The sequence below is a fragment of the Ruegeria arenilitoris genome, assembly GCF_013035315.1.
GTDB classification, from domain to species: Bacteria; Pseudomonadota; Alphaproteobacteria; order Rhodobacterales; family Rhodobacteraceae; genus Ruegeria; species Ruegeria arenilitoris_D.
This window is the reverse complement of sequence record NZ_WQHP01000001.1, coordinates 849,057-906,727: the sequence shown is the minus strand read 5'-3', so window position 1 is coordinate 906,727 and position 57,671 is coordinate 849,057. Positions and strand designations below refer to the sequence as shown.

Annotated in this window: 52 protein-coding genes (1 of these 52 only partly in view); 30 read left to right on the top strand and 22 right to left on the bottom strand. The window is 56.3% G+C overall.

Features of this window, described 5'->3' with window-relative positions:
• Positions 1-196: 196 nt before the first annotated feature.
• The gene (locus tag GOV53_RS04400) at positions 197-541 is read left to right on the top strand and encodes a hypothetical protein (RefSeq protein WP_254439160.1); all 345 of its coding nucleotides are present in this window, start codon (positions 197-199) and stop codon (positions 539-541) included.
• On the opposite strand, the gene GOV53_RS04395 is transcribed toward GOV53_RS04400, so the two are convergent.
• From GOV53_RS04395 to GOV53_RS04380, 4 genes are all read right to left on the bottom strand, one after another.
• Complete coding sequence (locus GOV53_RS04395; RefSeq protein ID WP_367648749.1) at positions 468-3,272, bottom strand: AsmA family protein; 2,805 nt, start codon at positions 3,270-3,272, stop codon at positions 468-470. The genes GOV53_RS04400 and GOV53_RS04395 overlap by 74 nt on opposite strands.
• Positions 3,273-3,403: 131 nt before the next feature.
• On the bottom strand, positions 3,404-5,029 hold the full coding sequence (locus GOV53_RS04390) for a L,D-transpeptidase family protein (protein ID WP_367648748.1): 1,626 nt from the start codon (positions 5,027-5,029) through the stop codon (positions 3,404-3,406).
• A 449-nt stretch (positions 5,030-5,478) separates the two neighbouring features.
• Entirely contained in the window at positions 5,479-6,438 is a 960-nt protein-coding gene (locus GOV53_RS04385; RefSeq protein ID WP_170464458.1) for a glutaminase, read from the bottom strand.
• Entirely contained in the window at positions 6,413-7,855 is a 1,443-nt protein-coding gene (locus GOV53_RS04380) for an alanine/glycine:cation symporter family protein (RefSeq protein ID WP_170464457.1), read from the bottom strand. The genes GOV53_RS04385 and GOV53_RS04380 overlap by 26 nt, the downstream gene beginning before the upstream one ends.
• A 567-nt stretch (positions 7,856-8,422) precedes the next feature.
• On the opposite strand from GOV53_RS04380, the gene GOV53_RS04375 reads away from it, so the two are divergent.
• Positions 8,423-10,096: an acetolactate synthase large subunit gene (locus GOV53_RS04375; protein WP_170464456.1), complete on the top strand. Its 1,674-nt coding sequence runs from the start codon at positions 8,423-8,425 to the stop codon at positions 10,094-10,096.
• Between the two features lie 93 nt (positions 10,097-10,189).
• Here GOV53_RS04375 and GOV53_RS04370 read toward each other — a convergent pair whose 3' ends face one another.
• Entirely contained in the window at positions 10,190-10,945 is a 756-nt protein-coding gene (locus GOV53_RS04370) for an N-acyl homoserine lactonase family protein (RefSeq protein ID WP_170464455.1), read from the bottom strand.
• 218 nt (positions 10,946-11,163) lie between these two features.
• On the opposite strand from GOV53_RS04370, the gene GOV53_RS04365 reads away from it, so the two are divergent.
• Complete coding sequence (locus GOV53_RS04365; protein WP_170464454.1) at positions 11,164-12,039, top strand: 1-acyl-sn-glycerol-3-phosphate acyltransferase; 876 nt, start codon at positions 11,164-11,166, stop codon at positions 12,037-12,039.
• Positions 12,040-12,156: 117 nt separating this feature from the next.
• On the opposite strand, the gene GOV53_RS04360 is transcribed toward GOV53_RS04365, so the two are convergent.
• The 3 genes from GOV53_RS04360 to GOV53_RS04350 form a co-directional block, all read right to left on the bottom strand.
• Positions 12,157-13,134, bottom strand: coding sequence for a glutathione S-transferase C-terminal domain-containing protein (locus tag GOV53_RS04360; protein WP_367648747.1), 978 nt, complete (start codon positions 13,132-13,134; stop codon positions 12,157-12,159).
• Between the two features lie 76 nt (positions 13,135-13,210).
• Entirely contained in the window at positions 13,211-13,777 is a 567-nt protein-coding gene (locus tag GOV53_RS04355) for a hemerythrin domain-containing protein (RefSeq protein ID WP_170464452.1), read from the bottom strand.
• 417 nt (positions 13,778-14,194) lie between these two features.
• Complete coding sequence (locus GOV53_RS04350) at positions 14,195-15,175, bottom strand: murein L,D-transpeptidase catalytic domain family protein (protein WP_170464451.1); 981 nt, start codon at positions 15,173-15,175, stop codon at positions 14,195-14,197.
• Between the two features lie 205 nt (positions 15,176-15,380).
• Here GOV53_RS04350 and GOV53_RS04345 point away from each other — a divergent pair, with 205 nt between their 5' ends.
• Positions 15,381-16,358, top strand: a complete 978-nt coding sequence (locus GOV53_RS04345; protein WP_170464450.1) for a serine hydrolase domain-containing protein — start codon at positions 15,381-15,383, stop codon at positions 16,356-16,358.
• A 221-nt stretch (positions 16,359-16,579) separates the two neighbouring features.
• On the opposite strand, the gene GOV53_RS04340 is transcribed toward GOV53_RS04345, so the two are convergent.
• From GOV53_RS04340 to GOV53_RS04320, 5 genes are all read right to left on the bottom strand, one after another.
• Positions 16,580-16,999, bottom strand: coding sequence for a hypothetical protein (locus GOV53_RS04340; RefSeq protein ID WP_170464449.1), 420 nt, complete (start codon positions 16,997-16,999; stop codon positions 16,580-16,582).
• 473 nt (positions 17,000-17,472) lie between these two features.
• Complete coding sequence (locus tag GOV53_RS04335; protein WP_170464448.1) at positions 17,473-18,705, bottom strand: Tm-1-like ATP-binding domain-containing protein; 1,233 nt, start codon at positions 18,703-18,705, stop codon at positions 17,473-17,475.
• A gap of 22 nt (positions 18,706-18,727) precedes the next feature.
• Positions 18,728-19,660: a phosphotransferase enzyme family protein gene (locus tag GOV53_RS04330; RefSeq protein ID WP_170464447.1), complete on the bottom strand. Its 933-nt coding sequence runs from the start codon at positions 19,658-19,660 to the stop codon at positions 18,728-18,730.
• Positions 19,657-20,922 carry an aspartate aminotransferase family protein gene (locus GOV53_RS04325; RefSeq protein ID WP_170464531.1) on the bottom strand — a complete coding sequence of 422 codons (1,266 nt, stop codon included), beginning with the start codon at positions 20,920-20,922 and terminating at the stop codon, positions 19,657-19,659. Before GOV53_RS04325 ends, GOV53_RS04330 begins: the two co-directional genes overlap by 4 nt.
• Before the next feature lie 44 nt (positions 20,923-20,966).
• Complete coding sequence (locus GOV53_RS04320) at positions 20,967-22,451, bottom strand: aldehyde dehydrogenase (RefSeq protein ID WP_170464446.1); 1,485 nt, start codon at positions 22,449-22,451, stop codon at positions 20,967-20,969.
• Positions 22,452-22,626: 175 nt separating this feature from the next.
• On the opposite strand from GOV53_RS04320, the gene GOV53_RS04315 reads away from it, so the two are divergent.
• Genes GOV53_RS04315 through GOV53_RS04280 form a run of 8 tightly spaced genes read left to right on the top strand, consistent with a single transcriptional unit; the run spans position 22,627 to position 31,177 of the window.
• Positions 22,627-23,565, top strand: coding sequence for a tripartite tricarboxylate transporter substrate binding protein (locus tag GOV53_RS04315; RefSeq protein WP_170464445.1), 939 nt, complete (start codon positions 22,627-22,629; stop codon positions 23,563-23,565).
• A gap of 59 nt (positions 23,566-23,624) precedes the next feature.
• A complete protein-coding gene (locus GOV53_RS04310; RefSeq protein WP_170464444.1) occupies positions 23,625-24,158 on the top strand; it encodes a tripartite tricarboxylate transporter TctB family protein in 534 nt (177 codons plus the stop codon).
• Entirely contained in the window at positions 24,158-25,762 is a 1,605-nt protein-coding gene (locus GOV53_RS04305) for a tripartite tricarboxylate transporter permease (protein WP_170464443.1), read from the top strand. Before GOV53_RS04310 ends, GOV53_RS04305 begins: the two co-directional genes overlap by 1 nt.
• A complete protein-coding gene (locus tag GOV53_RS04300) occupies positions 25,743-26,999 on the top strand; it encodes a cytochrome P450 (protein ID WP_170464442.1) in 1,257 nt (418 codons plus the stop codon). The genes GOV53_RS04305 and GOV53_RS04300 overlap by 20 nt, the downstream gene beginning before the upstream one ends.
• Positions 27,000-27,006: 7 nt before the next feature.
• Positions 27,007-28,299: a glutamine synthetase family protein gene (locus tag GOV53_RS04295; protein ID WP_170464441.1), complete on the top strand. Its 1,293-nt coding sequence runs from the start codon at positions 27,007-27,009 to the stop codon at positions 28,297-28,299.
• Position 28,300: 1 nt separating this feature from the next.
• Entirely contained in the window at positions 28,301-29,011 is a 711-nt protein-coding gene (locus GOV53_RS04290; protein WP_170464440.1) for a type 1 glutamine amidotransferase, read from the top strand.
• Position 29,012: 1 nt separating this feature from the next.
• Positions 29,013-29,828: an IclR family transcriptional regulator gene (locus GOV53_RS04285; RefSeq protein WP_170464439.1), complete on the top strand. Its 816-nt coding sequence runs from the start codon at positions 29,013-29,015 to the stop codon at positions 29,826-29,828.
• Positions 29,825-31,177, top strand: a complete 1,353-nt coding sequence (locus GOV53_RS04280; protein WP_170464438.1) for an aminotransferase class III-fold pyridoxal phosphate-dependent enzyme — start codon at positions 29,825-29,827, stop codon at positions 31,175-31,177. Before GOV53_RS04285 ends, GOV53_RS04280 begins: the two co-directional genes overlap by 4 nt.
• A 4-nt stretch (positions 31,178-31,181) precedes the next feature.
• Here GOV53_RS04280 and hpaR read toward each other — a convergent pair whose 3' ends face one another.
• Positions 31,182-31,658, bottom strand: coding sequence for a homoprotocatechuate degradation operon regulator HpaR (gene hpaR, locus GOV53_RS04275; protein WP_254439158.1), 477 nt, complete (start codon positions 31,656-31,658; stop codon positions 31,182-31,184).
• A gap of 109 nt (positions 31,659-31,767) precedes the next feature.
• Between hpaR and GOV53_RS04270 the strand changes: the two genes are divergently transcribed.
• The 9 genes from GOV53_RS04270 (at position 31,768) to GOV53_RS04230 (ending at position 40,014) form a co-directional block, all read left to right on the top strand.
• A complete protein-coding gene (locus tag GOV53_RS04270; protein ID WP_170464436.1) occupies positions 31,768-32,157 on the top strand; it encodes a 5-carboxymethyl-2-hydroxymuconate isomerase in 390 nt (129 codons plus the stop codon).
• The gene (gene hpaE / locus GOV53_RS04265) at positions 32,154-33,662 is read left to right on the top strand and encodes a 5-carboxymethyl-2-hydroxymuconate semialdehyde dehydrogenase (RefSeq protein WP_170464435.1); all 1,509 of its coding nucleotides are present in this window, start codon (positions 32,154-32,156) and stop codon (positions 33,660-33,662) included. The genes GOV53_RS04270 and hpaE overlap by 4 nt, the downstream gene beginning before the upstream one ends.
• A gap of 91 nt (positions 33,663-33,753) precedes the next feature.
• On the top strand, positions 33,754-34,596 hold the full coding sequence (gene hpaD / locus GOV53_RS04260) for a 3,4-dihydroxyphenylacetate 2,3-dioxygenase (RefSeq protein ID WP_170464434.1): 843 nt from the start codon (positions 33,754-33,756) through the stop codon (positions 34,594-34,596).
• 87 nt (positions 34,597-34,683) lie between these two features.
• Positions 34,684-36,081, top strand: a complete 1,398-nt coding sequence (locus tag GOV53_RS04255; protein WP_170464433.1) for a pyridoxal phosphate-dependent decarboxylase family protein — start codon at positions 34,684-34,686, stop codon at positions 36,079-36,081.
• A complete protein-coding gene (locus GOV53_RS04250) occupies positions 36,078-36,932 on the top strand; it encodes a fumarylacetoacetate hydrolase family protein (protein WP_170464432.1) in 855 nt (284 codons plus the stop codon). Before GOV53_RS04255 ends, GOV53_RS04250 begins: the two co-directional genes overlap by 4 nt.
• Positions 36,929-37,729 carry a 2-oxo-hept-4-ene-1,7-dioate hydratase gene (gene hpaH / locus GOV53_RS04245; RefSeq protein ID WP_170464431.1) on the top strand — a complete coding sequence of 267 codons (801 nt, stop codon included), beginning with the start codon at positions 36,929-36,931 and terminating at the stop codon, positions 37,727-37,729. Before GOV53_RS04250 ends, hpaH begins: the two co-directional genes overlap by 4 nt.
• Before the next feature lie 14 nt (positions 37,730-37,743).
• Positions 37,744-38,553 carry an aldolase/citrate lyase family protein gene (locus GOV53_RS04240; protein WP_170464430.1) on the top strand — a complete coding sequence of 270 codons (810 nt, stop codon included), beginning with the start codon at positions 37,744-37,746 and terminating at the stop codon, positions 38,551-38,553.
• A gap of 118 nt (positions 38,554-38,671) precedes the next feature.
• Positions 38,672-39,400, top strand: a complete 729-nt coding sequence (locus tag GOV53_RS04235; protein ID WP_170464429.1) for a metallophosphoesterase family protein — start codon at positions 38,672-38,674, stop codon at positions 39,398-39,400.
• A gap of 161 nt (positions 39,401-39,561) precedes the next feature.
• Positions 39,562-40,014 carry a MarR family winged helix-turn-helix transcriptional regulator gene (locus GOV53_RS04230; RefSeq protein WP_170464428.1) on the top strand — a complete coding sequence of 151 codons (453 nt, stop codon included), beginning with the start codon at positions 39,562-39,564 and terminating at the stop codon, positions 40,012-40,014.
• Positions 40,015-40,233: 219 nt separating this feature from the next.
• On the opposite strand, the gene maiA is transcribed toward GOV53_RS04230, so the two are convergent.
• The 8 genes from maiA to GOV53_RS04190 all read right to left on the bottom strand — a co-directional run bounded on the left by maiA (position 40,234) and on the right by GOV53_RS04190 (position 47,304).
• Positions 40,234-40,866, bottom strand: coding sequence for a maleylacetoacetate isomerase (gene maiA, locus GOV53_RS04225; protein ID WP_170464427.1), 633 nt, complete (start codon positions 40,864-40,866; stop codon positions 40,234-40,236).
• 88 nt (positions 40,867-40,954) lie between these two features.
• The gene (locus GOV53_RS04220) at positions 40,955-41,500 is read right to left on the bottom strand and encodes a VOC family protein (RefSeq protein WP_170422358.1); all 546 of its coding nucleotides are present in this window, start codon (positions 41,498-41,500) and stop codon (positions 40,955-40,957) included.
• A 46-nt stretch (positions 41,501-41,546) separates the two neighbouring features.
• On the bottom strand, positions 41,547-42,863 hold the full coding sequence (locus tag GOV53_RS04215; protein ID WP_170464426.1) for a TRAP transporter large permease: 1,317 nt from the start codon (positions 42,861-42,863) through the stop codon (positions 41,547-41,549).
• A complete protein-coding gene (locus GOV53_RS04210; RefSeq protein WP_254439157.1) occupies positions 42,860-43,408 on the bottom strand; it encodes a TRAP transporter small permease in 549 nt (182 codons plus the stop codon). The genes GOV53_RS04215 and GOV53_RS04210 overlap by 4 nt, the downstream gene beginning before the upstream one ends.
• Before the next feature lie 3 nt (positions 43,409-43,411).
• Positions 43,412-44,446: a TRAP transporter substrate-binding protein gene (locus GOV53_RS04205; RefSeq protein ID WP_170464425.1), complete on the bottom strand. Its 1,035-nt coding sequence runs from the start codon at positions 44,444-44,446 to the stop codon at positions 43,412-43,414.
• A gap of 19 nt (positions 44,447-44,465) precedes the next feature.
• Positions 44,466-44,654 (bottom strand): DUF2783 domain-containing protein, encoded by a 189-nt coding sequence (locus tag GOV53_RS04200; protein ID WP_170464424.1) that lies wholly within the window; start codon positions 44,652-44,654, stop codon positions 44,466-44,468.
• A 5-nt stretch (positions 44,655-44,659) separates the two neighbouring features.
• Complete coding sequence (locus GOV53_RS04195) at positions 44,660-46,282, bottom strand: FAD-dependent oxidoreductase (protein ID WP_170464423.1); 1,623 nt, start codon at positions 46,280-46,282, stop codon at positions 44,660-44,662.
• Positions 46,283-46,353: 71 nt separating this feature from the next.
• The gene (locus tag GOV53_RS04190) at positions 46,354-47,304 is read right to left on the bottom strand and encodes an MBL fold metallo-hydrolase (RefSeq protein WP_170464422.1); all 951 of its coding nucleotides are present in this window, start codon (positions 47,302-47,304) and stop codon (positions 46,354-46,356) included.
• A gap of 311 nt (positions 47,305-47,615) precedes the next feature.
• Here GOV53_RS04190 and GOV53_RS04185 point away from each other — a divergent pair, with 311 nt between their 5' ends.
• The 9 genes from GOV53_RS04185 to GOV53_RS21475 form a co-directional block, all read left to right on the top strand.
• The gene (locus GOV53_RS04185; protein WP_170464421.1) at positions 47,616-48,617 is read left to right on the top strand and encodes a Gfo/Idh/MocA family protein; all 1,002 of its coding nucleotides are present in this window, start codon (positions 47,616-47,618) and stop codon (positions 48,615-48,617) included.
• Complete coding sequence (locus tag GOV53_RS04180; RefSeq protein WP_170464420.1) at positions 48,617-50,188, top strand: acyl CoA:acetate/3-ketoacid CoA transferase; 1,572 nt, start codon at positions 48,617-48,619, stop codon at positions 50,186-50,188. Before GOV53_RS04185 ends, GOV53_RS04180 begins: the two co-directional genes overlap by 1 nt.
• Positions 50,185-50,952 (top strand): enoyl-CoA hydratase/isomerase family protein, encoded by a 768-nt coding sequence (locus tag GOV53_RS04175; RefSeq protein ID WP_170464419.1) that lies wholly within the window; start codon positions 50,185-50,187, stop codon positions 50,950-50,952. Before GOV53_RS04180 ends, GOV53_RS04175 begins: the two co-directional genes overlap by 4 nt.
• Before the next feature lie 4 nt (positions 50,953-50,956).
• Entirely contained in the window at positions 50,957-52,480 is a 1,524-nt protein-coding gene (locus GOV53_RS04170) for an aldehyde dehydrogenase family protein (protein ID WP_170464418.1), read from the top strand.
• Between the two features lie 56 nt (positions 52,481-52,536).
• A complete protein-coding gene (locus GOV53_RS04165) occupies positions 52,537-53,787 on the top strand; it encodes an ABC transporter substrate-binding protein (protein WP_170422337.1) in 1,251 nt (416 codons plus the stop codon).
• 101 nt (positions 53,788-53,888) lie between these two features.
• Positions 53,889-54,782, top strand: a complete 894-nt coding sequence (locus tag GOV53_RS04160) for a carbohydrate ABC transporter permease (RefSeq protein ID WP_170422335.1) — start codon at positions 53,889-53,891, stop codon at positions 54,780-54,782.
• A complete protein-coding gene (locus GOV53_RS04155) occupies positions 54,782-55,663 on the top strand; it encodes a carbohydrate ABC transporter permease (protein ID WP_170422333.1) in 882 nt (293 codons plus the stop codon). Before GOV53_RS04160 ends, GOV53_RS04155 begins: the two co-directional genes overlap by 1 nt.
• 6 nt (positions 55,664-55,669) lie before the next feature.
• On the top strand, positions 55,670-56,782 hold the full coding sequence (locus GOV53_RS04150; protein ID WP_170464417.1) for an ABC transporter ATP-binding protein: 1,113 nt from the start codon (positions 55,670-55,672) through the stop codon (positions 56,780-56,782).
• Positions 56,779-57,671, top strand: the 5' portion of a protein-coding gene (locus tag GOV53_RS21475; RefSeq protein WP_170464416.1) for an FAD-dependent oxidoreductase. Its footprint extends 598 nt past the window's final position; 893 of the gene's 1,491 nt are visible here — the first part of the coding sequence; the start codon lies at positions 56,779-56,781; its stop codon lies beyond the right edge, outside the window. Before GOV53_RS04150 ends, GOV53_RS21475 begins: the two co-directional genes overlap by 4 nt.

Genomic DNA, 57,671 nt, shown 5'->3' with positions numbered 1-57,671 from the left:
GTAGGATGGTTAAATCTTCAAAACTAATCAGGGGTTAAAAATGTACAGGTATGTGCTCACAATACTGGCTTTGTGTTGTGCAAGCTTACTTCATGCCTCCGGTATGGAGCGGTGGGGCGAATCCGGGGACTGGACAATCCTGATTGACCCTGAAAAGGGCAACGGCTGTCTAGCTTGGAGGTCCTTTGAAAATGAAATGACCGTTGAAATTGGCGCGGCGCCCAATCAGGCAGGTGGTTTTTTTGCCGCCTACAATCCGGCCTGGGTACTGATCGAGGATGGGGCGACCGGGGTCGTACAGTTCGATTTTGGTGATGCTAAGTTTGAAGGCGAAGCGGTGGGTGTCTTCAAGAATGGCGTGCCTGGTGGTTACGCCTTTTTCGACAACCCGGCATTTGTAACCGAGTTTGGAAAACGCCAAAGTGTCACGATTATTGGCGAAAGCGGGGCTGAGGTTGAACTAGATCTCAGCGGGTCTGCAAAAGCAATCGAAGCGGTTCTGGCGTGTCAGGCCGAACAGCCGGAACCATTGAAGAACTAGGTGCGTCCGATTGCTGCAATTGATTGATGTCTGGCACGCAGGTTTGCCTGTCGGCAGGCATAGCATCAGCGCCTTCAGGGGCCTTGTTTCTGGACCCGCCCACATCAAGCTTGAACTTTGGCGACGAAAGCTGGCCAGTCACATCAAAGGGCCAGGCGCTTCGGGATAGGGGTTTGCCAACGCGCCGCGGCTCCGCTCTTATTGCTATCGTATCATTCAGCCAATCCACTTGCCCCCTTGCAACCAATTGAACCGATCCTGTTTCTATTACGATGGAATTTGAACTGACTTGTCCGGCCTGGATATCAACCGGGGCAACGACGCAAGTTATGTCGGTGTAGCCTTTTCTGAACTCCTCTGAAAACAGCCACGGGAAAATGCCCAGCCCCGCCAGTTCCAATAAGCTGGTGCTGATATAGCCCTGCGACATCGACAAAGACGCGTTGCCGCGCATTGAGTTGATGAAGGCCTTGCCCGAGGCAGTATTGCCAGAAACGTTGAACTCACCGCTCAAACGGCCATAGGCATCAATTCCAATTCCCAATTCATCAAGGATTTCACCAAATTCCCATCCTGAGGTCGATCCTGACAATGAAAGCCAATCAGGAGAGTCAATCAGGTCCATGACCGCCCGCAGGCTGAAGTTTCCGCCGCCATAAGACATCTGAAGAGGTCCGAAATCCACGGTTCCTTCTTTGGCAGACATTTGGCTGGAAACAGATGTTACGCCTTGTTGGCCTAAAATCTCTTTGAATTCGATTTGTACCTCGACGTCAGCTTCTCTTAGCACGCGTTGCACATCCAGAAGATCGGCAGGTTTCCCTTTTTCCTTTGGCAACACCAGGGGCTGGACATCTGTCTCCTTCGGCAAAACCAAGGGCTGAACTTCGGCGTCAGGTTCTTTTGAGGCCTCGCCTACCAGGCTTTTCAGTTGGTCAAGCACAGCAGTCAGGTTCTTCAGGTCATTGAGATCGAGCTTTTCGCTCGTGATGTTGCCCCGAACGACCGGTGCACCTTCGGGGAACTTTGCATCCAAAGCCGCCAAAAGATGCGAAGACCCGGCCTCGAACTGGATTGCGGCATCAAAATCCTCGCCCCGCCTGGAGGTTTCAACATCGATAGCTAGTGCTCCGATTTCGACAGGTTGCAAGTTGAGCGCGTTCAGAAACTCGGCGCTGTCGTCGACATCCAGTTCTACGTCGAAATCGAGACCGGCCAGCCCTTTTAGCTCGTTGACAGATAGTGCAAGATCGAGCGCCCAGAGATCTGTGCCGTAGGTGGTCGCGTTAAACCTGTTGAGTGAAACCGGGCCGCCCGCATTTGATATGTTGAAGTCGGCTTTAACGCCGCCGAATTGGTCAACATAGTCTTCATCGAGGTTGGGCAAAATCAACTTGGCGGGCCCGTTTAGCTCCCCATCGAAAGTTACGTCCTGAAGCTGAAGCAGATCGAGGATTTCACCTTCGGCCTTCAGGACAGGCTCTTCAATTGGACCGGCTTGCAAAGCAATGCCAAGCATGGCAAGGCGGCTGTCCGGCATGCGGCGAATGCTATCGATTGAGGCTGGCCCTATCACGTCCAGCCCTTGGTCGAATGCATTTGTTTGAAAAAGTAGCTTCTCGAATTCGAAGGAAGCCAGGGATCCAACCATATGCATTTCAAAGCCGGTGAATTTCAGCTCTTGGATACTTTTTGCTGCTGGCGGCGGCTGTCCTTCGGGATGAAGCCGCGCATTGAAAAGCAGATCGACGCCCTGAGCGGTGTAGAGGTCATCTATTGAACCCTCAGCTTCAAGTTTCTGCCCTCCCTCCAAGCTTACGGTGGTTGTAAACGCTTCGATTTTTAGGGCGTCTTGGGACACGAGTTCAGCTTGCAACTGGCCATTGCCTTCCAAAACACGTTCCAATCCAATGACATCCAGAAAATCACCGAATTCTCCGGTGTCCATCTCCAAAACAGCTCGATAGCCACCACCTTCGTCTTCCGTGAAGGGTTCGCCATCATAGCTCACGGTCATTTCTCCAAAACTGGCCCGCGTCGTAAATGGCGCGGCGCGAGGGTAGTCGCCATCGATTTTGAAACCCTGACCGTTGACGGAGCCGGAACCAAAGACCTTTGTTCGTTGCCCATTGTCGACTAGTGCGAGCGCGAGTGACTGGAGGTCAAATACAAACGAGAAGCCCGAGACCTTGTCGTCGATTTTTAACCCGATAGACGTGAAACTGACGTTCTTGTCGCTCAGAAAGTTCAGGATCCCACTGCCTTCAGTGTCGCTTTCATTGATCCTATCAGCACTAGCGACGTCTGATTGATCATCCGCTGATACAGTTTCCTCGGACACCGGCTTGGGTGTTGGCCTGTTTTTTCGCCAGCTTGTTGTGCCGTCTTCGGCCGTCAGAATATTCGCTTGGAGGCCTTCCACTACCAGATTGTCAAAATGCAGACGTCCATTGGTCAACGCGGCAATGTCCAACTCCAGTTCCAGCAGGTTCAATTCTACAAGTGGTGACTCCGGCATTGTCTGGCTCGGGATGACCACCCCGCCGACGTAAATGTGACTAATGCGTCCAAGCGCGACGCTTACATCATCGTTAATCAGTAAAGGTCGGCCGATTTGTTTCGAAAGAACTTGTTCAACAAGATCGCGCCGCATGTCCGAGAACGCTGGAGCAGCAAGCAACAACCAGACAAAAGCGATTGCTGCAAGTGCGAGAAATGCGACGATCCCCACTATCCTAACTAGCCAAACCCTCATGCGCTCCCCTGTCGCCGCTCATACCGTTTTGCTTTTCCACCAATTGGATTCACCAGTCCTCCCGTTTAGCACGCTTGGAATTGCGCATTTCTTTGAAGATGACGTTTTCATCGGTCCAAGGCAGCAAGAATTCGAGCATCTCGTTCGTATGGGTCTTCACGGAAATGAACGACCCCATCTTCGACCCACGCAGTCCAATAGGTCAAAAGGACCGGCATGGGCTCAGGTAGGTTTACGCGCGTTGTCTTCCCGCTATCCAGAATGGATTGCATTTTTTGCCGGCTCCAGTTGGGCTCTCCTTCCATCAGAAGGCTGGCAAATTCGAACGGATATTCAACACGAACGCAGCCGGAACTTAGGTTCCGCTCATTTCTGTCGAAAAGACTGCGGTCGTTGGTATCATGTAAGTAAACTGCGTATTTATTGGGAAACATGAATTTGACCAAACCTAAGGCATTTTCTGGACCCGGCTGCTGTACCAAAGTGACAGCGGGGTTCTCTGCGCCCCAGTTCACAGCGTTGGCGGGAATTGTCTGTCCGTCTTTGTTCCGAACCACGTAATTGTTACGAGCAAGATAGGCTGGATCCTTGCGGATGCGCGAAAGCTTGTCCTTCCGAAAAATCGAGGCGGGAACCGTCCAAGTCGGATTGAATTCCATGTATTCAATTTCATCTAGGAACACTGGGGTTTTTCGGTAGGCTGATCCTGTGATCGACCGAGTGGTCCAAACCGTCCTATCGGACGTGACCAAGTAAGTACGGGCTCCGGCAATGTTTACTAGAACGAATTCTTCGTCGATTTCCCGCATGAGCCAGCGGCCTCGCTCCAGGCTCAGGCGCAACTTATTTATGCGATCTTCGACAGGTTTGTTGAGAGACGCAAAAGTCTTACCACCAACGACGCCATCTGCCTCCAAGCCGTGACGATTTTGGAAAGTTTTGACCAAATCAACCAAGTTGTCGTCGTAAACCCAAGCTGGATTTATGCCCTCTTGGCTAGTTTCTACAAATTCATTTGTTCCATCGTAGCCTTCTGCCGCCAGCCTTTTGCGCAGTTCAGCGACGGCAGGATCCACCATTTCCGGCTTCAGAACCGTTTCTTCGGAGATTTTGTTCCAGCCTCCCGTTGATGCGATAGCTCTGTATTTGCTTAATGCATCGACGAGCATCGCATATTGCGCGTTGTCGATATCGATGCGTTCAATTAAAGCGCTGAAGCCTTCACCTTGAAGAAATTGACTCAATACAATGGAAGGGTCTTGTTTTATTACTGGCTTGGAGAAATTCCAATCGTCGTCCAGCGCATTTGGGTCGACTTTTCCAAACACCAAATGATGTAAGAGTTTTATTGCCGCGTCAGTCGCCAGAATATCGAACAAAGCTCGATTCGAGGCATCGCCAACCAGTGAGGCTTTGAATGCGGACCTAAGCTCTTCTAGCTTGAAATCTCTTGGCGTGAAACCCTGATCAATTGCCCCATCCAACTCCTTAAAAAGCTCATCAACCAATTCAACACTTGTCCAAGCTGGCGAATATTCCCTGACCTCATAGAAACGAGGCGCGAGGTTTTCTGCATCCAAACTATTACTGTTAGACAGTGCATTACGTGCATTCGTTTTGGTTCGTAGCAACGCTTCAATCTGTTCCGAGACTGGGTCTGCTGCGCCTAAGTTGGGGTATATCGTCAGAATTGCAGCCAGCGTAGTTGCAACTGCTGATTTAAGGCCTTTCACCATCCACTCCAACACCTACAATCTATATGTTGGTTCTGCATTAATTTATACCCCATCATTATGTATAATCAAATCGAAATTTATTGCTCTAAAGTTTTGCTCGCGCCGCGTGGGCGACGCGGGTCTCACTAAATGACCGCTCTGAGCCAAAAGCGGCCTTTCGGTTTTTGACAGGACGCCCCGCTTACGGAAGTCACCTCACCTGATGCCCGTTTCAACAATTCCTATTCCATGGGTAAGCACTACCGCCGGCCACAAATCCTAGCCGCTCAAACGTGGCGTATTTCGCTCCAAAGTTTGGTTTGGGCAATCGCCTTGCAAAACTATTCAGCCAATAAACACTGTAGATTGAACCGGGAAATAAGGAGACACGTTTCGCTGTTCAGGCGTTACCCGTCAGTCATCGAAGCGGAAATCATTTCGTTTTAACGCAGTTCACGCAATCCCGGTTACGTACTTGGCCCGAAGATAGACCATCCTGTGGCACGAACTAACTCCTGAAATGCGATGGATGCCAAATGGGAATTGCCCTTTTGGTCGAGCCCGGGGCTCCAGGCGACTACAGATGCGATACCAGGAACAATGCACAAGATTCCGCCACCAACACCGCTTTTCGCTGGAAGGCCAACACGGAAGGCGAACTCACCCGAGGCATCGTAAGAACCGCACATCATCATCAGTGCGGTTACTCTTCTGGCTCGCTGTGCGGACAATACTGTGGCACCGGTGGCCGGATTTTGACCCGCTGCGGCGAGAAAGCGGCCCGCCAATGCTAACTGTTCACAAGACATGGCTATGCTACACTGGCGAAAGTACAGAGACAAAACATCCTCTACCGGTGCGTTAAGATTACCTTCCGCCTGCATAAAATGCGCAAGAGCGCGGTTTCTGGACCCAGTTCGCATCTCAGACTCTGCAACTGACGCATCGACCTCGATCGAGTTGTCGTCCGAAAGTTCTCGGCACAATGCCAAAAGGTCGTTGACTGCTTCATCAGAAGAACGGTCTTCGAGCAAAACATCTGCCACTATGATCGCACCCGGGTTGATAAACGGGTTCCTTGGGATTCCGCGTTCGTGTTCAAGCTGTACGATTGAATTGAATGGATCGCCGGAAGGTTCCCGGCCGACTCTTTGCCACAAAGAGGCACCAACCTGTTGCAGCGCCAATGTGAGCGAGAACACTTTTGAGATGCTCTGAATTGAGAATAGAGTTCCCGCGTCCCCAGCGGAAATTAGTGGGCCGTCGATTGGTGCAATGGCAATACCGAATTGGTTCAGATCAACTGTGGCGAGTTCTGGAATGTATTGCGCCACTTTCCCCCTTTCGGACATGCCGGCAATGCGATCTGCGATATCGTCCAAGACTTCCTGAAGCCTCTCGCTATCGGTGGTTTTGAGTATCGGCATGGATCTCCTCCGTCCAGACAGTGTGATCTACGCCCTTGCTAAGTTCGGGAAATTTGCTGGCGACAAAGCGAGGTTCAAGGTTCTGTCGGCGTTGCGAAAGATAATCCACCGTCAATTTGTATACGGTGCCAGACAGGAGCACTATTGCCACCAAATTGATGGTTGCCATTATTCCCATGGCCGCATCCGCGAAATTGAACACTGTGGCAACAGCTTGCACAGCGCCCCAAACAACCATTGCAAGGCAGCCCAATCGCAAGATGTAAATCGGCAGTTTGCCTTCCAACTTTAGGAACGTCATTGCGTTCTCGGCATATGAGTAATTGCCCAGTATGGATGTGAAGCCAAAAAAGACGATGGCAACCGCTATGAAGTGGCGACCGATTTCGCCGAGATGGACCGCCGCCGCGTCTTGAGTCAGTCGCATACCAGTAGGTCCATCAATTTCGATTGCGCCCGACAAAAGAATTAGCAATGCAGTTGCGGTAGCGACCAAAATCGTATCCACAAAACACCCAAATGCCTGAACGAAACCTTGGCTGGAAGGGTGGTGGGGCTCAGGTGTGGCAACCGCTGCAATGTTCGGTGCCGAGCCCATGCCCGCTTCGTTGGAGAAAAGCCCTCTTTTTATGCCGTTAAGGGCAGCAGCCATGACGCCTCCTGTCACGCCTCCGGCAGCTTCTTGAAGGCCAAATGCCCCTGCAACAATCGACCACAACATAGCGGGTACTTCGGAAATGTTCAGGACTACCACAACACAGGCAAGCAACAGGTAGAGACCCGCCATGAGCGGTACAACAATCTCAGCGAACTTTGCGATGGTTCTAATTCCACCGAATATGACCACCGCTGCGGCTGCGGCCAGCGCTATGCCAACGATCAATTTGTTCAACCCGAACGCGCCCTCGAAAGCTTCGGCGATCGAGTTGGATTGGACCGCGACAAAAACCAAACCAAAGCTGACTATCAGGCAGATCGAAAAAATGACTCCGGCCCAAGGAGCATTCAAGGCGTTGGCCATATAGAACGCTGGGCCTCCTCTGAACCTGCCGTTGGACGATGTGACTTTATAGAGTTGGGCCAAAGTACTTTCAGAATAAGCCGTGGCCATTCCAACCAATGCTACGATCCACATCCAAAAGATGGCACCCGGACCTCCTAGAGTCAGGGCGACAGCTACGCCGGCCAGGTTTCCAGTGCCGACACGTGAAGCCAAACTTACTGTCAGCGCTTGAAACGGAGTAATACCTCTTTTGTCCGTACTCTTCGAAGACGTGAGTACGCGCACCATTTCCCCAAAATGAAGAAACTGAAGTGCGCCAAGTCGAATTGTGAAAAAGATACCGGTTCCGAGAAGTCCGTAGATTAATACGTAGTTCCAAAGGACCGTGTTTATGCCATTAACCAATACTTCCATAGCGAGCCTCTTGATAATTCAAGCACTTCCCGGAGGACAAAAACAGTCTGCCTAGTTTTTCATCATGCACGAAGATGCGAAAATTGTCAGGGATAGATCACCCAAAAGGTTCTTCAATACCGATCCCAAGGTAGCTCTTTTGGAAGTGAATCCTGAACGTCCGGTTCCTTTTGCCGCTCCGAAACGCGTACCACTTTTTACACAGCTAGGGATAGAAGTGAGCAAGGCGGCTGCTTGTCGTTGCTAAATGCGCTTCTTTCCGATGTTCGCGTCAGCGGTCCGACGAAAGCCTGTTCAGAAACCGCGAAGGTCTTGGCTGGCGCATTTGGCTTTTCGTGAGGGGGCCGCACGCAACTCTACACCGTCGGCTAATACGGCTGTTGAAGCTGCGTCTTGCGCGTGTTGTATTGAAACATGGCTGGTGGGTGTCGACGGATGCGCTGCCTTCGAAACCCTATGGTTGCAAGCCGCCGAAAACTCTGGGGCCGGAGCCCTGTTTGAAAGGGACCGGTCTCCACTCGAATGTCATGCCAAACTGACGGATCCACCGCGATATCAGGAGAGCACATGTCTGCTTTTGACCAAACCGCAACCACCTTCACCAAAGCTTCGGATTTGTTAGTCGCAGCGCTGGAGGCTGAAGGTGTCGAGTATGTTTTTGCCGTCCCGGGCGAGGAAAACCTGGATGTGTTGGAATCTTTGAGGACGTCCAGGATTGAGCTTGTTCTGACCCGTCATGAACAAGGCGCAGCTTTCATGGCGGCAACATATGGGAGATTGACGGGCAAGGCGGGGGTCTGCATGGCAACACTTGGCCCCGGTGCCACGAACTTTGCGACCCCTGCAGCTTATGCTCATTTGGGTGGGATGCCGCTGGTTATGATCACGGGTCAAAAGCCCATCAAAAAATCGAAGCAGGGCCAGTTTCAGATCGTTGATGTGGTGGGTCTGTTCGACCCGATTTGCAAAATGTCCAAGCAGATTGTGCACGGCAACACCATTCCCTCGTTAATCCGAGAAGCATTTCGCGTCGCGCAAGAGGAGCGTCCTGGTGCGGTTCTGCTGGAACTTCCCGAGGACATAGCGGCCGAAGACACCACCGAACCGGTCCTGCAACCTCATCCCCGTTACTATGCCGTGGCTGGTGACACGGTTTTGAATGAGGCGGCCGAGATGATCCGCTCGGCCAAAATGCCATTGCTGCTATTGGGGGCTGGTGCCAACCGGAAACACGCCCGCAGCGCGCTTAGTCAGTTTGTAAATGACACGCAGATTCCTTTCTTTGACACGCAGATGGGCAAAGGTGTGGTGGACGAGCGGTCCGATCTGTTTTTGGGAACAGCGGCGCTATCCGATGGGGACTACCTGCACTGCGCGATCGAACGCGCTGATCTGATTATAAATGTGGGTCACGACGTCGTGGAAAAACCGCCCTTCTTCATGAAAGAAGGCGGGACCAAGGTGATCCATGTGAACTACAAGGCCGCGCAAGTTGACCAGGTTTACTTCCCGCAGGTCGAAGTTGTCGGCGATTTGGCGCAATCCATCGAACGGTTGGGCGATAAGCTTGGTGGCCCACTGGATTTTGACCGCAGCTATTTCGAGAGGGTCAAGCAGGAAACCGATATGCACATCTCGGAAGGCGCAGATGATCCGCGCTTCCCGGTGATCCCGCAGCGCTTTGTGGCCGACACGCGCAAAGTCATGAGGGATTGCGATATCATCGCTTTGGACAATGGCATCTATAAAATTTGGTACGCCCGCAATTATCAGGCCTACCAACCAAATACTGTTTTGCTGGATAACGCGCTGGCCACGATGGGAGCTGGCCTGCCCTCAGCCATGATGGCAGCCAAGCTCTATCCTGACCGTCGGGTCATGGCGATATGTGGCGACGGTGGCTTTATGATGAATAGTCAGGAAGTTGAAACAGCTGTTCGCTTGGGCCTCAATCTAGTTGTGACCATTCTGAACGACAGCTCATACGGGATGATCCGCTGGAAGCAGTCTCATGCTGGTTTTGAAGACTGGGGACTGGAGTTCAAAAACCCGGATTTCGTGCAATATGCCAGAAGCTATGGTGCGACCGGCCACCGGGTGGAACGAACTGAGGATCTGGTACCCACCTTTGAGCAGGCGTTTGCAGCAGGTGGCGTACACCTGATCGATCTTCCGGTTGATTACAGCGAAAACCAACGCGTGCTGATTGATGAACTTGCCGAAAAGGTCTGTTTGATCTAATCCGATTTTCGAAGGTTGGTTAGAGCAATCTGGCTTTAGGCGGGCAGGGCGTTATGTCAACGCTCGTTTCCTAATATCGTCGATTACCGAAGCTCAGCTGTAAGTCTCTGGCGCTTTTCGTAAACTGGGCCATTGTTTCGGGCAATGGCCATAAATCACGAACGCGTCTTTCTCTGCTGCCAGTTTCATCAACCGTTCTGCGCTGGCATTTGCCGCAGCCTCGTTCCAAGCCCCGACAAACTTTTCATCAAATTCTTCCGCTCTGGAAATGGCATCGCTGGTCAACATTATCGTTTGTGACGGTAGTTCAACCAACAGCGCAGTCTGCCCCGGCGAATGACCCGACGCTTCCAGCACCGTTAGCCCCGGGCCGACACGCACATCACCCTCCACCTGAAAATAGTAACACTTGGGCCAGTCTATGGCGCGCGCGTCGCCCCAATACAGTGGCTTGGCGAGTTTGCGTTCCTTAGCAGAAACCAAGATCGGCGCTTCTGGAAATGCATGCAACCCGCCCACGTGGTCGATATGGGTATGTGTGCAAACATGAAGCGTGACGTCTTCGGAGGTTAAACCAAGTTTGGCCAACTGTGCTGCAGGCAAGTTGTCGGGCGTGCACTCAAGCACCTCTCCAAACACATCCAATCGATCTTCTTTTGAGGCTGCTTCGGCATCCTGAGCGTATTTTTCCGGGAGGCCAGTGTCGACGAGGATCGTTTCATTTTCATCCGTTTGGATGGCGAAGCCCGAGATGCCGATTATGCGACCGTTGGAATGAACCTTGAACAAGCCGTAGTCCAACACAGCAAGGCTCAAGGGTCGACCTTTGATAAAACCTTCGGCTTGCACTCGGTCTCTCCTCCTTTGTCTACAACAATTTAGCGCATGTTGAGAAAGTCAATGCGCATACGCTTTTGCGATCTCCAAAGAGTGTCATTGCACATCCCTTAGTATTCAATCTCGCCGACGCGCTGTGTGGACCACAGAGAGCTTCAAAACTGTTCGATTGGCCTTGTGCCGTTGTTGTGAATGCGTGCTAGCTTTGCGGTAACGACGGGGCAACGGTATTGACCAACGACAAGAAACACGATCCGCTGGATGAGTTGCTGCGCGCTCGACTGCGCATTCCGATTGGCGCTGACCTTAGGCTAAAGACGCTATGCCAGTTAATGAAGGGCGTTGACTTGATCAGCCGTACCGTGACCGGCCAGGCTTTTTTTGCCTTGAACGAAACAGAACAAATTCTGTTAGAGCTGGGGGAACGTACTGGGCATGACCTGGTGAGAGCGGTTCTAGCTATGAATGGGGGAACTGTTGTCAAAGCCCACGGGCTTGAGAACATTCCTGCCAACGGCTCCGTGATCATTGGATCAACACATCCAATCGGAACTTTCGATTTTTTGGCCCATGCAGGAGCTCTGCTCGACCACCGCTCCGACTTGAAGGTCGTTGCCGGGCGAGAGGCCGAGCGGTTTCTTGGGCGCGATTTGATCGTACCGGTGGACTTGGACCGACAGGACAAGGTGCTGACGGCGCGCCAAACTCGTGCGGGCATGTTGGCGCATCTGAAAGAGGAGGGTGCGCTTTTGGTTTTTGGTTCGGGCCGAGTGCCAGCATTGAGAGACGGACGTCTGGTCGAACCACCGTGGCGAACCGGGGTGACACGTGTTTCCGCAGAAAGCGGGGCACCGATTGTTCCCGCCTCGGCGAACATGCGTAATTCGCGGCACTACTACCGAACCCGCCGATTGGCTGCGCTTCTCAGCGGAGGAAACGATGAGGTCGGGCGTAGGGTGGCGTCCTTAAGGTACGTATCTGAGTTGATCGCTAAACTGGGTGGAACCTACGATGTACACTATGGCCCAATACAGCCTGCGGGGACTGCGCCGGATCTTTTGAAAGAGCTGGCAGAGGGATTGGTGCCCGGGCTTTACAAATCCTAGGACATTTCTGCGAAGCGAAAGAAAAGATCGGTCAACATCGTGGGTTGTTGGTGCCAGTGCGAGTTAGGTCGAGCGTTAGTCTTGGTCCTGGACTAAAACTGAACTGGCATATCAAGCCTAACTTTGAACCTGCCCAATGGGCCTTGCCAATTCCGGATGCATATAAGCTTCTGGGTAAGACATGGGCTCAAAGGGGCCCAAAGGTATGACGCCATTCCAGCTACGCCCGAAATACCCCTGCCGACAGTGGTCCAAAGAACTGCTCTGCGCAACGCCCGGCAAGCTATGAACTCGGCAAAGCCAGCGCCACAAGTGTGGGTAATCAAGGATTTTAGCGCCGTTCAACTTCATGCGCAGGTAATAGACAGGATCGTGACGGTACAGCGTTGGGAACAGGCGCAGGTCAGCTTCGGTGAAGGTGTTTCCAGTTAGAAATGGGCGTTCATCACCGGCAAGACGCGCTTCAAGCTGGGCCAGTGTTTCAAAGTAGTTTTCGAACGCTTTGGCATAGATTGCCTGATCTGAAGAAAAACCTGCTTTGTATGCACCGTTGTTAATATTGACGTAAATCCGCTCGTTCAAATCGTCAATCTCACTCCGAAGCTCCAGCTCGTCGGGGTACAACTTTTGCTGTTCAGAAACGCTGCGCGAACCGCCCAGTGCAGTTGCATGGTGATCCAGCATACGAATTAACTCCGCGCTTTCGTTGTTAACGATGCGGTTCGTCTTTTTATCGTAGAGTATCGGCACCGATCGTTCGTCCGCTACTTCGGCCCGATAGATTTCCCGCACCAGTTCAAAACCCTGACCCGTGCCGGTTTCATCAGTACATTCTGGTAGCGGGCTACCGGTCAGCGATGCCACTTGTTCGGGTGCAAACTGCCAGTGATTTGGGCCGTCAGGATGATCTTCGCCCGTACGGTTTGGAAAGGCCACGTCCATCGAGATGCTGCCCTGCAGTCCCAACAAATTGCGCGCCAAAGTTACACGATGGCACCAAGGACAGTTCAAGGCGACAAACAAGTGATAACGGTTTGGTTCGGCCGGGAAATCCGGATCGCCAATCGAATGCCGAAATCCGCTGACGCCGCGCACGAATTCTCCTCGGGCACGGCGCGTTTCCGCGTTTGACTGATCTTCCTGTTTAGAATGGTCGGTCATTTGGGTGGCCTTACCCTCTCAGGCGGTGATGGAGTACGATTGGAACGGCAAGTTCCTCTTCATCGCTCAGGTGGCGTTGTAGAAAGGCCTCGATGGCCTCAGAGGTATCGCGCAATGTCCCCACTTCCGAACGGGCCTGAACCTCGTCCAGTTGAATGAGCTTTATCACACGATTGGCTGTCCGGGTGTATTGGTCAAGCACCAGATCAAGATCAGCATGGTCCTTTTCCAACACTTCTAACCCGGCATCAAAGCGGGAATCCGCGGCAGAAAGCTCGGGGAAGTAGCTGCGATCTTCCCACCCATGATGTCCATGCAGATTCCCGACGAGGGCATTGCCATAGTAGGACAGGCGCGCTGCGTATTCATCTGGCGACACGTCCTTTTCCAGGTAATCCTCTGCATCTGTCCGAACCAGTTCGGCAAGGCGCCGGAACATCTGGTGCGCACCCAGCCAGTGACGCGTTTTCTCTTTGAAACCAGGATGTGCGTCCCAGCTGTCGCGGGGATATTTGTCGAGCAAGATCTGCATCTCACTCGGCATGTCTGCGGTGCGGATATTGTAAGTATCAAGCATGAGCTTACTCCTTTCCGCAGTTATTTGTGTGCCATGATTTCAATCTGTTAGGCACATGTGTGCACAGGTGTTGTCCATCTCCGCACACTATCTGACTCCCTGCAAATCAGCTCAGTCCAATCGCTTTGTCAGATGAGCTTGGCGCGAATATTGTTAATCCAAGACGGAGTAGGCCCCACGCATGGAGCGTAACTCAGGTCCCAGTTCTAGCACTGCGTTATAGAGGGGTCGCTGACACCCGCGCGGCATTAACTTGTGCCACGAGACAGAGCGAAGTTTTGGCCCAAAAGGACAATATCATCGATCTGTCGGGATCTGGTTTGCATTTTTTTGCCAGCACCATTCTTACTGACGCCCCGATCCCGAGCCGAAATGGATAAGAAGCGGACGTGGCTGGATTTCTGTGCGTGGGTGAGTTTAGTTGCAGATGGGCAATTCCAATGGTGGTTGTTTGGGCAAGGATGCGCGCCAACTGTTTATGATTGGTTGGAGGCTGCTTTTTGGCCAGAACTTTGGTGCGCCTATTGCTTGCAGGCAAGCTGCATTCCAATAGGTACCTGCTCGCGCTAGCGATTTCCCTTTTTTGACCGCCTTGGCGACCGCATTTATGTCTTTGGATTCTGGGTAGATGTAGAGAGTCGTCGGGTTCCCTTCCACAAGCGCTAAGATCTCCTTAGACGCAGACTGGGACCACGTTGTGCACCCATTGCTGCGACCACCAGTATAGTTCACAAGTTTTCCGTACGGGACATAACCTTGGTTGTCCGCATGTGTGCTTTGCGGGTTTTTGAACCGGCATTGCCACTTTAGGAAGACCGCAGGATGCCCGCCGATAGCGCGTTCGCGGGCATTGCTCGTTTCGCCTTCCCCATCAAACAAAAGGAACGTGCGGTAGAACGGCTGTGTTTTGCCTGATTGACTGTAGTAACCTTTGAAAGACGTTCGGGTTTCCGCCGTCACATAGGCACCTCCGGCGGTTAGCTTGGATCCTTCCGCATTGCTGAAATTCTTGGCGCATTGCCGACCGTTAGAGAAATTGGCGCGCTTGAGTTTTCGGCCATTCCCATAGCCGGATGAGACAGCCCGGAAAGACTTTTGTGACTCGCAGATGACGTAAAACCGCTTGCCTGGATTGCCGTTACTTGCTGTGCTGGGACGGGTTGCGTCCTTGGCTAGGTAGCAGGGGTTCCTGACTTCGCCTCGGCGAAGTTTCTCATTGTACAGCGCTCGCGCCCTTTCCAGAACGATCGGCGCGATTTGGCCGTCACCCGTACCGACGTGCTTTTTCAACCACGCAGGGACATCTTGCGATACCGCATCGACGCGGTCGGGCAGGGCACATACAGAGATGGCGATTGTCAGGGCAGTGAGTGTGAGACGGAGTGAATTCGGTAGCAACGGGGAATCTCCTGCTAGAATGTCCTCAGGGCCAGCCTACCACAGTTCTTGCGCACCAGGATGCAAGCCAAACGCACGAACCAAGCTTTCTGTTGCTTCAAATCCCACTTTGCGTTTCTACGGGCTTATCGAGCATCTTGAACAAAAGTGCTGAGATGTTGCGTCGGTGTCTGGACATTTAGAGATTGGCCTCCAAATGAATCCCATGATCACACGTCGAAAGTTTCTGTTGGTAACTGCAACCGCAATGGCTGCTCCGTACGTTGCTCGCGGACAAACGGTGGCGCTGAATGAGGCGATTGCTGGTCTGCCGCAGTTGCATTCCCTTCAAATTCAACGCGGAGACGACGTTATTTTTGCTCAGGCCCAGCAGGGGGCGAGTCTGAACAGACCGGCCAATATTAAGTCCTGTTCGAAGAGTATTGTTGCTCTGTTGCTTGGGACGGCGATCGATCGGCAAGAAATCCCTTCTGTTGATGCCACTTTGCGGGAGGTTGCTCCGCGACTGTTGCCCGCCAATGCGACACCCGGCTCTGAAAGCATTACTATGGAGGATCTGGTGACGCTGCGAGCCGGTCTCGAAAGGACCTCTGGCAGTAATTACGGGGAATGGATCAGCTCTCCCAACTGGGTGGCGGATGTTTTGACGCGGCCGATGATTGCCGAGCCCGGACAACAGATGCTCTATTCCACTGGTTCAACCCATGTCCTTGGTGCGGCATTGACCGTGGCAACCGGTCAAAGTCTTTTGGCCCTCACGCGTGAGAGGTTGGGTGACCCGCTTGAGATCGAGATACCAGCTTGGACGAGGGATCCTCAGGGGTACTACCTCGGAGGAAATGAGATGGCGATAACGCCAAAGTCGATGCTGAAAATCGCGGTATTGCTTCGGGACCGCGGCGCTTTCGGGGATAGGCAGATCATTCCTGAACGCTGGGTATTGGAATCGACCAAGCCATATGGTCGTTCGGCTTTCTCTGGGTTGGATTATGGGTATGGCTGGTTTCTGTCCGCTTCGGGCTATGCTCTGGCGCGGGGCTATGGAGGGCAAATAATAGCGGCCCATCCAGCCCGGGACCTTGCCGTCGCAATTTCGTCCGATCCTACGCGCCCAGCGCGTTCAGCAGGTTACTTCGGAGAATTGGTCAGATTGTTGGATGGTCCGATCTTGAACGCCACCTAGTCCGGCCTTCTCGCGAAACCCGATTGCGTTTGGTAACGTTCGCCTAATCGGCGCCCTTCTGTAGAGCAGCCTTAAACGCTATTGAGGCGGCGAGGCGACCAGAAAACCGGTCAAGCTGAATGTCGGGCGGGTGGAAAAGGTGCCGGCCCGCTTGATCGCGCACCGAAAGCTTCGCTTTGTGGGTTTCTTTGCGTGGTCGAAATCCTTCGGCTGGTACCCGTCTAGTTCAGCAAATCGACGCCGAGTTTGCCTGCCGCGTCAACCACACGGTTATCCCCAGTTTGAATGGACTTCGCTGGAGTGTCTCCTCCAAGTTCAGCCTTAGGAGAGGTCATCCAATATGCAAGTTGCCAGGGTGTCATATCGGCTGGCAGCGCTTTTAACACAGTTTCCATTAACGGGAGTGGCGTTCCGTCTTCTGCGAATTGGAAGGATGGGTAGGCATCAATGCCTTCGTAAGGAACAGAAAAAACCTTCCCGGTCCTTTTCCAGATCTCGCCTATCCGCGTGATCTGCCACGAACCTTTCTTCCACTGAGCATGCACAGATCTATCGTCCAGCAATGGAAATTTGCGGGCAAACTCATCCTTGCGGATGTCTTTGACGGCGCAAAACTGCTTTTCGAACTTTGTAACATACATCTTGCAACCAACAGCCTCGCTAAAACACACTGAACCATACTGCCAAGTGTTAAGATTCTTGGAAGTGTTTTAGTTCACAGTTTGGAATGTGTTACTTGGTTGCATTACTGGTTTTGGTTTAAATTATTGAATTTAAATTATTTTTTTTGTTCTTGCTGCAGGGGTAAATCGGCATTTTCTCCGGATCATCGAATTTTTTGCCACAGTTCGGAGCCACAATCGTTGCAACAGGAGTGTATTGATCACCCCTCAAGTATGAACCGAGCCAAAGGAAGGCGAATAGGCTCAGAAAGGCCTTTGCTGTTTTAAACAAATAGGCCTCTGATCCGGTCATCTACCGGTCATCAATCGATGGCAACCAAAAACCCTTTCGGCACGTCTCATCGACGTGGTCATTTCATCCGTCTGAAATCACTGGGTTTTGTACCCCGCTGCCACTGAAACGAAATCGCCCGAAAGCGCTTCTGCCTTTTCTAAACAGAAATTGTACCGCTCTGCACCCAGGTATCGAACTGTGCCAAGACAGCATCGCTAAAGTCCTGATCGTTGATATGGGCGCCCAGTTCGGTTGTTGGCACTCGGTCCGACAGGACTTTTCGAACTTCGTCAACCATATCAGCCAATGCGTCCGGGTCGTGGGCTTCTTCCCCTTCTTTATCCCAGGCTTCGACGCCCAGTACCGGCAAGAAAAAGTGAACCGGCCCGGTCGCGGCCTCCAGGCGATTGGCGAGTTCCCGAACCCAGGCGCGGCGTTCTTCGCCGGTAAAGACCGAGCTCTTTATCAGGCGGTTATGCTCGTGAAAGGGACGATCAGCGTATTGATCCGGAATGTCCTGCCAGCCTGCAAAATCCAGCAGATCCAGCGCGCCCGGTGCGACCATTTGAGGAGTGCCCGCGCGCCCGGCATTCGTCACGCGGTCTTCACCGCTGGACACGACCGACCCAGCCATCAGATTCCCAAATTCCTGCATGCAGAAATCCATGACGCAGACAAAAGCGCCTTCGCCGGCGAGTTTCTCAAACGCCATGCCGCCCATTCCTGTTGAATGGAACACGGCGACCTCAAAACCACGCTCTTCCAATGCAGGCTTCAGGGTTTTCATGTAACGCAGACAGGAAGAGCCAAGGCTGGTCATTCCGATCAAGGGTTTGCTGCGATCCAGCTCAATGGCTGCTTTGGTCGCTCCGACAACAGCGCCCGCAGCCTGACTCAGAGAAGACCGGCAGATTGAATTCATTCCATATAGGCCACCGGCCCAAAGGATCATTTGAATGTCCGGGGCCAGGCGATGCGGAGGGATCAAAGGCGAGAAACTAACGGTCGAAACGATGTATTTCGGCACACCCATTGGAAGCGCTTGGGCACAGTCTAACGCCAGATCAGTGCCCATCGTTCCGCCGATTGCCAGCATGCCTTGAAAGCGTCCCTCTGCGTAAGCCTGCGCCACGACCTTGGCTGCGCCTGCGGACATGACGCGGAAAGCCTTGTTTTCATCGCCTTGCGCGATCACCTCGTCAATTGTCATTCCGCCCGCAGCAGCCACGTCGTGTTTGCTGATGTCCGTCGCGCTTTCCGGATCTCCAAGAACCGAGACGTCCATTGTCAGAACATTGGCACCTTGCGCTTTGACCACCTCCTCGATGAAGCGCATCTCAGGTTCTTTGGTGTCGTAGGTGCCAATCAGCAGAACTGTTTTTTGGGTCATGTGTTCCTCTCCTGCGTGCGCATTAATCCAGATATTCAGTCAGCAACTCTCGGGCCGTCTCAAGAAATCGGGTGTTGCGGTCTGATGAGCCTTCTTCGTCCAATCGGGATGAGATCCATCCAACGTACGATGTGGCGCGCAAGGTCATGAATAGATCAAGCTGGTCTGTGTTGATGGGACGTTCGGACCGATATCCTTCGAGCAAGGCATCGCGCAGCTGCGCGAAATCCGGCTCCTCCCGGTTCTTGATCAGCGTTGTGGCCACGTCGAACAGTCGGAAACCATAGCCAGAGTCATCGAAATCAATCAGCCGTATTTTGTCGCCGTCCACTATCACGTTTTCACGCACGAGGTCGGCATGTATCAGGCCATAATCCAGGCTGCTCTCAAGCCGCAGCAATTCGTGGTCTGCTTTGTCTCGAAAGCGGAGCAGAAGGGCTCGGTCTTCACCGTTTATCGTAGGGTTTTCCCAAAAACGGCCCCACAGTGGCTCATCTCCCAGCAGTCCGGCGCAGTCCCAGGACCAGCGCGTGAAGTTTTTCGGAGGTGTCCAGGCGTCGCTGATTTTGTGCAACCGGGCCATTTCGCGGCCAATCGCCTTGAATGTTGCCGTTTGGTTTTCAGTTTCAAGCCTCGCCCCGGTCGCGCCCAACGGGCGGCCCGGCAACCAATCCAACAGATCGACATGTATCCCGTCGACCTCAATCAGAAACTCACCATTCTTGGTCGCGACAGGGGAGGGCACACTGACGCCGTCCGCCGCAGCCGCTGACATCCATTGGAGTTCCGACCAAAGTTCGGCGGCCGAGTGCAGGCCCTCGCGATGCAGGCGCAGTGCGTAAGACGCCGTTCCGTTCCGCACGCGGTAGACGTGGTTTTCGCGCGCAGCTACCAACGACCATTCGGCATCTTCCATGCCCCATTGGACGAGGGCCTGCTCTACGATCTCTTTCATCGCGTCAGGGGCGTTTCAGCCAGAACTTCGTCCAGCGTATCGAAAAGGAGGTCCGCATTTTCGATTGAAAATGGCATCGGGGGGCGGATTTTCAGGGTGTTCTTATGCCTGCCTAATTTGGAATGGATGACGCCGCGACGGCGCATGGCATTGATAACGCGATCGGTGAAGGCGCTGGCGGGTTCCTTGCATTGACGGTCCAAAACCATCTCGGCACCGAATATCAGGCCTGATCCTCTGACATCACCAATGAACTCGTATTTCTGCTTCAAAAGGGTCAGGCGCGAACGCGCATGTTCACCGACGGTTTTCGCATTTGCCATCAGGTCGTGATCTTCCATTTCCTGCAGGACGGCCATCGCCGCGGCACAAGAGACCGGGTTGCCACCGAACGTATTGAAGTAGCGATACCCTTTACGAAAGGTGGAAAGGATTTCGCCGCGCGTCACAACGCCACCTACCGGGTGCCCATTGGCCATCGGTTTGCCCATCGTAACGATGTCCGGCACGATGCCCATTTTTTGGTGCGCCCACATATGCGTGCCCGTGCGCCCAAAGCCCGACTGAACTTCGTCACAGATCAATAGACCGCCAGCCTTTCGAGCAACTTCGGCCACGGGCTTCAACCACCCGTCAGGATGATCTGGAAACCCTTCGTTGAGGAAATAGGGGCAGATGACCAAGGCTGCGAATCCAACGCCGGACTTTTCATGTTCGGCGATCTGTTCGGCCACGGCGTCAGCGAACCCCGCACCATCCGGGTCCGGGTTGCGATAACTGTCCGGGGCGTCGACGAACCTGAAATACTGATCCAGCCCGAACCCGACCGTGGGCACATTGGATTTGCCCAACTGGCTGACCAGCGCAGTATTGCCGTGGTATGTTGCGTCGGTGGCAATGATGCCCCGTTTGCCGGTCATTCCTTCGGCCATGCGCAGCGCAATGTCATTGGCCTCGGACCCGGTGCAGGTCAGGATCGCGGTGTCGAGCGAGGCATCCATGGTACCCGTCAGTTTTTCGACGTAATCCAGAATACCGTCGTGCAGGTATCGCGTGTGGGTGTTCAGGGTCGACGCCTGACGACAGATCGCCTCGACCACGCGCGGATTGCAGTGCCCGACATGGGGGACATTGTTGTAGCAATCCAGATATTTGCGCCCATCAGCGTCCCAAAGCCAAACGCCTTCGCCTTTCACGAAATGCACGGGCTCGTCATAGAACGTCGAAACGTTGGGGCCCAATAGTCTGGCCCGGCGTTCCATAAGCTCGACTGACTTAGAAGGAAGGGTCACGCAAAATCCTCGGCTCAGAGTTTTATCCAGGCGGTTTTCAAGTCCAGATATTTATCGAACGCATGCAAGGACTTGTCATGCCCGTTTCCGGATTGCTTTACCCCGCCCAGAGGCACGGTGATATCCGCGCCGCCATAGGTGTTGACGTGCACCACACCCGCCTGAATTTTAGCGATCATACGGTGGGCGCGCGATAGGTCAGCTGTCCACAGGCCGGCAGCCAGGCCGAACTTTGACGCGTTGGCCAGCGCGATTGCTTCTTCTTCGGTGTCGAAGGGTTGCACCGTCAGAACCGGGCCGAACACCTCTTCGCAGACGACGCGGTCATCGGGTTGTACGCCCGTGATAATCGTTGGTGCCATATAGGTGCCGCCTGTTTCTTGCAGGATGCGCGTACCGCCCGTGGCAATGGTGCGACCTGCGGCGCGGGCCTCGTCAACGAACGCGAGGTTCTGCGCCAGTTGGTGTTCCGAGTTCACAGCACCCGCTTGAGTATTTGGGTCCAGCGGATCTCCAACCCGCATGGCCTCAGCATGCTGAACCAACATTTCAACGAACTTGTCGTGAATTTCGCGCTGCACTAGCAGCCGCGATCCGGCGACGCAGACCTGGCCGGAATTGCGAAAGATACCGGCGGCTGACACTTTCGCGGCCTCAGTCAAATCAGGCGCGTCGGCAAAAACGATATTTGGAGATTTGCCGCCAAGTTCCAGGTAAACGCGTTTGAGGTTGGACTTTGCAGAGGCCTCCATCAACCGCCGCCCGGTCGCGCCCGATCCGGTGAAAACCAGAACATCGACGTCATGAGATTCAGCGATCTCGGCACCAACGACCGCGCCCTCTCCGGTCACGACATTGAAAACGCCGGGCGGCAGTCCGGCGTCGATAGCAAGCTGTGCCAGGCGGATCAGAGTCAACGAGGCCGTTTCTGCGGGTTTCAGCACCACTGTACAGCCCGCGGCAAGGGCTGGGCCCAGCTTCCAACTGCCGATCATCAAAGGAAAGTTCCACGGCACGATCGCGCCAACAACTCCGACTGGCTGTTTATGCACAAGCCCAAGCGCGTTCGGTGCAGTTGGGGCAATCTCTCCGTAAATCTTGTCGACCGCTTCTGCAAAATAACGGATCGTTCCCGCGGCGCTGAGGGGTTCGGCCTTGTAGGCCATTCCGATTTCCGTGCCATTATCGCGCACACCCAAAACGGCCAGTTCTTCCGCGTTTGCTTCGATCAGGTCCGCCCACTTGAGCAAAACTTTCTTGCGAGAAGAGGGGGCTAGCCCGGACCATCTTCCATCGTCAAAAGCACGTCGCGCAGACCGGATTGCCAACCTTGCGTCGTCTCGCGTGCCCTTGGGCATGGTGGTCAGGATCGAGCCGTCGATGGGCGATACAACGTTCAGTGTACCGCCGTCTGATGACTGATGAGGGGTGCCTTCAATCAGATGACTTGCCGGTGGAACGGCTCGGGACCGAAGTTCCTCAATTCTCGAAGTGTCCAAGTCAAGCCTCATGGTTTAAATAATGAACCTATGGTGTCAAAAAAAGTGTCAAACTTTAAACGTGCATTTGTCAATGATGATTTTTTTGTTGACAGGTGAAGAATCCAATTCAGAATAAATGATACTAAAGGTTCAAATAATAAACCAACGTAGCGACGCGTCGCAGGGAGATGATATGTCCAACAAAGCCAAGGCCGCACTGGCCGCACTTGCTATTGGTCTGGCCGGTCCGGCCCTGGCCGAGTACCCCGAAAAACCCGTAAGCTTCATTGTCCCGTGGCCTCCGGGCGATTTGGAAGACGTGCTGACCCGGATGATCGCCGAAGACTTTCAGGCGGAATATGGCGTGCCAGCGGCTGTGGTGAACAAGCCCGGCGGTGGCGGCGGCCCGTTCCCCGGCGCTGTAGAGGTCGCCACGGCCCCGGCGGATGGCTACACCATCGGCTCTTTCGTTCCGGCTGTTTCCTTGATTGGTCATGAGATCGACATTCCTGAGCTGACGCCCGAGAAGTTCGACCCGATCGGTATCTTCCTTACTTATCCGTTTGTCATCGCGACTTCCGGCAACGCGCCCTATTCGTCGATGCAGGAACTGGCTGATTACGCTAAAGAGAACGAGGTTTTCTTGGGACATTTTGGCGACGTGCTGACACCAACCCAAGTCACCAAGGCCCTGTCTTCGACAATGGGATTTGAATGGGGCGGGGACGCTGCGTTTGACGCTTTGGATTGCAACACGCTGGCTTCGGGCGATGCGGATGTGATCAACACCACGTTGCAACTTATCCTGCCGTGCATTGACGACGTTAAAGTGCTGGTCTCGATCACGGGTGAGCGGATCAGCAAGGTTCCTGACACGCCCGCGATTGGCGAAGTCGAACCGAGCCTCGACATTTCCCTTTGGAACGGTCTGTTCGTGACCAAGGACACCCCGGCAGATGTGCGCGACAAGATTGCCGCCGTTGCCGAGAAGACGGTCAAAAGCGAGCGAGCACAACAATTGGCCGAAGAAACTGGTGCGCTGGTCTACTGGCTGAACGCCGATGAAAGCGCTGCTGTTATCGCAGAAGACAAAGCAACTCTGGGCACCATCTCAGAAGCGCTGGGCCAGTAATTGCGATCTTGCGAGAGGGCGCGACCGCGCCCTCTCAACTCTGCTAGGGGCCACTTCGAATGGACAATTCCGAGCTTTTACAGGTCAAGACAAAGACATCCGGTCAGGTTGTGTTTGTTGTTGCAGGTCTGATCGTAACTCTGGTCCTGCTTTCGCAGATCGGCAATCAGACTGAATGGACCGAAAAGGCGCGTAATATCGGCAGCCAGCCTCGTTTGTGGCCGGCAATCGCGCTGATCACGATGCTTGCGGGCTTTGCGGTCCATTATCGCTTGATGCGACGCAGAAAGCCCAATGCGCTGGATTGGGTCGAAGCGCGTCGCTGGGCAGAGCCTTTGGAATACCTCGTTTGGTTCCTGGTCTATGTCGCGGCCGTTCCACGCCTTGGTTTTATGCCCATGAGCATCATCTTCGCCTGCGCGCTGACGTACCGCTTGGGCTATCGAACCCGTTTTGCATTGGGAATTGCCGCGCTGTTCGCGATTGCGATGGTGGTCCTGTTCAAGGGGTTTCTGGGCGTCAGTATTCCGGGCGCGCAACTCTATGAGTTCCTGCCGGATTCGGTCCGAACATTCTTCTTGGTGTATCTCTGATGGATCTGATCTTTTCGGCCATTGACGTTCTGGCGCGCTGGGACGTGATGCTTGCTCTGCTGGTGGGGGCCGTTGGCGGCGTGGCCATCGGTGCAATTCCCGGGGTAGGACCGGCTGTTGCCATTGCCATCCTGTTGCCCGCGACATTCTCGATGGATCCGATCGTAGGCCTGACGCTGCTGTTGGGTATCTACGGCTCGTCTATGTATGGCGGGTCCATACCCGCAATCCTGATCAACACGCCCGGTACGGCCGTGAATGCGTTGACCACCTATGACGGGTTCCCGATGACATTGAGGGGCGAGGGGCGGCGAGCGCTGTCCTTGGCCTATTCAGCCAGCTTTCTGGGCGGCTTGTTTTCGGTGATCTGCCTGATCTTTCTGTCGCCTGTACTTGCGAAGATCGCGCCAATGTTCGGCTCGCGTGAGATCTTCCTGGCTGCGTTGCTTGGCCTTGTATTGGTCGTCGTTGCCCACAAGGGTCAGATGGCGATTGCGGCCGCGCTTGCGGGGTTCGGCATCCTGATCGGCACTGTTGGTCTGGAACCGGCTGCCTATACGCGCCGCTTCACCTTCGGGCAGAGCTGGTTGGCTGGTGGTCTTGATCTGATCGTGGTTGTTCTGGGCCTTTTCGCGCTGTCGCAGGCCTTTTTGCTGCTGACGATGGATGATGAGAAAATCCGGCTGCCCCGGTCGCGCGGTTCGTTGTTTCAGGGTTTTCGGGAATTGGCCCGTCATCCGCGCGTTGCGGCCATCTCGGCCAGTTTCGGCGTGGTCATGGGTATGATCCCGGGGGTCGGTGAATTCACGGCTCAGTTCATGTCCTACACTTCGGCGCGGAAACTTTCGAAGAATCCCAAAGCGTTCGGGCATGGCTCGTCAGAGGGGCTGATCGCGTCGGAAACCGCGAACAACGCTGTCCCTGCAGCGGCCATGATCCCGCTGTTGGCGTTGGGCATTCCGGGTGAGGCTCTGACGGCGATGATGCTGTCGGTGTTCTATGTGCACAACGTCGTGCCGGGGCCGGGGCTGTTCCAGAATGACATGGACTTTGTCGTCGCGCTGTACATCGCGCTACTGGTTCTGAATGTCATAGTGGTTGGCTTCCTCTTGGTCTCTACAGGCTGGCTTGTTCACCTGACGCGTATTCCAAACCGCTTTCTGGGGATGTGCATCCTGTTGCTCAGCTTTGTGGGCGTCTATTCGATTCGTAACTCTGCAATGGACTGCATCATCGCAGCAGTGTTCGGTTTGCTTGGGTTTGTCCTAAAGCGCCTGAATATGCCCATCGTTCCGATCATCCTGGGGATGGTCTTGGGCGGGATCATGGAGGTCAAGCTGCGGGCGTCTCTGGCGCGGGTCAAAACCCCGCTTGACTTCATTGATCGCCCGATCGCGTTCCTGCTGTTCTGCATCATTCTGATCATCCTCGGGTCGACCATCTGGCGGGTTTGGCGGGAATGGCGGCCAGTTGATCGCCGCTCGATGCAGAAAAAGGCATCCAACACGTTTGCCAAACGGATTTCGGGCCGTTCGCATCGACACTTTGAAAATCGCAAGAAACAACAAAGACGGAGGCGTTTCTATGACCATGTGGGTTCCTGAAGACGACGGGTTCGCAGACCTCGGCTCGCATGACAGTTTCGCCAACGGCGCGCCCTACAACACATTCGCACGGCTGAGACGAGAAGCGCCCTGCCACTGGTCCGAGTTTGAAGGCGGCAAGGGGTACTGGTCCATTACCCGTCACGCGGATATCGACAAGATGGTGCGGGACGTCGAAACTTTTTCGTCGGCGCGTGGCATTCGTATGGAGGACCAGACATACGAGGAATACATGGCTCGTCGTACCTTTCAGGAAACCGATGGGACAGAGCACCGTAAGGTCCGCATGAAAGTGGCAAAGGCGTTCTCGCCCAAGGTTGTGGCCGGATTCGAGGATCAGATCCGTGATCTCTGCGGCCCGATTTTGGACAAGGCATTAGAAAAGGGAAGTTTCGACGCGACGCGCGATATCGCGCGGGAGTTGCCCATGCGGATGCTGGGCCAAATTCTGGGGGTCCCGGATGAAGACCTTCCGTGGCTGGTCGATAAGGGCGACGCTCTGATGGCCAACTCCGATCCGGATTTTACCGAACACGTGGTCGATAAGATGGAGACGGACGCCTATCGCCTGATGCCGTTCAACTCGCCTGCTGGTGCCGAGCTGTACGAGTATTCCCGCACGCTGATGGACAAGAAAAACGCGACCGGTGACACCAGCGGCATCCTTCACCTCATTCTGCAGCCCGATGAAAATGGTGAAACGATCTCGGAAACCGAGTTCCGTAATTTCTTCTGCCTGTTGGTTGCTGCGGGCAATGACACAACCCGGTACTCCATCGCGGCGGGCATCCAGGCGATCGCGCGGCAGGAGGGTCTGCTGGAAGAGATGCGCTCGGGCGAGGTTTGGGGGACAGCCGCAGATGAGATTGTGCGCTGGGCATCGCCTGCAACCTATTTTCGCCGTACGGCGATGAAGGATGTCGAAGTCCACGGCCAGCAGATCAAGGAAGGCGACAAGGTTCTTTACTGGTTCATTTCGGCCAACCGGGATGAGACGATGTTCGAAGACCCGTATCGCCTGAACCTGTCACGCAAGCCCAATCGTCAGCTGGGATGGGGGCAGGGCGGGCCGCATGTTTGCCTTGGAATGCATCTTGCCCGGCTCGAGGTGCGGGTGCTGTTCGAGGAATTGGTCAAACGGATCAAAACCATCGAACCCGAAGGGCCCGAGGCCTTTGTCCGATCCAATTTTGTAAACGGCATCAAGCGGATGCCTGTTCGCGTCACTCTGCAATAGGTTTCAAATGTCCAACCGTTTACGAGCTTTGTTCATCGATCATCTGTCGATCCCGCGCGGGAAGTATATGCCCGCCAGCAAGATCGGTGATGCCTCGACCCGTTTTGCGCGTGCAACCTTCGGCGTGCATTACGACCGTGATCTTCTGCTGGATGCGCCGCATGCGAAAGTGCGCGAAGGCGCGCCGGATATGGAATTGCGCTGGCGCGGCGACGACGTTCGCAAGGGTTGGGAACCCAATACGTCGATTGTCTTGGGTGATCTGTATGACGCCGATGGCTCTCCGTTGTCTTTATGTCCGCGCGGTGCCTTGAAGCGCGCAGTGGCTGATTGGGAAAAGCACGGCTTGAAACCGATGCTAGGGATCGAGCTGGAGGCTTACGCTTTGCAAGGCGGTGAAGATGGCCGGTTGCGCCCCTACGATGCACCCGGTGGCGGTGTGTACGGTACGGGGCCTTTTGCGGACCCTATGCGGATCAACGACGTGATCTGGAACAAGGCACTGGAAATGGGGTTCAGACTGGATCTGATCACGGCCGAATATGATAGCCCGCAGTTCGAATACACTCTGACATTCGATGACGCGCTGACCGCCGTGGATGACATCGTCCTTTTCCGCCAGATGGCGCGCGAGATTGCCCTGGACCACGGGATTGTCCTGACATTTCTGCCTAAGCCGCTGTCAGAGCTTGGTGGATCCGGCATGCACATCAATTTCTCGTTTCAGGACGCCGAGGGCAAAAATGCGCTGGCAACCGGAGAGGTCGGCGGCCCGGATCATCTGAATGATCTGTCGCGCGGTTGCCTTGCGGGCCTTGTTCACCATCACGAGGGGTTGGCCGGCCTGATCGCGCCTACCGCCGGATCGTATCGCCGCCTGCAGCCTGCATCTCTTTCCGGATATTGGAAAAACTGGGGCGGCGACCATCGCGGTGTCACGACGCGCGTGTCCGGAGAGGGTGGCGCAAAAGCCCGTCTTGAGCATCGTATGGCGGACGCCAGCGCAAACCCTTACACCGCAGCCGCAGCGGTTTTGCAGGCGGCCCGGCTTGGGTATGAGGCCAAGATGAACTTACCGCCCATCGAGACCGGAGATGGGTTTGACAAAGTGGACGCCCGAACCGGTACTGCACCGAACTTGCGCAAGGCGATTCAAGACCTTCAGGCCGACACGGCGTTGGTCGATGCCGTCGGGCGCGAGTTGGTTGAAAATCATGCCTTCATGAAAGAGCGGGAATTCCGTAAGACGCGCGAACTGGAGCCTGACGCTCTGCTCGACTTTTACGTGTGGTTTATCTGATATGCGACTTGCGACCCTTGTCACCAACACCGACTTTAGCGCTTTTGCAAAGGCGCGCCCGTTGGATGACGAAAAATTCGCCACTTTGATTGCAGAAGTCCGCCCCGATTGGGAGGTCGAGGCTTATTGGGTTTGCAAGGGCGAATTCCCCGACGATCTTTCTCAATTTGACGGGGTGATGATTTCTGGAAGCCCCGCGTCGGTCACCGAGAATGCACCGTGGATGCAGCAGCTTGAAGGGTTTATCAAAGACCTTATCGACCGTAAAATCCCGGTTTTTGGCGCATGCTTCGGCCACCAGATCATCGCAAAAACCCTGGGCGCACCGATCGTTCGAAATCCGGAAGGCTGGGCGCATGGCCGGATTGAAACCAATTGCATAGCACCAGCGCCTTGGTCGAACCCTCAGAATGGCTGGCACCTGTATGGCTCGCATATCGAACAAGTGGGCGCATTGCCCGAAGGTGCCCAGCTGCTGTTCGAAAGCCCGGGTTGCCCGATCGCGGGCTATGCCATCGGGAACCATGTTTTTACCGTCCAGCATCATCCCGAAATGACCCAAGAGTTCATCGCCGATCTTGTTGAAGAATATGCCGACTATGTTGGCGAAGAGGTCACCCGCGCTGCGCGTGCATCGATTGAGCAAGGCCCTGCAGATCGGGTGGCGTTTGCGAATGAAATTGCCGCGTTTTTCGAGTACGGGGGGCGATAGGATGGGAACGATCACAAAGGCACTCGACCTTCTGTCGCTTTTCGCCCGGGACCGGGCAGAAATCGGTTTGGGCGAGTTTGTACGCCTGACCGGCCGCGACAAAGCGACAGTGCATCGCCATCTGACCGAGCTTGCAGAAAACGGGTTCCTTGAACAACACCCGGACACACGCGCGTATCGGCTTGGACCGGCCCTTCTAAGGCTTTCGGCCTTGCGTGAGACGCTTTTCCCGGTGCGAAAGCTGTTGCAACCGATCGTGTTTGAACTGTCCGAAGCCGTTGGCGAACTGGCCCACGCCAGTTTGCTGCAGGGCGACGCGTTGTCCCCGGTGGTTCACTTCGATCCCAGTCTTCACGGCATCCAGGTGAACTTCGACATAGCCGAGATGTTGCCGCTGCATGCAACCTCGTCCGGTCTTGCGGCCTTGGCCTTTTGTCCCGACGACTGGCAGACACGCATCATGAGCAGGCCCCTGTCAAAGTACACAGACCAGACAATTTCTGACCCCACTGCTCTCAAGAGTAAAATCGACAGTGTGCGCCGGTTCGGCGTTGCCACGGTAACTGGCGGATTTGACGAGGGCGTAACGTCGGTTGGCGTACCCTTGTTTGGAGAGGGCGGGCGTGTTCTTGGGTCATTGGCGGTTGCCGTTCCAAGTGTGCGCGCCAAGCCGGAAAAACTGCGCGATATTGCTCTGATGCTTTTGAAAGAGGCCAAACGCGCCTCGACCGCTCTGGGCGGCACGTTTCCCCGCGACTTCGATGACTTGCCGCTGCAATGGGGCGACGAAACCACAACACAACAGGTGATCTCATGAAGGACAGCAATTTCCTCAAAGAAAACAATGCACGCCACCTGTGGCATCCGATGGCTCATCCTGCCGACAGCCTTGCGAACCCGCCCGAGATTATCGTCGGTGGCGAAGGTGTCACGATCACGGACGTGGATGGCCGCACAGTTGTGGACGGGGTAGGTGGTCTGTGGAATGTAAATCTGGGCTATTCGTGCCAGCCGGTGAAGGATGCCATTTCGGAACAGCTGGACCGGCTGCCTTATTACTCAATTTTCCGCGGAACGACCAACGATCTGGTGATCGAACTCAGCTGGATGCTACGTGAGTTTTTTGAGCCCGATGGGCTGTCGCGCGCGTTTTTTACGTCTGGTGGGTCGGACGGGGTGGAGATCGCTCTGCGCCTTGCGCGGCAATATCACAAAGTCCGCGGTGAAGCTGGCCGGGTGAAATTTCTGAGCCTTAAGAAAGGCTACCACGGAACGCATACGCTGGGTGCATCGGTAAACGGAAACTCGAACTTCCGCACACAATATGAGCCGCTGATGCCTGGCTGCCATCACATTCCTTCGCCCTACACCTATCGCAACCCGTTTGGGGAAACCGACCCGAAAAAGCTGGCGCAGCTATGCCTTGCGGCGCTCGAGGACGAGATCAAGTTCCAGGATCCCTCGACCATTGCTGCAATGATCATGGAGCCTGTCCTTGGTGCAGGTGGGGTGATCCCCCCGCACGAGAGCTTCATGCCCGGAGTTCGTGAGATTTGTTCCAAGCACGGAATTCTGCTGATCGCGGATGAGGTGATTACAGCCTATGGCCGGACCGGGGCGTGGAGCGGGTCGCGCCGCTTTGGGGTTAAGCCGGATATGGCCGTGACAGCCAAGGCGATCACAAACGGGTACTTCCCTTTTGGCGCAGTGATGATCAGCGATGCCGTCTCGGAGGTGTTCGAAAATGACACCTCTGGAAGGGCTGCGATTGGGTCGGGCTATACCTATTCCGGACATCCGGTTGGCGCGGCTGCCGCGATTGCCTGTTTGAAGGAAACGGAACGCCTGAACGTTAAGGACAATGCTGCAGCGCGGGGTGAGCAACTGCATGCTGGCCTAAAGAGACTTGGCGAGAAGTACGATCTGATCGGTGATGTGCGCGGCGGATATGGTCTGATGTGTGCGTTAGAGCTTGTGTCCGACCGGGATACCAAAGCCCCGATCGACAAAGCGACCATCAGCAAGGTGCAGAAAACGGCCTATGACGCCGGTGCGATGGTGCGCGTGTCCGGTAACAACATCATTCTCTCTCCGCCTCTGGTTCTGAGCGAAGACGACGTGAACACACTTCTCACGTCTCTGGACAAAGGCTTGGGGTCGGTGTGATCCGTCAAGTGTCCTGGTTTTGGTCGTCCAGACCTAGCGCAAGTTTTTGCAGCAACGCGACAAGGGTGTCGTGGTCGTCGTCCCCGAGGATATCGCGGTAATACGCCGCGATGTCCGATGCCTCGGCCAAATGGCTGTCGATGATTGCCTGGCCCGAGGCCGTGATCGCGATATGCTGGCGGCGGCGGTCATTCGGGTCGGCCTCGCGAGAGACGAGCCCGGAATTCTCCATCGACTGAATAATCCGGCTCAGGCTGGGCGACATCAGCGCCGCGCGATTGGCCAACATACCCGCGTCTGTCTTCCCATTCTCACTCAGGACACGCAAAACGCGCCACTGCTGCTCTGTTATTCCAGCTTTTTGCAGCATCTTGCGGATGGGTGCCATGACGGCCTCACGCGCGCGGATAAGCGACACCGGAAGCGATTGCGTCGTTGTGGGCAGCGTTTTGGCTTTTCGGTTTTGCGGTGCGTCTGGCAAAGGTCCAACCTCAAGATACATCACATGTTAAATAAATTGATTGACTCGATGCCGCAACATCCGATAGCAGTATTATTAGTTAACATCGCAAGTAATGATGGGTAGAGCCATGCCGCACATCCACATCGAGTATTCGGGAAACCTTGAGCACGTGGTGGATATGGCCGGGCTGTGCGATGCGCTCAGGCAATCTGCAGCCGGGCTGGACGCGCTGCCCATGCCGGGGTTGCGTGTGCGCGCAACACGCGTTGATCACTATTCGATTGCGGATGGCGATGCCAAACACGGGTTTGTCGATGTTTCGGTTCGCCTGCGCGAGGGTCGGAGTGACGCGGTCAAGCAGGTAGTCATCGAGCACCTGTTTGAAACTGCGCGCACTTTTTTGGCGCCCGCAATGAAAACGCACTCGATTGCGTTGTCGTTCGAACTGCGTGAGATCGACGCAAAGCTTTCCCCGAAATGCGGCACAATCCGCGACCATCTGGAGGAACCGAAATGAGTACTTTGGAGCAGAACATTGAAAAGCTGCACGAGTTGCTGGCGCGTTTTCAGAAGGATGGCATAAAAAACCGTATTGCGGGTGAAGACCGTGAAGGGGCCGCGGGCAAGTTTTTGAACACGTCTCCTGTCGACAAGAGCGTGATCTGCGAGGTGGCCCAAGGTAACTCGGACGATATCGACGCCGCAGCCAATGCTGCAGCTGATGCCTTTGCTGACTGGCGTGACATGCCGGCAACCGAACGGCGCAAGATCTTGATCCGCGTGGCCGAGGCAATCGAGGCGCGGGCCGAAGAAATCGCCCTTTGCGAATGTTGGGATACTGGCCAGGCGTTGAAGTTTATGTCCAAGGCAGCGCTGCGCGGGGCCGAGAACTTTCGGTACTTTGCGGATCAGGTCGTGCAAGCGCGGGACGGTCAGCATTTGAAATCGCCGACGCTGATGAACATCACAACACGCGTGCCGATTGGTCCAGTTGGCGTAATCACCCCCTGGAACACGCCGTTCATGCTGTCCACGTGGAAAATCGCGCCCGCGCTGGCGGCTGGGTGCACGGTGATTCACAAGCCAGCCGAAGCCAGCCCCCTTACAGCCCGGTTGCTGGTAGAAATCGCCGAAGAAGCGGGTCTGCCCAAAGGTGTTTTGAACACGGTGAACGGTTTTGGTGAAGAAGCCGGTAAAGCGCTGTGCGAGCATCCAAAAATCCGCGCGATTGCCTTTGTCGGCGAAAGCCGCACAGGCAGCCTGATCACCAAGCAAGGGGCAGATACGCTCAAGCGCAACCATCTTGAACTTGGCGGCAAGAACCCGGTCATTGTATTCAATGACGCCGATTTGGACCGCGCCCTGGATGCCGTGATTTTCATGATCTACTCGATCAACGGCGAGCGTTGTACATCCTCTTCGCGCCTGCTGGTTCAGGACACAATCAAGGAAGCCTTCGAGGCCAAGCTGGTCGAGCGGGTGAACAAGATCAGGGTCGGCCATCCCCTGGACCCGGCGACCGTGATCGGCCCCTTGGTGACCGAGGAGCACTTTAACAAGGTCACCAGCTATTTCGACATCGCGAAAGAAGATGGCGCAACCATAGCCGCAGGTGGAACGACGGTTGGAGACGAGGGCTACTTCGTTCGTCCAACGCTGTTCACCAATGCCAACAACCAGATGCGCATCGCGCGCGAAGAGATTTTTGGCCCGGTTTTGACTGCAATTCCGTTCTCGACAGAAGAAGAGGCGCTGCAAATAGCAAACGACACGCCCTATGGTCTGACCGGGTATGTGTGGACGAACGACCTGACGCGCGCCCTGCGCTTTACGGATCGGCTGGAGGCGGGAATGATCTGGGTGAACTCGGAAAACGTCCGCCACCTGCCAACACCTTTCGGTGGCGTCAAAGCATCCGGCATCGGGCGGGACGGCGGCGATTGGTCGTTCGAGTTCTATATGGAGCAAAAGCACATCGGTTTTGCCACCGGTCAGCACAAGATCACGCAGTTGGGCAAATGATTTGGGGGTACCGGTGCCGCAATCGGGCCGGGTATCCTATACTCAGCCCGTGAAATCCGGGCTATCCCCATCGCAACAAGGAGGAACTGTCATGGGAAAGATCGTACAGGCTGCGAAAATCACGCATGTGCCTAGCATCTGGATGTCCCATACGATGCCAAAGTACAAAGGCATCCGGCAACCCGCCATCGATGGGTATGCGCGCCTGCGTCAGGATGCGATTGATCGCAAGGTCGATACGTTTGTCATCTTCGACACCCATTGGATCACCAATCAGGGTTTTCACTTGAACACGAAAGCGCACCACAAGGGGCGTTTCATCAGTCATGAGCTGCCGCACATGCTGGCGGATATGGAATTCGACTATCAAGGCGATCACGAACTGGGCGAAACCATTCTCGACGTTCTGCGCGAGCGCGGGGAACGGGCCTTGGGCCATTCGCATCCCGACATGGGCATGGAGTACGGCACGCTGCTGCCGATGCATTTCATCAATGACGGGGTCAACGCGCGGGTGCTGCCTGTTGCAGTCAATCAGTTCTCATCGATTCAGGAGAACCGTGTTTGGGGCGAGGCAATCGCCGAAGGCATCCGGCGCTCGGATCGGAATGTCTCGATCCTGGCATCTGGCTCGCTGAGCCATGATTTCACGCCAAACGAACGCTCGGTCGACGGCCTGAACGCTGTAAACGGTGAGTTCAATCGTCAGATGGACCTGAGAGTCATCGAACTATGGCAGCAGGGGCGGTTTGAAGAATTCCTGGAGCTTCTTCCGGATTACGCCAAAAAATGCACGGGAGAGTGCGCGATGAACGACACGGCGCTGTTGTTCGGCGCGCTTGGCTGGGGCAGCTACAAGGGAGAGATCGATATCTACACACCCTACTTTGGCAGCTCGGGAACGGGTCAGGCAAACATCAGCTTTTCGGTCTGAAGCCTGCGCAACTCAAAACACACTCAATCGGACACAACCCGCGACGATCAATGCTGATCGACGATTGCGGTAAAGGAAAGCGAACGTATGGACTGGGACGAATTTGCACAGTGGGGGCAGCAGATTTCCAGATGGGCTGCCGACTATCATCAAACGCTGTCAGAACGCCCGGTTCGGGCACAGACTGCACCAGGGGACATTTCCAGTCAGCTTGAACCATCGCCGCCCGAAACAGGTCAGCCGATGGAAGCCATCATGGCCGACTTTGAGCGGATCGTGATGCCCGGGATGACGCATTGGCAGCATCCCCGCTTTTTTGCGTATTTTCCGGCCAACGCCGCGCCGCCGTCTATGCTGGCGGAGATGCTGGTCACCACAATCGCGGCGCAATGCATGTTGTGGCAGACCTCTCCTGCCGCAACCGAAGTTGAAGGCGTTATGGTCGATTGGCTGCGCCAGGCGCTTGGTTTGCCAAAGGGGATGACCGGGGTCATTCAGGACAGCGCGTCCTCGGCCACGTTGTCGGCGGTCCTGACAATGCGCGAGCGTGCGACGGGCTTTACCGGCAATCGACAGGGGCTGAATGCCAAGGGGGCCTTGCGCATCTATTGCTCGGACCAGGTGCACTCATCCATTGATCGCGCCTGCTGGGTTGCCGGTATCGGACAGGACAATCTGGTAAAGCTGCCCACGCACGGGCCGACATTCGCCATTGACCCCGATATGCTGGAGGCCGCAATCCAGCGCGATATCGCGGACGGACATGTCCCCGCGGGGATCATCGCAATCACCGGGGGCACAGGTGTTGGCGCCTGTGATGATCTGGAGGCCGTAGCGGATAGCGCTGCGCGGCATGACCTCTACACCCATCTGGACGCCGCCTGGGCCGGGTCCGCCATGGTTTGTCCCGAGTTCCGCGAAGCCCTGTGGGCGGGGGCCGAGCGCTATGACAGCATCGTGTTCAACCCGCATAAATGGCTGGGGGCACAGTTTGACTGCGCGATCCAGTTTTTGAAAGACGCGACACCGCAGCTTAACACCCTGAAAATCGAGCCCGAATACCTGAAGACCACAGGCGCAGAAGTCACAAACTATTCCGAGTGGACGATCCCTCTGGGCCGCCGCTTCCGCGCGTTGAAAATCTGGTTCCTGTTGCGGTCCTATGGGCTCGAAGGGCTGCGCGCGCGTATCCGAAATCACGTGACCTGGGCCAATGAAGTAGCTCAGAAAATAGAGGCGATGGAGGGGTTCGAGATCACGACCGCCCCGATCCTCAGCCTGTTTTCCTTCCGCTGCCCCGGCGATGATGAAATGCAGCAACGGTTGGTGGACGCGCTGAACGACGACGGCAGGATTTACCTGACGCAGGGCATGTTCGACGGTCGCAAAATCATCCGCTTTCAGGTCGGGCAATTCGATACAACGCGGGATGACGTGCTGATGGCCGCAGATGTCATTCAAGAGGTTTGGGAGACACTTGCATGAAGTTCGCAACCTTTAACGCCGATGGAGCCACCTATTTCGGGGCAATCACTGATAGCGGTGCCATTGCGCTGAATGAGGCCTTCCCCGAATACGCCAGCCTATATGAGGTGATCGCCGCCGGAGCCTTTGATCAACTGATCAGCGCGGCACAGGGAAAGCCTGTCACACATACCGATTTTACCTATGAAATGGTGATGCCGGACGCGCGCCGTATCCTTTGTGTCGGTGTGAACTTTCCCGACCGGAATGCGGAATACAAAGATGGCAGCGCGCAACCGAAATACATGTCTCTGTTCCCGCGCTTTGCCAGCGGTTTCACAGGGCATGACCGCCCGTTGATCCGGCCTCCGGAAAACCACACGCTGGACTATGAGGGTGAGGTGGCCATTGTGATCGGCAAGCCCGGTCGCAGGATTTCGCAACAGGACGCCTATGCCCATATCGCGGCGCTGACCCTGTGCAATGAGGGTACGATCCGTGATTGGGTTCGGCATGCGAAGTTCAACGTAACTCAAGGTAAGAACTGGGATAAATCCGGTGCGATCGGGCCGTGGCTGGTGCCGTTCACCGACGCGGCCCAGTTGGATGACGCTCGCATTCAGACCCATGTGAACGGTGAGCTGCGACAGGACGATACCCTGAACCGCATGATGTTCCCGATCCGGCGCGAGATCGAATACATCTCGACCTTCATGACCTTGCAGCCGGGGGATATCATCGTCACCGGAACACCCACCGGGGCAGGAGCGCGATTTGATCCGCCGAAATACCTTGCCCCCGGTGACGTTGTTGAGGTGTCAGTCGACGGCATTGGGACGCTGCGAAATACTGTCGAGGATGAGCAGCCATGACACCCGAAGATCACGCCCGCGCCGCGGCCGATCTGCTGCAGGCGGAACGCACCGGACAGCAGATCGGTCTGCTGAGCCTGCGCCACCCCGAGATCGGGATGGATGATGCGTACGCGGTGCAAAATGCGATTTACCGGCAGAAGCTGGCGGAAGGGCGCAAGGTCATAGGTTGGAAAATCGGCCTGACCTCGAAGGCGATGCAATACGCGCTTAACATTGACATTCCCGATAGTGGCATCCTGTTCGATGACATGGCTTTTGCCAATAGCGGTACGGTCCCTGCCGGTCGCTTCATTCAGCCACGGATCGAGGCCGAGATTGCCTTTGTTATGAAATCCTCTGTCGGCGGGCAAAACGTCACGCGCGAAGACGTTGTCGCCGCCACGGACTATGTCGCGCCCTCAATCGAAATTCTGGACACCCGCATTCAGCGTGTAGACCCCGAAAGTGGTAATGCGCGCACCGTCTACGATACAATCAGCGACAATGCTGCCAATGCAGGCATTGTGCTGGGCGCGGAACGCCACGCGGTCGACGCCCTTGATCTGCGCTGGGTCGGCGCGCTGACCTTCCGCAATGGTGAGATCGAAGAGACCGGTCTGGGGGCGGGTGTATTGAACGACCCGATCGAAAGCGTTGTCTGGCTTGCGCGCCGAATGGCGCAATATGGTCAGAGCATCGAACCGGGACAGATCATCTTGTCCGGCAGTTTTATCCGCCCCATCGAATGCCCGCCGGGCACGGCAATCCACGCAGATTTTGGGCCTTTCGGCTCGGTCGATATTAATTTTGCCTGAAAGGAGCGTCGCGTATGCCTGCGCCAAAGAACTCATTTAAAGCAGCGCTTACGGCCGGGCATCCGCAGATCGGTTGCTGGATCGGAATGGCCAATGCGTATGCCGCCGAAATCGCCGCGACCGCGGATTTTGACTGGCTGTTGGTCGATGGCGAACATGCACCAAACGATCTGCGTTCGATCCTTGAACAAGTGCGGGTGATCGAGGGATCGGGCAGCGCTGCAGTCGCCCGCTTGCCGATTGGCGAGACCTGGATGATCAAACAGTACCTCGATGCCGGGGTTCAAAGCATTCTCGTTCCAATGGTGGAAAGCGGTGATCAGGCGCGGGAATTGGTGCGGGCTGTTCGGTATCCACCTCACGGGGTCCGGGGTGTGGGCTCCTCCTTGGCGCGTGCTTCCCGGTTTGCTGCTATTCCGGATTACTTGAAAACGGCAGACGAGCAGATTTGCCTTTTGGTTCAGGTGGAAAACCGCCTTGGTCTGGCGGCTCTGGATGACATTTTGACCACGGATGTGGATGGCGTTTTCGTCGGACCGGCGGACTTGGCGGCGGACATGGGGCATATCGGGAATGCCGGCCACCCCGAAGTCGTCGAGGCGGTGTTGGACGCGCTGCAACGCATCATTGCGTCGGGAAAGGCGGCGGGCATTCTGACGCTCGATCCGGAAATGCAGCGCAAGTGTCTGGATCTGGGGGTGACATTCTTGGCGACCGATATTGATGTCACGCTGTTCGCGAAGGCGATGCGGCAAGCCGCCCAAACCGGGTTGAGCTTGCTTGCGGAACAGGTCGAATCCGGCGCTGCCGAGACCTCTGGGTGACTTAACAAAGCGGCAAGAAGTAATCGAAACCCACCTGACCCGCTTCGCCTTTAGGGAAGACTTTGAGATCGAGTGGACCCAATAACCGGCCCAGTGCGCGATGCGACGCGAGGAGATAATGCCAGAACCAATCTACGCCATCGGCGATATTCACGGCCAGTTGGAGATGCTGCAAGATGCGCTGACGCGGATTGAACGCGACGGTGGCCCAGACGCCAAGGTGGTGTTTATTGGCGACTACACTGATCGAGGTGGCCATAGCCGAGACGTTCTTGACCTTCTGATCCATGGGCAGGCCGAGGGCAAAAACTGGACCTTTCTCCGCGGGAACCACGACCAGATGTACGCGATGTTCCTAGAGGACTATCCGCGCAACGACGCTCGTCTGCTTGTCGGCTATCACTGGCTTCATCCCCGGATTGGCGGCGTTGAGACGTTGAAGTCCTACGGGGTAGGGGTCGAGGACGGGGACCGGATCTATCAGGTTCACGCGCAAGCCAAACAGGTCGTGCCACAGGCACATCTGGACTTTATGAGCAACCTACAACCATTCCACCTGACCGAGGACGTGCTGTTCGTTCACGCTGGTATTCGACCGGGCATACCATTGGACCAACAAGACCGCGACGACCTGATCTGGATACGCAATGAGTTTTTGGATCACACAGGGGAATACCCTTGGTTGATCGTACACGGGCACAGCCACGTGCCCGCGCCGGAACATCGTGGCAATCGCGTCAATATTGATACCGGAGCGGGGTACGAGCACGCGCTGACCGCAGTGGTGCTGGAAGGAACTCAGTGTTGGACGCTGGAGGCACAAGGTCGCAAACTGCTCGCGCCCTGATTTGTTTCGATAGTTTTGTTTGGAGGCTTGATCCAGCGATGAATCGAGGGGCCATTGTTTCTGGGCATGATCGACGCCAGTTCATTCTGATAGTGCCTATCAAATTGGATCAAAGCTTTGCGTAGGGCGCGCGAAAAAAACAAATCGTTGCAGATGAAACCATGCTGAATTATCTTTGGCAGAGTATGCAGCTAGATTCATTTTTCCCATACCGATTGGCTGTGGCGTCCGAAGCTTTCTCGAGAAATCTGACGGACGTCTATGAGCGTGAATTGGGTCTGTCGCGAGAGGAATGGCGATTGTTGTTCCTGCTGGCAAATGCCAAGAGCATGACGTCACTGGACCTCGCCCATCGATCAACACTGGACAAAGTACAAGTCAGCCGGGCTGCAAAGCGCCTTGATGAAAAGGGGCTTATCGTTCGTGAGATTTCAGACGAAGACCGTAGGATCCGTGTCTATCGCTGCACGCCAGAAGGGGTGCGCCAATTTCAGCATTTGGAGCCAAAGGTTCAGGAACGTGCCAACCGCATGCTTGATGCGATGTCTCCCGAAGATCGTGAAGCGTTGGAGAAAGGTATTTCAGCGCTGATGAAAGTGGCGAAAACCAACTGACTGGTCGGGTTGCGCCGACCTAAGTTTCTGTTGTTTTTGCAGGTCTTTCCCTGCACGCAGAGTGCTGGTGCAATCGCCAAATCCCATACGTCAGTTGTCGCCTTGGGCCTTGCTGCGAAAGGGTTCGGGTATAATTGCCTTTCAGAAGGCTCGGGCAGGATTGGTCGCGATAGACATCGCGCCTCCGCCCCACAAAGGAAGAACTACATGCCTGGATCTTTAGGTCGCGTCGGGCTGGTTTTCCGGACGTGCGCCGTCGAACGCCGAAAGGGAAAGGGCGCGTTCTTCGATTTCAAGAAGGCGAGGGAAGGGAGACATATCAACGCCCCAGCGATGCGCGTTATAAAGCTGAGCAACAAGGCATACATCGGCGAGGTCGGGGTTGTCCCCAAAGCTGAAGGTCGTGCCCTCTGGCAACAAGGCCTCGTAGGCGGCAAACCCCTCGGTCATCCAATGGTGGAACCATTCAAGCTGGCCGTCCGTGGTCAGCCCTTCATTAGCCTTGAGGTATGACATGACCCTGAGGTTGTTCACCGGGTGGATGTCCATCGCAATGGTCTGAGCCGCAGCCTGCACGCGAGCACGCTGCAGCGGGTCTGTCGGCAACAGCCGAGGTTCGGGCACCACGGCGTCCAGGTATTCGATGATCGCCAGAGACTGGGTCAAAAGCGTGCCATCCCCGAGGTCAAGCGTTGGAACACCTTTGCCGGGGTTGAGGGCGGTGTAGTCGGGTGCTTTCTGCTCTCCGGCGACCAGGTTGATGGGGCAGATCTCATAGCTGAGACCTTTGAGGTTCAGGGCAATCCGAACCCGGTATGAGGTCGTAGAACGCCAATAAGAGTAGAGTTTCATGACCTTCCCCAGTCGCTTCTGGTGTGTTGCGGAGGCGCCTTTGCAATCTGTTCCCGCGCCGGATCGGATATCCGCCGCGGGCAGTGCATCAGGCGTTTTTGTTAAGCTCTTTGGCGTGCAGCCAATCTGCATGCTTGGGTGCTTTCTTGGTTTTTGACCAGTCTTCCAGCATCAACCACTTCACTTCGTCCATCCGTGCCAGCATGGCTTCTTCGTCTGGATCAGGGCAGGCCAGCTCGATCCGGTGGCCCGATGGATCGAAGAAATAGATCGAGTGAAAGATCGAGTGGTCGGTAACACCAAGAACTTCGACGCCGTTGGCTTCAAGATGCTCCTTGAATTCAATCAGGGTGGCGCGGTCTTTGACCTTGAAAGCGATGTGCTGCACCCAGATTGGCGTATTCGGATCGCGGCCCATCTCTGGTTTCGTTGGCAGTTCAAAAAAAGCCAGCACGTTACCGTCACCTGCATCCAGGAACAGATGCATGTAAGGGTCCGGCTCGTGGGTCGAGGGCACATGGTCTTCGGCAATGGCCAGAATGAAATCCATGTTCAGCATCTTTCCATACCACTCAACGGTTTCCTTGGCGTCTTTGCAGCGATAGGCGACGTGGTGGATTTTCTCGATTTTCATCGTGTCCTCCTTTCTTGAGAGGCAAGATTGAATGGGGTCGCGCGGTTCACATCAGCCCCACTAACCAAAGCGATAGTGAGGGAACGAGGATCAGAAGCGTCAGCCGCACGATGTCAGCAATCCAGAAGGGCAGGACGCCTTTGAAGATAGTGGCCAGAGAAACGTCTTGAAGAACGCCTTTGAGCACGAAGACATTCATGCCGACCGGAGGTGTGATCAGGCTGATCTCGGTCGCGACAACGACGACGATGGCGAACCAGATCAGAGCGTTCTCGGGGTCAAGCAGCAACTCGTTTGCAAATTCCAGCTCGAACATCAGCGGGTAGAAGACCGGCACCGTCAGTAGGATCATCGACAGGCTTTCAAGCACACAGCCGAGCACCATGTAGACCACAATGATGAACACGATTACGGCCCAGACCGGCATTTCGTTGTCGATCACAAAACTGGACAGAGCATCGGGCAGTCCGGCGAAGTTGATGAAATTAGTGAAGAGTTCCGCGCCAATGATGACCGCAAAGATCATCGCGGTCGCGCGGATGGAATCCATAGTTGCCGTGAAGAATGCGCTCCATGTCATGGTCCGCAAGGCCACCGCGATCAGCACCGATGCACCTGCGCCCATACCTGCCGCCTCGGTTGGGGTGAAAAATCCGCCGTAGATCCCAGTCATGATGAACAGAAACAGACCCAGCACGCAGAAGACACCAACCAGATCGGTTCGGCTCATCGGTTCGGTGTTTTCTTCTTCGGGTGCGAGGGCAGGGTTCACGCGAACTGCAACCATCACTGCGCCGAGATACAGCAGAACACCGATGATACCCGGAATGATACCGGCGATGAACAATTTGGCGATGTTTGTTTCGGTCAACAGCCCATAGATGATCAGGATCACCGAGGGTGGGATCAGAATGCCCAGCGTGCCTCCGGCAGCGATGGAGCCGGTCGCGAGCCGGTCATCATAGCCAAACTTGCGCATCGAGGGCATGGCGACCTTGGACATGGTTGCCGCTGTTGCCAACGAGGACCCGCACACTGCGGAAAACCCACCGCAAGAGAACACCGACGCCATGGCAAGCCCACCGCGCAGCCTGCCGAACAGGCGATCAGCGCCCGCAAAAAGGCCATGCGCGACACCAGATCCGGCCAGGACATTGCCCATGAAAATAAAGAGCGGAATGACCGACAGACTGTAGGATAGCGCGGTGTCGAAGGCCACTTGGCCTGTCATTGCCCAGGCCGGTTCCCAGCCGCGCATATAGGCAAAGCCAAAGCCTCCGACGGCTGCCATGGCAAAGGCAATCGGAACCCGCAACAGGATCAGCCCAAGAAGGACGGCAAAACCAATCAGGGATTCAATCATGGCAGAGCCTCCGGCGTGGACTTATCGGTGTTGCGTTCTTTTGGCGGCTGCAGACCGCGCAGAAAGGCAATGAAGGCGGAAACCATGCAGGACACGCCAGCGAGATAGCCGAATGGAGCCAGCGGAATTTCCAGCGCGTTACTGACCGCGCCGTCGTGGGCCGCCTTGGCCGCATGGGTGAAAAGCCGCCACGAGAAAGTGGCCAGCAATGCCGCCGAAAACAGCCCGGCAAACGCCGAGAGCAGGCGCTGAGCATGTTTGCCGAGGGCCATATTCAGCAGGTCGACCTCGACATGCTCCCGTCGCTCAGTCGTCAATGGCAGAGCAAGGAACACCAGGGCCGCCAATAGAATTTCAGTCAGTTCGAATGCACCTGTCAGAGGTGCATTCAGAAAGTAACGCCCGATCACGTCCACACAGGTGATGAGGATAAGGCAAAACAGGATCAGAGCGGCACCGGCACCAAGTGATCTGTCGAGTAGCAGCCCAATATCCAGCCCCTCTTCCGGGGGCTGGTCGGGGAAACGATGGCGAAGCCGCTCCATGGATCAGAAGTCCACGCCTGCCTGCTTGCGCAGTTCTTCCAAGGCCGCCGCTCCGTCGTAGCCGTCCGCCGAGATCGCTTCGGACCAAGCGGTTTCGGCATCTGCAGCCTGGGATTTGATCGTGTCCAAAACAGCAGCCGGGGCTTCATAGACTTCGATCCCGGCCTTTTCTGCGGCTGCACTGCCTTTCTCGTCTGCGCCGATCCAGGCTTCGCCAACAAGTGCGGCAAACGCTTCACCAGAAATCGCCTCGATGGCGGCCTGGTCCTCTGCCGAGATTTCGTTCCACTTGTCCTCGTTCATCACCATGAACCACGTGGTGTTGTATAGACCACCGGGCACAGTCATTGTGTATTTGACGTCTTCAGTCAGTTTGAAGGCGGCAAGGGCGTCGTAGGGGAAGGTCACCCCGTCAATCACGCCGCGCGACAGCTTCTCATAGACCTCGCCCGAGGACATGAACAGCGTTGTGGAGCCCATGCCTGACATCAGATCAGAGATGTATCCACCCGGAACACGAATTTTCAGTCCAGCAAAATCATCAGCGGTTTCGATCTTGCGCACGTTGTTGTGCAACATACCTGGGCCGTGCACGAAAAGCCCCAAAAGCTTGGTGCCCTCATGCTCTTTCTGCGCTTCCAACGGGCCGGAATACACGTTCCAGAACGCCTTGGAGCCGGCCGCGGCATCGTCGCCAATAAACGAGAACTGGCCGATGCGCGAACGGGTGAAACGGTCATCCGTGGTGAAGGAATGCAGGCCGTAGGTGATGTCGGCAATACCGTCAGCGGCCATGTCATAGTGCGCAGGTGGCGGGCCGAGTGGCTTGGCCAGAACGCGGACAGTCACGCGACCGTCTGTGGCTTCTTCAACCTGTTTCGCCCAGGGCTTGATCGCGCCTGTCACGATTGGGTGGCGCGGCGGCAGCCAGCTGGACAGGGCAAGCGTTGTCTCGGCCATCGCGGTCGATGCGAACGAGAGGGCGATGGTCGTTGCGCCAACGCATGCGAGCGCACGGGCTTTAAAGTTCAGTTTCATGATATCCTCCCTAAATGGATTAATTCGCGGCAGTTTTGATCGCCTCGCTCAGAACCGAGCGGTTGCCGATATGGTTGGCCAGAACCAGGACCAGGCGGGCGTTCAATGCATCGCTGTCGTCTTTCTCCAACCCCTCATGAGCGGCCAGAAGCTCAGCGTAGAAATCGTCGACGCCGTCGATGTTCGGGGTCAAGATCAAGTCAGTCATGGGTGTTACTCCTTACCGACAGCGCGTCGGATGGATGCGCGGATTGAGTTCTCGTCAAAGCTGGGGCGGCGGGCAGCTACGTGCTGATCCGGACGGATCAGGTAAACCGCGCTTTCAGCCTCACCCAGATACCGTTTTTTCAGGGCACCGGTTTTGTCATCCTTGACCGACAGGGCCAGACGCGTGACTTGAATACCGTCTTCTTCGATCAAGTCGGGCGCTTCTGCGTCGATGGTCATCAAGACGAATTTGTCGCCCAGTTTGGACAGAAGGAAGTCGTCGCCCAGCGGAGCATCCGGGCAGACCGCGCCGGGACGAGATCGCGACGGACCGTTCAAGGCATCCGCCGAATTGAGCGGCGATCCATCATAGGTACAGGGGACCGATAAGCGCCCTGAATTCACCATTGGGCGCGCAAACTCATACTTTTGCGACAGAGACAGAACCGCATCGCGCAACGTACGGCTCGCGTCGGTTTTCGGAGTGATAAAGTCGGTGGACCGGGTCGAATTCAGAATGTTCTCGTCCGCTCCGTGGATACGTTCGGCGTCGTATGTCTCCAACAGGCTTTCGGGGGCTTCACCACGTATGACCATGCCCAGTTTCCAGCCGAGGTTATCGACATCCTGCATGCCCGAATTTGCACCGCGCGCGCCGAATGGGGACACCTGATGCGCCGCGTCGCCCGCAAAGAAAACGCGGCCATGACGGAAGCTGTCCATACGTTTGCACTGGAACGTGTAGATGGATGACCAGACCATGTCATATTCAACACCGTCCCCCAAGAACGCGTCGAGACGACGACGGATGTTCTCTTCCTTCATCTCTTCGGCACGGTCGACATCCCATCCGATCTGGAAATCCACGCGCCAAACGTCATCTGGCTGCTTGTGCAGCAGGGTCGAGGCGCCCGACCCATGGGACGGTTCGAACCAGAACCAGCGTTCGGTCGGAAAGCTGTCGTTCTTCATCTTGATGTCGGCAATCAGGAAACTGTCCTGAAAGACTTTGCCTGTGAAATTCAGGTCCAACATCGTCCGCAGAGGTGAGGACGCTCCATCACACCCGATCAGCCAGTCTGCTTCCAGCGTGTAAGGGCCGTCCGGCGTCATGATTGAGAGGGTGACGTGGTCGTCGTGAACTTTGACCGCATCCACACGGTTCTTGCCGCGAATTTCGATCGGCGCGCCTTGTTTCTGCAGGTCTTCGAAGCGATCGAGTTGATAGCTTTCAAAATAGGGCTGCTGCATGTTGATGAAGGCGGGGTATTCATGCCCTTCTTCGGGCAAAAGGTTGAATTCGAATACCTGGTCATCCTTGTGAAAAACCTTGCCAAGGTTCCAGACGACGCCTTTGTCGACCATCGGTTTTCCGCACCCATAGCGGTCTGCAATCTCAAGGCAGCGCTTGGCGAAACAAATGGCACGCGACCCCATGCCCACACCTTCGTGGTCATCCAGTACCAGCGTCGGAATGCCCTGACGCCCAAGGTCCAGCGCTGTGGCGACACCGACTGGGCCACCGCCCATCACAACGACCGGGTGGCGTACCGGAGTCGCGGTATCCTGATCGGTCGACTTCTTGTAGGGATAACGCTTGTAGGCAAGCGTGTATCGATCATCGAACATCTGTTTTGTCCTCTGGCTGCGCGCGTTTCGCTTTGGTTGGAAACCCGGCCAAGCAGCCGGGCCGACGCTTTTTAGCCCTGTAAGGCCTCCCACATTTCCAGATCACGCTGAGCGGTCCAGATGCGGGGGGTGTCGATGCCGCGCGCCTCGTCATAGGCGCGGGCGACGTTGAAGGGCAGGCAGTGTTCGTAGATCGCGTAGCTGGCGAATTTGGGATCACACTCGGCCCGTACGGCGTCCCACGCTTCTTTCAGGGACCCGCCGCGTGCCGCGACTTTGGCCGCGGGTCGGTAGGTGCTTTCGACAAAGTCACGGGTGTTTTCGATGGCGGCGTTAACCATGTCTTTGCCGACCAATGCATCGCCGCGACCTGGCGCGATTGCGTCGACGTCAAACCACTTGATCTGATCCAGCGTGTCGCCCCAGTCGCCAAAATGCCCGTCGCCGCAATAGCAGGCGGAATGGTATTCCACGATATCGCCAGTAAACATGACGTTCTGATCAGGCACATGGATGACGATATCGCCGGCCGTATGAGCGCGCCCCAGGTGCATCAGATCGACCCGGCGATTGCCCAAGTAAACTGTAATCGTGTCGCTGAAGGTGGTCGTGGGCCAAGTCAGGCCCGGAATGCTCTCATGGCCTTCGAACAAGCGGGGGAAGCGCTGGAACTCACTATCCCAGTCCTCTTTACCCCGTTCAACGACCATAGCGCGGGCCATGTCCGACATCAGGATCTGTTGCGCGCCAAAGGCGCTGGCGCCCAGAACGCGAACGGCGTGGTAGTGGGTCAGGGCAACATGGGTGATCGGTTTGTCGGTGACGGACCTTACACATTCGATCACCTTGTTGGCCAGGCGCGGGGTCGCTTGCGCCTCGACAATCATTACGCTGTCATCGCCAATGATCACGCCCGAGTTCGGATCACCCTCGGCCGTAAAGGCATAAAGGCCATCGCCGACCTCGGTGAACGAGATTTTCTTTTCCGACATGTCCCCCTGGGACGCGAATGCCTTGGCCATGAGTGCCCTCCAAAGATGCGATGCAGTCGGAGCTATGTCGTTGGCAGAGTCGACTGTTTCGTTACATTTGCAACAATATCGTTACATTTGCAACGAAAGTCAACGGAAAGGTTTGGGCGGATGAGCATTGTCGAAATGGGCGCTAGGAGCTGAGCGGTCGCCCTGTAAGCAACAGAGAGGCCTGCCTTGGATGCGAAACCTGCAAAGCTGACGCTTTGTGCGAGTCGAGACTGCCGCCAGGAAAATTCTACTTGCCAAATTTGGAACGTTCCACTAAACGTTTGGAACGTTCCAAAATCTGGGTGGGAAGAATGAACTGGGTCTTTGTCGGGGCGAGCACGATAGCTTCGCAATATATGTTGGATGCTGTGCGTCAGCAGGTCGGCAATGACGTCACCTGGGTGGTCAGCAATTCGCCGGATCGGGTGAAGGTTTGGGCCAGCGAACACGGCATCCCCAATGCCACCACCGACTTGAGTGCGGCGCTTTCGGATCCGAGCGTGCAGGCGGTGTACATCTCTTCGACCAACGAAAAACACCATGGCCAGGCCATGGCGGCCATCGCAGCGGGTAAGCATGTGCTTTGTGAAAAGCCGCTTGGGATGACGCAAGCAGAAGCGGTCGAAATGGTTCGCGCTGCCGAGGCCGCAGGGGTTGCATTTGGCACAAATCACCATCTGCGGTGTTCGGGAAGTCATCGTGCTATTCGCGACCTTATCGCGGATGGGCGTGTCGGCGATGTTCTGTCCTTGCGTATTCACCATGCGGTGCATTTGCCCGGAAACTTGCAGGGCTGGCGCATCAATTCAGCTGACGCGGGCGGTGGTGTGATCCCGGACATTGTTGTTCACGATGCGGACGTCACGCGGTTCCTGCTGAAAGAGGACCCGGTTTCCGTAGTGGCACAAATGGCAAGCTCAGGTATGGGGCAGGGGGTCGAGGACTCGTGCATGTCCGTCTGGACGATGCCCTCGGGCGCGATGGTCATGACGCACGAAAGCTTTACGCACCCCTTTGCCGGTTCTAGCCTGCAGGTGCATGGAACCAAGGGGTCGATCTTTGCCGAAGGTGTGATGACACAGCGCCCGGTCGGGCAGATCGCATTGGTCACCGAGGAAGGACGCGAAGAAATCCCGTTCTCGGACCACTCGCTATACGTTCAAGGTGTATCCGAGTTTGTCGCCGCAGCCGCAGGCCAAGGTCGCCCGGCCGCGGATGGACCGGACGGTGTGAAATCCTTGTCCGTCGCTCTGAGCGTGCGCGAGGCCGCAGCCTCGGGCCAGCGCATCAACGTAGATTACGGTGGCTTCTGATGACCAAGCTTGTTTCCGTTTCCGAGGCCGTTTCTCGCATCCCGGACAACGCGGTTGTTACCGTTTCGTCCTCCTCGGCGCTGGGCTGTCCTGACCTGGTTCTCAAGGCATTGGGTGAGCGGTTTCGCAAAGAGGGCCATCCGCGCAACATCACCGCGCTGCACCCGATTGCCGCCGGCGATATGTACGGTGTGAAGGGTATGGACCACTTGGCGCAGGATGGGCTGCTCAGCCGTGTTTTGGCCGGGTCATACCCGTCGGGCCCCTCCAGCCTAGAGATGCCGGAAATCTGGAAGATGATCGTCGAGGATCGGGTCGCCGCCTACAACGTGCCGTCGGGCATTCTGTTCGACATGCACCGCGAAGCCGCAGCGCATCGCCCCGGTGTTCTGACGCAAGTGGGTCTTGAGACCTTCGTGGATCCGGTGCGCGAGGGGTGTGCGATGAACGAACGCGGGTCAGCCGCGCCCATCGTCGCAAGGAAAGAGTTTGACGGTCAGACCTGGCTGCACTTCCCGAATATCAACCCGAATGTCTGCGTGTTGCGCGCGACCACGGCGGATGAGTTCGGCAACCTGACCTATGAACATGAAGGTGCCTATCTGGGCGGGCTGGAGCAAGCGATATGCGTCCGAAACCACGGCGGAATCGTGATCGCGCAGGTTCAACGCGTCACCGCCGAGGGCAGCTTGCGCCCTCATGATGTGCGCGTACCTGGGCATCTGGTCGATTTGATCGTCGAAGACCCAGAACAGATGCAGACGACGGAAACGTCTTACGACCCTGCGATCTCTGGCCAGATTATGCGCCCGTGGGACAGTTTTTCGCTGGCCGAACATGGAGTCGAAAAGGTCATCGCCCGCCGCGCCGCGCAAGAGCTGCGCAGCGGTATGAGCGCTAATTTGGGCTTTGGTATCAGCGCCATGGTCCCGCGTGTTTTGTTGGAAGAGGGGTATCCGCAGGCTGTAACCTGGGCGATTGAGCAGGGGGCCGTTGGCGGCGTCCCATTGACCGGCTTTGCCTTTGGCTGCGCGTCCAATGCACATGCTTTTGTGCCGTCCCCACAACAATTCATCTATTTTCAGGGCGGCGGGTTCGACATGTCATTCCTCTCGTTCCTTGAGGTCGATGTCGAAGGCAACGTGAACGTTTCCAAGCTGGGTAAGAAACCTTACCTGACCGCAGGATGCGGTGGGTTCGTCGACATAACTGCCCGCGCCAAAAAGATCGTGTTCTCGGGCTGGTTCGAAGCCGGTGCCAAGATCGATCTGACGGACGACGGTATCCGGGTGGATGCCCCCGGCAAATTCACCAAGATGGTGGATCAGGTCGAACACGTCACATTCTCGGGCCGCCGCGCCCGCGAAACGGGTCAGGATGTACTTTATGTGACCGAGCGCTGCGTCATTCGTCTGACGGATCAGGGTCTGGTTGCGACGGAAATCATGCCCGGCATCGAGGCGCAGCGCGACATTGTCGAAGCGTCGGGTGGTCGCGTCAAAGTCGCGGAAAATGCAGTTCAGATGCCCAAATCCCTGTTCGCAGTCGGGCCGATGGGGATGGCGCTGTGAGCAAGCTCGGGTTTCATATCGAGGGTCCAACCGCCGTCCTGACACTGGACAACGTGTCCAAGCTGAATGCTCTGACCGTGGACATGCTGGACGCGCTGGAGGCTGGCCTGCAAGCGGTCGAGCGTGACGGGGCCATTCGTGCGCTTGTTCTAACCGGCGCAGGGGAAAAAGCGTTTTGTTGCGGGGCCGATATTGGCGCTTGGGGTGCTCTGAGCCCCGCCGAGTTCGCCCGCCATTGGGTCCGTGACGGGCATCGTATCTTTGACCGGCTGGCACGGATCGGCAAACCAACGATCGCCGCGATCAACGGTCACGCCTTTGGCGGCGGGCTGGAGCTGGCTAGCTGCTGCGACCTGCGCCTGATGACCCCGCGTGCCACGCTGGCTTTGCCCGAAGCACGGGTCGGCATCGTGCCGGGCTGGTCCGGTACGCAGCGGTTGACCCGGCTTATCCCCGAGGCTGCGGTGAAAGAGATGGCTCTTTTTGGACGCCGAATTGGTGCCGACCGTGCACTTGCCTTGGGCTATGCGACCGAGGTGAACGACGACGTTCTGGCGCGCGCCCTTGAGATCACAGCTGATCTTGACGACCTGTCACCCCGCGCCACCGAAATCTCCAAAAACATGATCCATGCTGCGGTCGGTGAAGACACCCATGCCGCGGTCGAGGCTCTGGGCAGTGCCGCAATTGCCGCCTCGGCCGACCGCGAAGAAGGCGTCGCGGCGTTCATGGAAAAACGAAACCCCACATTTTCGGGCCACTGACGATATGAAAGACATCACCATCAACCCTGCCATCCCGTTCGAGCTGCCGCCACTGTTTGAAGGTCGGCACCTCATCAATGGCACTTGGCAGGACAGCGCGTCGGGCGAGACGTTCGAGCGCCGCTCACCCTCGCACGGCCACATCGTTAGCCGTTCGGCCATGGGTGGCGAAGTTGAGACTGAGGCCGCAATCCAAGCCGCACGAAAAGCATTCGACAGCGGTGTCTGGAGCCGGGCATCGGGAAAGGAACGCGCCACCCTTCTACTGAAAGTCGCTGACCTGATCGAACAGAATGTGGACCGCATCGCCCTGATCGAAACGCTGGAGAGCGGCAAGCCGATCAGTCAATCCAAGGGCGAGGTTGGCGGTGCCGCGGATCTGTGGCGCTATGCGGCCTCATTGGCGCGCAGTACCCATGGCGACAGCCACAACACGCTGGGTGCGGACATGATGGGTGTCGTGCTGAAGGAACCCATCGGTGTCGTGTCGATCATCACTCCGTGGAACTTCCCGTTCTGGATTCTTAGCCAGAAATTGCCCTTTGCACTGGCCGCAGGCTGCACCGTCGTGGTGAAACCCTCCGAGATGACGCCTTCGACGACCTTGATGCTGGGCGAGCTGCTGGTCGAGGCGGGATTGCCCGCAGGTGTCTGCAACATGGTGCTGGGCTACGGCGTTCCGGTTGGCAGTTTGATGTCCACCCACGACGGCGTGGACATGGTCAGCTTTACCGGCTCGACCGCCGTGGGCAAGACGATCAGCGCTGTTGCGTCGGACACGCTCAAGAAAGTTGCGCTGGAGCTTGGGGGCAAGAACCCGCAGGTCATCTTTCCGGACGCCGATTTGGACGCAGCCGCCGATGCTGTTGTGTTCGGCGTCTATTTCAACGTCGGCCAGTGCTGCAACTCCAGCAGTCGTATCATCGTGCACGAAGACATTGCCGATGACTTCCGCGAGCGTGTCGTTGCCCTGTCGCGCAAGGTCAAGTTCGGTGACCCGTTGGACCCAACGACGCAGGTTGGCGCGATTGTCACGCCCGAGCATAACGCGAAAATCGACGCATACGTCAAACAGGCGCAGGCATCGGGTGCCACCATCGCCTTGGGCGGTGCGCCGCTGCAGGTCGAAGGGCTGGGCGATCAGTTCTATCAGCCTACCATCGTTACGAACGTTCAGCCCGAGATGCCGATTGCGCGGGACGAAGTGTTTGGCCCCGTCCTATCCGTTCTGACGTTCAAAACACTGGACGAAGCCGTCGCGCTGACCAATGATAGCGCTTACGGTCTGTCGGCAGGGGTCTGGAGCGAAAACGTCCACACCTGCCTGGAATTCGCCCGTCGTGCAGAAACGGGAACGGTCTGGACCAACACCTGGATGGACGGATTCCCCGAGGTTGCCTTCGGTGGGTTCAAGCAATCCGGGCAGGGGCGGGAAATCGGACGCTACGGGTTCGAGGAATTTTTCGAAGTGAAATCAGTGGTCATGCGTATCGGTAACAGCCGCACGCCATGGGTTCCACAAGACTAAGACCGGGCACCGGATCGGTCCCGAATAAGAAGAACGCATTAAGGGAGGAAACAAGAATGCGTAAACTGCTTAAGACAAAATCGCTGATTGTGGCGGGTCTGCTGTGCACGACCAGCCTGGCGCAAGCTGAAGAGGTTGAGGTTCTGCACTGGTGGACCTCGGGTGGCGAAGCTGCTGCGCTGAATGTTCTCAAGGACGACCTGTCAGGTCAGGGTATTGGCTGGACCGACATGCCGGTTGCAGGTGGTGGTGGCGAGCAAGCCATGACCGTTCTGCGTGCGCGTGTCACCGCTGGCAACGCTCCTACAGCTGTTCAGGCGCTGGGCTTTGACATCATCGACTGGGCCAATCAGGGCGCGCTGGCCGACCTGAATGAAGTGGCCGCCAAAGAAGGTTGGGATGACGTCGTGCCGGACGCGCTGAAAGCCTTCGCTAAGCATGACGGTAAATGGGTCTCGGCACCCGTGAACGTGCACTCGACCAACTGGGTCTGGGCGAACAAGGCGGTTCTGGATGCGAACGGCATCGCTCAGCCGACGAACTGGGATGAGTTCGTCGCCGCCGTTGAGGCGCTGAAAGCGGCTGGTGTCACCCCGATCGCTCATGGTGGTCAGGCGTGGCAGGATGCGACCATATTCGACGCGGTAGCGATGTCCACGCTGGGTCCAGATGGCTACAAGGCTGCCTTCATTGATCTGGACGAGGAAACGCTTGGTGGCGATGCCATGAAAGAAGCGTTCGACCGCATGGCCTTTATCCGCGACAACGTCGATGAGAACTTCTCGGGTCGCGACTGGAACCTGGCGACGGCAATGGTCATCAATGGTGAGGCCGGTTTCCAGATGATGGGTGACTGGGCAAAAGGTGAGTTCCTGAACGCGGGCAAAGTACCGGGCGAGGACTTCCTGTGCTTCCGCTTCCCGGGCACGCAGGATCAGGTCACGTTCAACGCGGACCAGTTCATGATGTTCGATCAGGGTGGCGCGGTGTCGGCTGAACAGGCCGCACTGGCCAGCGCGATCCTGTCGCCAAGCTTCCAGATTGCCTTCAACAAGGTGAAAGGTTCGGTCCCGGCGCGTACCGACGTGGATGGCAGCGATCTGGATGCGTGCGGTCAGCAGGGCATGAAGGATCTGGCTGCAGCCGCTTCGTCCGGCAATCTGTTCGGTTCGATGGCCCACGGCCACGCTGCACCGGCATCGGTGAAGAACGCGGTCTATGACGTCGTCACCGCGCACTTTAACGGTGAGTATGACAGCGAAACCGCAGTGACCGAGCTGGTCGACGCGGTCTCGATCGCCAAGTGATCCGAAAGTGATCCTCCCGATGGGGCGGCGCGTCTGCCGCCCTGTCACCAAGAGGGCGCAAACGCTCCAACATACCACCACTCGAACGAGGAGGGCGCGCCATGGCTGGATCAGCCGACGCGGATTTCAAGACACGCCTTCAGAACTGGATACCCAAACTGGTCCTGTCGCCATCACTGGCGATGATGCTGGTCTTTGTTTACGGGTTCATTTTGTTCTCGGTCTACCTGTCCTTTACCGACAGCCGCATCCTGCCGACCTATGGCTGGGTTGGCTGGGAGAATTACGATAAACTTTGGCGGTTAAGTCATTGGGAAACCTCGCTGATCAATATGGGGATCTTTGCGAGCCTCTATATCGTGATCTGCACCTGCATCGGTCTTGGCCTGGCGATCTTCCTTGATCAGAAAATCCGCGGCGAAGGTCTGCTTCGCCCGATCTACCTGTACCCGATGGCGCTGAGCTTCATCGTCACCGGCACCGCCTGGAAGTGGTTCCTCGACCCCGGCATTGGCCTGGAAAACGTGATGCACACCTGGGGCTGGACCAGCTTCGAGTTCGACTGGATCAAGAACCGGGATTACGCCATCTATACGGTGGTTCTGGCGGCCGTCTGGCAGACCAGCGGTTTCGTGATGGCGATGTTTCTGGCCGGTCTTCGTGGGATCGACAACGAAATCCTGCGGGCCGCGCAAATGGATGGGGCCTCGAACTGGAACCTCTATCGCCGGATCATCATCCCGCAGCTGCGTCCGGCGTTCCTGTCTGCCTTCGTGATCCTCAGCCACCTTGCGATCAAGACCTTTGACCTTGTGATCGCTCTGACCGGAGGCGGGCCAGGCCGTGCGACCGAGCTGCCCGCGACCTTCATGTATTCCTACACGTTCACGCGGAACCAGATGGGGATTGGCGCGGCCTCGGCCACGATCATGCTGATGACCATTGCGGCGATCATGATCCCCTACCTCTACGCCGAATTGCGGGAGAAACGCTGATGTCCCAAGCAACTCAGGATACCGCAATTCGTACCGGCCGCGTCACCCGCACGCTGATCTATCTGGTGCTGCTGCTGTTTGGTCTGTTCTACCTGCTGCCACTTTACGTGATGCTGGTGAACTCGGTGAAACCGCTGGAAGAGATCACCGGCGGTGGCATGATGAACTTGCCTCAGGTCTTCACGCTAGAGCCATGGCTCAAGGCGTGGTCCTCGGCGCAGATCGGTGTCGATCCGACGGGGTTGAAGCCGTACTTCTGGAACTCGATCAAAATGGTGGTTCCGGCGGTGATCGTCTCGACCATCCTTGGCGCGCTGAACGGCTACGTGCTGACCAAATGGCGCTTCAAATATGATACCATCCTGTTCGGCCTGATGCTGTTCGCCTGCTTCATCCCGTTCCAGATCGTGTTGATCCCAATGGCGCGTATGTTGGGCATCATCGGGCTGGCGGGCACGACTTGGGGCCTTGCACTGGTGCATGTGGTCTACGGGATCGGCTTCACGACGCTGTATTTCCGCAACTACTACGCCGTGTTCCCGACCGAGCTGATCCGGGCCGCCCAGATCGATGGAGCGGGGTTCTTCCAAATCTTTTGGCGCATCCTTCTGCCCAGTTCCGGGCCGATCGCCGTGGTGTCGATCATCTGGCAGTTCACCAACATCTGGAATGACTTCCTGTTCGGTGCGTCCTTTGCCGATGCCAACAGCCAGCCGATGACAGTCGCACTCAACAATCTGGTGCAGTCGTCAACCGGTGTGAAGGAATACAACGTTCATTTCGCAGGCGCCATTCTGGCCGCCATGCCAACTCTGCTCGTCTACATCGTGGCCGGACGGTACTTCGTCCGCGGCCTGATGGCGGGTTCCGTGAAAGGATAAGGCCTGATGGGTTTTCTGGACATAGACAACGCGACCAAGTCCTACGGGGCGGTCGAGGTTCTGCACAAGGTCGATATCTCGGTGCAGGAAGGCGAATTCCTGGTTCTTGTTGGCCCGTCGGGCTGTGGTAAGTCGACCTTGCTGAACATGATCGCGGGGTTGGAAGAAATTACCAGCGGCGAAATCCGCATCAAAGAGCAGGTGATGAACGGGGTGCACCCGTCCAATCGCAACATCGCGATGGTGTTCCAAAGCTATGCTTTGTACCCCAACATGACTGTGGGCCAGAACATCACCTTTGGTCTTGAGATGCATGGCGTCCCAAAGCCCGAGCGTGACAAGGCCATGGCCGAGGTCGCCAAGCTGTTGCAGATCGAGCAGTTGCTGGATCGAAAGCCCGGCCAGCTCTCGGGGGGTCAACGTCAGCGGGTTGCAATGGGCCGCGCGCTGGTGCGGAACCCGGATGTTTTCTTGTTCGACGAACCGCTGTCGAACCTCGACGCCAAACTGCGCGTGGACATGCGGACCGAGATCAAGAAGCTACACCAGAACCTTGGCACCACCATTGTCTACGTGACCCACGACCAGATTGAGGCGATGACGCTGTCCAGCCGCATCGCTGTGATGAACGGCGGGTACGTTCAGCAATTGGGCACACCGCAGGAAATCTATGACACTCCGGCCAATATCTTTGTGGCAACCTTCATGGGATCCCCAGCAATGAACGTGGTGCCCGCCAAGGTCGTCGTTCTGGATGGCCGTCCGCATGCCGAGGTTGCAGTCCATGATGGGTCGATGGCGCAACTGCCGTTCAGTCAGGACAATCTGGCCGCTTGGGACGGTCGCGATATCCTGCTGGGCATCCGGCCTGAGACGATCACAGATATGGACGGGGCAGACCGCAAATCCTCGAACATCGCGCAGATGACCAACCGGATCGTTGTGACAGAACCGGCCGGATCGGACACGTTCGTGTCGATGCAGTTGGGGGGCCGCGATGTGATCGCGCGGATGCGCTCGGATGCCGAGGTCGCACCGGGTCAGGATTTCGCCTTTGCCGTGAACATGGAAAAGGCCGTGGCCTTTGACCCGGAAAGCGAGATGCGGATCGTTCCGTGACACAGGCCGACGTCATAATCATCGGATCAGGAATGGGGGGCGCGACTTTGGCGGCGGCATTGGCACCGTCCGGTCGTCGCATTCTAATCCTGGAACGAGGAGAGCATTTGCGGCCCTCGGCGAAAGACCGCGACCCGCAGGCGATCTTTGCCGACGGGCATTTTCGCCCCGATGAAACTTGGCTGGACGGGGAAGGTCAGGCCTTCAATCCCGGAAACTACTATTGCGTCGGCGGCAACTCGAAATTCTATGGGGCCGCGCTGATCCGCTACCGCAAAGAGGACTTTGAGGCGCGCCAGCACATGGGCGGCCACTCGCCCGGCTGGCCCATCCCTTACGACGCGCTTGAGGCGGACTATACAGCCGCCGAGGAGCTCTATGATGTGCATGGCCGTACCGACGAAGACCCGACCGAGCCGCCGCACAGCAAGGGCTATCCGCACCCTCCGGTCTCGGATGAGGCAGACATTGCCGACCTTCGCACCCGTTTGCAGCGCGCCGGCCTTACGCCATCCTCGGTGCCTTTGGGCGTCGATATCGACCAGTGGCTTGCCGAGGGACAGACCACCTGGGATGCGTTCCCGAATACGCGCGGGGGAAAAATGGACGCTGAAACCTGCGCTTTGGCTAAGGCTCTGCAGCACGGGAATGTTGAACTATTGACCGGAGCGCTGGTCCGTCGGCTTGTCGCCGACCACGATGGGCGGGTTACAGGTGTTGAGGTTGACGGCCACGGGGTCTTACACGCGCCGGTCATCGCGCTGGCTGCGGGTGCGGTGCAGTCTTCGGCTCTATTGTTGCAATCCGCAAATGACAATTGCCCAACGGGCCTTGCGAACCGATCTGATCAGGTTGGTCGGAATTTCATGAACCACAATTGCTCGGCTGT

What these genes read in the sequence shown, in the direction of transcription:
- GOV53_RS04400 (WP_254439160.1), top strand. Translation starts at nt 197, where the DNA reads ATGACCGTTGAAATTGGCGCGGCGCCCAATCAGGCAGGTGGTTTTTTT.
- GOV53_RS04385 (WP_170464458.1), bottom strand. Translation starts at nt 6,438, where the DNA reads ATGCCGATACTCAAAACCACCGATAGCGAGAGGCTTCAGGAAGTCTTG.
- GOV53_RS04380 (WP_170464457.1), bottom strand. Translation starts at nt 7,855, where the DNA reads ATGGAAGTATTGGTTAATGGCATAAACACGGTCCTTTGGAACTACGTA.
- GOV53_RS04375 (WP_170464456.1), top strand. Translation starts at nt 8,423, where the DNA reads ATGTCTGCTTTTGACCAAACCGCAACCACCTTCACCAAAGCTTCGGAT.
- GOV53_RS04355 (WP_170464452.1), bottom strand. Translation starts at nt 13,777, where the DNA reads ATGCTTGATACTTACAATATCCGCACCGCAGACATGCCGAGTGAGATG.
- GOV53_RS04345 (WP_170464450.1), top strand. Translation starts at nt 15,381, where the DNA reads ATGATCACACGTCGAAAGTTTCTGTTGGTAACTGCAACCGCAATGGCT.
- GOV53_RS04340 (WP_170464449.1), bottom strand. Translation starts at nt 16,999, where the DNA reads ATGTATGTTACAAAGTTCGAAAAGCAGTTTTGCGCCGTCAAAGACATC.
- GOV53_RS04335 (WP_170464448.1), bottom strand. Translation starts at nt 18,705, where the DNA reads ATGACCCAAAAAACAGTTCTGCTGATTGGCACCTACGACACCAAAGAA.
- GOV53_RS04330 (WP_170464447.1), bottom strand. Translation starts at nt 19,660, where the DNA reads ATGAAAGAGATCGTAGAGCAGGCCCTCGTCCAATGGGGCATGGAAGAT.
- GOV53_RS04325 (WP_170464531.1), bottom strand. Translation starts at nt 20,922, where the DNA reads ATGGAACGCCGGGCCAGACTATTGGGCCCCAACGTTTCGACGTTCTAT.
- GOV53_RS04315 (WP_170464445.1), top strand. Translation starts at nt 22,627, where the DNA reads ATGTCCAACAAAGCCAAGGCCGCACTGGCCGCACTTGCTATTGGTCTG.
- GOV53_RS04310 (WP_170464444.1), top strand. Translation starts at nt 23,625, where the DNA reads ATGGACAATTCCGAGCTTTTACAGGTCAAGACAAAGACATCCGGTCAG.
- GOV53_RS04305 (WP_170464443.1), top strand. Translation starts at nt 24,158, where the DNA reads ATGGATCTGATCTTTTCGGCCATTGACGTTCTGGCGCGCTGGGACGTG.
- GOV53_RS04300 (WP_170464442.1), top strand. Translation starts at nt 25,743, where the DNA reads ATGACCATGTGGGTTCCTGAAGACGACGGGTTCGCAGACCTCGGCTCG.
- GOV53_RS04295 (WP_170464441.1), top strand. Translation starts at nt 27,007, where the DNA reads ATGTCCAACCGTTTACGAGCTTTGTTCATCGATCATCTGTCGATCCCG.
- GOV53_RS04290 (WP_170464440.1), top strand. Translation starts at nt 28,301, where the DNA reads ATGCGACTTGCGACCCTTGTCACCAACACCGACTTTAGCGCTTTTGCA.
- GOV53_RS04285 (WP_170464439.1), top strand. Translation starts at nt 29,013, where the DNA reads ATGGGAACGATCACAAAGGCACTCGACCTTCTGTCGCTTTTCGCCCGG.
- GOV53_RS04280 (WP_170464438.1), top strand. Translation starts at nt 29,825, where the DNA reads ATGAAGGACAGCAATTTCCTCAAAGAAAACAATGCACGCCACCTGTGG.
- GOV53_RS04270 (WP_170464436.1), top strand. Translation starts at nt 31,768, where the DNA reads ATGCCGCACATCCACATCGAGTATTCGGGAAACCTTGAGCACGTGGTG.
- hpaE (WP_170464435.1), top strand. Translation starts at nt 32,154, where the DNA reads ATGAGTACTTTGGAGCAGAACATTGAAAAGCTGCACGAGTTGCTGGCG.
- hpaD (WP_170464434.1), top strand. Translation starts at nt 33,754, where the DNA reads ATGGGAAAGATCGTACAGGCTGCGAAAATCACGCATGTGCCTAGCATC.
- GOV53_RS04255 (WP_170464433.1), top strand. Translation starts at nt 34,684, where the DNA reads ATGGACTGGGACGAATTTGCACAGTGGGGGCAGCAGATTTCCAGATGG.
- GOV53_RS04250 (WP_170464432.1), top strand. Translation starts at nt 36,078, where the DNA reads ATGAAGTTCGCAACCTTTAACGCCGATGGAGCCACCTATTTCGGGGCA.
- hpaH (WP_170464431.1), top strand. Translation starts at nt 36,929, where the DNA reads ATGACACCCGAAGATCACGCCCGCGCCGCGGCCGATCTGCTGCAGGCG.
- GOV53_RS04240 (WP_170464430.1), top strand. Translation starts at nt 37,744, where the DNA reads ATGCCTGCGCCAAAGAACTCATTTAAAGCAGCGCTTACGGCCGGGCAT.
- GOV53_RS04235 (WP_170464429.1), top strand. Translation starts at nt 38,672, where the DNA reads ATGCCAGAACCAATCTACGCCATCGGCGATATTCACGGCCAGTTGGAG.
- GOV53_RS04230 (WP_170464428.1), top strand. Translation starts at nt 39,562, where the DNA reads ATGCTGAATTATCTTTGGCAGAGTATGCAGCTAGATTCATTTTTCCCA.
- maiA (WP_170464427.1), bottom strand. Translation starts at nt 40,866, where the DNA reads ATGAAACTCTACTCTTATTGGCGTTCTACGACCTCATACCGGGTTCGG.
- GOV53_RS04220 (WP_170422358.1), bottom strand. Translation starts at nt 41,500, where the DNA reads ATGAAAATCGAGAAAATCCACCACGTCGCCTATCGCTGCAAAGACGCC.
- GOV53_RS04215 (WP_170464426.1), bottom strand. Translation starts at nt 42,863, where the DNA reads ATGATTGAATCCCTGATTGGTTTTGCCGTCCTTCTTGGGCTGATCCTG.
- GOV53_RS04210 (WP_254439157.1), bottom strand. Translation starts at nt 43,408, where the DNA reads ATGGAGCGGCTTCGCCATCGTTTCCCCGACCAGCCCCCGGAAGAGGGG.
- GOV53_RS04205 (WP_170464425.1), bottom strand. Translation starts at nt 44,446, where the DNA reads ATGAAACTGAACTTTAAAGCCCGTGCGCTCGCATGCGTTGGCGCAACG.
- GOV53_RS04200 (WP_170464424.1), bottom strand. Translation starts at nt 44,654, where the DNA reads ATGACTGACTTGATCTTGACCCCGAACATCGACGGCGTCGACGATTTC.
- GOV53_RS04195 (WP_170464423.1), bottom strand. Translation starts at nt 46,282, where the DNA reads ATGTTCGATGATCGATACACGCTTGCCTACAAGCGTTATCCCTACAAG.
- GOV53_RS04190 (WP_170464422.1), bottom strand. Translation starts at nt 47,304, where the DNA reads ATGGCCAAGGCATTCGCGTCCCAGGGGGACATGTCGGAAAAGAAAATC.
- GOV53_RS04185 (WP_170464421.1), top strand. Translation starts at nt 47,616, where the DNA reads ATGAACTGGGTCTTTGTCGGGGCGAGCACGATAGCTTCGCAATATATG.
- GOV53_RS04180 (WP_170464420.1), top strand. Translation starts at nt 48,617, where the DNA reads ATGACCAAGCTTGTTTCCGTTTCCGAGGCCGTTTCTCGCATCCCGGAC.
- GOV53_RS04170 (WP_170464418.1), top strand. Translation starts at nt 50,957, where the DNA reads ATGAAAGACATCACCATCAACCCTGCCATCCCGTTCGAGCTGCCGCCA.
- GOV53_RS04165 (WP_170422337.1), top strand. Translation starts at nt 52,537, where the DNA reads ATGCGTAAACTGCTTAAGACAAAATCGCTGATTGTGGCGGGTCTGCTG.
- GOV53_RS04160 (WP_170422335.1), top strand. Translation starts at nt 53,889, where the DNA reads ATGGCTGGATCAGCCGACGCGGATTTCAAGACACGCCTTCAGAACTGG.
- GOV53_RS04155 (WP_170422333.1), top strand. Translation starts at nt 54,782, where the DNA reads ATGTCCCAAGCAACTCAGGATACCGCAATTCGTACCGGCCGCGTCACC.
- GOV53_RS04150 (WP_170464417.1), top strand. Translation starts at nt 55,670, where the DNA reads ATGGGTTTTCTGGACATAGACAACGCGACCAAGTCCTACGGGGCGGTC.